Source organism: Lancefieldella parvula (assembly GCF_963547875.1).
GTDB lineage: Bacteria > Actinomycetota > Coriobacteriia > Coriobacteriales > Atopobiaceae > Lancefieldella > Lancefieldella parvula_D.
Genome location: NZ_CAUUSI010000001.1, coordinates 288,358 through 334,518 on the forward strand (window position 1 = coordinate 288,358; position 46,161 = coordinate 334,518).

44 protein-coding genes (1 of these 44 only partly in view) are annotated in these 46,161 nt (G+C 48.1%); all 44 read right to left on the bottom strand.

The genetic code is table 11. From position 1 onward, the window contains the following. A protein-coding gene (locus RWJ96_RS01405; protein ID WP_314018506.1) for a cell division protein SepF crosses the window boundary here: on the bottom strand, positions 1-12 show its 5' portion. The gene continues 669 nt to the left of window position 1, outside the view; the window shows 12 of its 681 coding nt (coding positions 1-12); the start codon lies at positions 10-12; its stop codon lies off the left edge, out of view. A gap of 61 nt (positions 13-73) precedes the next feature. Next, positions 74-808 carry a YggS family pyridoxal phosphate-dependent enzyme gene (locus RWJ96_RS01410; RefSeq protein WP_314018508.1) on the bottom strand — a complete coding sequence of 245 codons (735 nt, stop codon included), beginning with the start codon at positions 806-808 and terminating at the stop codon, positions 74-76. Between the two features lie 88 nt (positions 809-896). Further along, entirely contained in the window at positions 897-1,676 is a 780-nt protein-coding gene (locus RWJ96_RS01415; protein WP_314018510.1) for a polyphenol oxidase family protein, read from the bottom strand. Positions 1,677-1,723: 47 nt separating this feature from the next. After that, positions 1,724-2,860 carry a cell division protein FtsZ gene (gene ftsZ, locus RWJ96_RS01420; RefSeq protein ID WP_187468907.1) on the bottom strand — a complete coding sequence of 379 codons (1,137 nt, stop codon included), beginning with the start codon at positions 2,858-2,860 and terminating at the stop codon, positions 1,724-1,726. 247 nt (positions 2,861-3,107) lie between these two features. Then, entirely contained in the window at positions 3,108-4,166 is a 1,059-nt protein-coding gene (locus RWJ96_RS01425; protein ID WP_314018511.1) for an FtsQ-type POTRA domain-containing protein, read from the bottom strand. 7 nt (positions 4,167-4,173) lie between these two features. Continuing rightward, complete coding sequence (murB, locus tag RWJ96_RS01430) at positions 4,174-5,088, bottom strand: UDP-N-acetylmuramate dehydrogenase (protein WP_314018512.1); 915 nt, start codon at positions 5,086-5,088, stop codon at positions 4,174-4,176. 10 nt (positions 5,089-5,098) lie between these two features. Then, complete coding sequence (gene murC / locus RWJ96_RS01435) at positions 5,099-6,514, bottom strand: UDP-N-acetylmuramate--L-alanine ligase (protein WP_314018576.1); 1,416 nt, start codon at positions 6,512-6,514, stop codon at positions 5,099-5,101. Between the two features lie 81 nt (positions 6,515-6,595). Next, entirely contained in the window at positions 6,596-7,729 is a 1,134-nt protein-coding gene (gene murG, locus RWJ96_RS01440; RefSeq protein WP_314018513.1) for an undecaprenyldiphospho-muramoylpentapeptide beta-N-acetylglucosaminyltransferase, read from the bottom strand. Between the two features lie 23 nt (positions 7,730-7,752). Further along, on the bottom strand, positions 7,753-9,282 hold the full coding sequence (gene ftsW / locus RWJ96_RS01445) for a putative lipid II flippase FtsW (RefSeq protein ID WP_314018514.1): 1,530 nt from the start codon (positions 9,280-9,282) through the stop codon (positions 7,753-7,755). Beyond that, positions 9,282-10,685 (bottom strand): UDP-N-acetylmuramoyl-L-alanine--D-glutamate ligase, encoded by a 1,404-nt coding sequence (gene murD / locus RWJ96_RS01450; protein WP_314018515.1) that lies wholly within the window; start codon positions 10,683-10,685, stop codon positions 9,282-9,284. The genes ftsW and murD overlap by 1 nt, the downstream gene beginning before the upstream one ends. Before the next feature lie 29 nt (positions 10,686-10,714). Beyond that, a complete protein-coding gene (gene mraY / locus RWJ96_RS01455) occupies positions 10,715-11,746 on the bottom strand; it encodes a phospho-N-acetylmuramoyl-pentapeptide-transferase (protein WP_314018516.1) in 1,032 nt (343 codons plus the stop codon). Further along, the gene (gene murF / locus RWJ96_RS01460) at positions 11,746-13,182 is read right to left on the bottom strand and encodes a UDP-N-acetylmuramoyl-tripeptide--D-alanyl-D-alanine ligase (RefSeq protein WP_314018517.1); all 1,437 of its coding nucleotides are present in this window, start codon (positions 13,180-13,182) and stop codon (positions 11,746-11,748) included. Before murF ends, mraY begins: the two co-directional genes overlap by 1 nt. 8 nt (positions 13,183-13,190) lie before the next feature. Beyond that, a complete protein-coding gene (locus RWJ96_RS01465; protein ID WP_314018518.1) occupies positions 13,191-14,915 on the bottom strand; it encodes a penicillin-binding protein 2 in 1,725 nt (574 codons plus the stop codon). Positions 14,916-15,006: 91 nt separating this feature from the next. Continuing rightward, positions 15,007-15,426 (bottom strand): cell division protein FtsL, encoded by a 420-nt coding sequence (locus RWJ96_RS01470; protein WP_314018520.1) that lies wholly within the window; start codon positions 15,424-15,426, stop codon positions 15,007-15,009. 58 nt (positions 15,427-15,484) lie between these two features. Next, entirely contained in the window at positions 15,485-16,468 is a 984-nt protein-coding gene (gene rsmH, locus RWJ96_RS01475; protein ID WP_314018522.1) for a 16S rRNA (cytosine(1402)-N(4))-methyltransferase RsmH, read from the bottom strand. Between the two features lie 15 nt (positions 16,469-16,483). Continuing rightward, positions 16,484-16,933, bottom strand: coding sequence for a division/cell wall cluster transcriptional repressor MraZ (locus RWJ96_RS01480; protein WP_232215582.1), 450 nt, complete (start codon positions 16,931-16,933; stop codon positions 16,484-16,486). Between the two features lie 479 nt (positions 16,934-17,412). After that, entirely contained in the window at positions 17,413-18,321 is a 909-nt protein-coding gene (locus RWJ96_RS01485; RefSeq protein ID WP_314018524.1) for a site-specific tyrosine recombinase, read from the bottom strand. 28 nt (positions 18,322-18,349) lie between these two features. After that, positions 18,350-19,999, bottom strand: a complete 1,650-nt coding sequence (locus RWJ96_RS01490) for a CTP synthase (RefSeq protein WP_314018526.1) — start codon at positions 19,997-19,999, stop codon at positions 18,350-18,352. Between the two features lie 134 nt (positions 20,000-20,133). Then, entirely contained in the window at positions 20,134-21,765 is a 1,632-nt protein-coding gene (locus RWJ96_RS01495; RefSeq protein ID WP_314018528.1) for a DNA repair protein RecN, read from the bottom strand. 11 nt (positions 21,766-21,776) lie between these two features. Continuing rightward, the gene (locus RWJ96_RS01500) at positions 21,777-22,634 is read right to left on the bottom strand and encodes an NAD(+)/NADH kinase (protein WP_035431814.1); all 858 of its coding nucleotides are present in this window, start codon (positions 22,632-22,634) and stop codon (positions 21,777-21,779) included. A 117-nt stretch (positions 22,635-22,751) separates the two neighbouring features. Further along, entirely contained in the window at positions 22,752-23,558 is an 807-nt protein-coding gene (locus tag RWJ96_RS01505) for a TlyA family RNA methyltransferase (protein WP_314018530.1), read from the bottom strand. Beyond that, positions 23,558-23,896 carry an exodeoxyribonuclease VII small subunit gene (locus RWJ96_RS01510; RefSeq protein ID WP_314018531.1) on the bottom strand — a complete coding sequence of 113 codons (339 nt, stop codon included), beginning with the start codon at positions 23,894-23,896 and terminating at the stop codon, positions 23,558-23,560. Before RWJ96_RS01510 ends, RWJ96_RS01505 begins: the two co-directional genes overlap by 1 nt. Positions 23,897-23,898: 2 nt before the next feature. Continuing rightward, positions 23,899-24,402 carry a transcription antitermination factor NusB gene (gene nusB, locus RWJ96_RS01515; RefSeq protein WP_035428029.1) on the bottom strand — a complete coding sequence of 168 codons (504 nt, stop codon included), beginning with the start codon at positions 24,400-24,402 and terminating at the stop codon, positions 23,899-23,901. Positions 24,403-24,404: 2 nt separating this feature from the next. Continuing rightward, positions 24,405-24,770 (bottom strand): Asp23/Gls24 family envelope stress response protein, encoded by a 366-nt coding sequence (locus tag RWJ96_RS01520; RefSeq protein ID WP_035428027.1) that lies wholly within the window; start codon positions 24,768-24,770, stop codon positions 24,405-24,407. An 81-nt stretch (positions 24,771-24,851) separates the two neighbouring features. Then, positions 24,852-25,415: an elongation factor P gene (efp, locus tag RWJ96_RS01525; protein WP_012808557.1), complete on the bottom strand. Its 564-nt coding sequence runs from the start codon at positions 25,413-25,415 to the stop codon at positions 24,852-24,854. Between the two features lie 136 nt (positions 25,416-25,551). Further along, positions 25,552-25,959, bottom strand: coding sequence for a DUF956 family protein (locus tag RWJ96_RS01530; protein ID WP_314018533.1), 408 nt, complete (start codon positions 25,957-25,959; stop codon positions 25,552-25,554). Positions 25,960-26,046: 87 nt separating this feature from the next. After that, positions 26,047-26,964, bottom strand: a complete 918-nt coding sequence (locus tag RWJ96_RS01535) for a PTS system mannose/fructose/sorbose family transporter subunit IID (protein WP_314018534.1) — start codon at positions 26,962-26,964, stop codon at positions 26,047-26,049. A 21-nt stretch (positions 26,965-26,985) separates the two neighbouring features. Continuing rightward, entirely contained in the window at positions 26,986-27,801 is an 816-nt protein-coding gene (locus RWJ96_RS01540; protein WP_314018536.1) for a PTS mannose/fructose/sorbose transporter subunit IIC, read from the bottom strand. A 16-nt stretch (positions 27,802-27,817) separates the two neighbouring features. Continuing rightward, positions 27,818-28,819 carry a PTS sugar transporter subunit IIB gene (locus tag RWJ96_RS01545; protein ID WP_314018538.1) on the bottom strand — a complete coding sequence of 334 codons (1,002 nt, stop codon included), beginning with the start codon at positions 28,817-28,819 and terminating at the stop codon, positions 27,818-27,820. 249 nt (positions 28,820-29,068) lie between these two features. Beyond that, entirely contained in the window at positions 29,069-30,193 is a 1,125-nt protein-coding gene (locus RWJ96_RS01550) for a M24 family metallopeptidase (RefSeq protein WP_314018540.1), read from the bottom strand. A 91-nt stretch (positions 30,194-30,284) separates the two neighbouring features. Further along, positions 30,285-31,421: a 3-dehydroquinate synthase gene (locus RWJ96_RS01555; RefSeq protein ID WP_314018542.1), complete on the bottom strand. Its 1,137-nt coding sequence runs from the start codon at positions 31,419-31,421 to the stop codon at positions 30,285-30,287. Further along, entirely contained in the window at positions 31,418-31,966 is a 549-nt protein-coding gene (locus RWJ96_RS01560) for a shikimate kinase (RefSeq protein WP_314018544.1), read from the bottom strand. Before RWJ96_RS01560 ends, RWJ96_RS01555 begins: the two co-directional genes overlap by 4 nt. Before the next feature lie 64 nt (positions 31,967-32,030). Continuing rightward, a complete protein-coding gene (locus RWJ96_RS01565) occupies positions 32,031-32,528 on the bottom strand; it encodes a YqeG family HAD IIIA-type phosphatase (RefSeq protein ID WP_314018546.1) in 498 nt (165 codons plus the stop codon). A gap of 9 nt (positions 32,529-32,537) precedes the next feature. Beyond that, positions 32,538-33,848, bottom strand: a complete 1,311-nt coding sequence (gene mltG, locus RWJ96_RS01570) for an endolytic transglycosylase MltG (RefSeq protein WP_314018548.1) — start codon at positions 33,846-33,848, stop codon at positions 32,538-32,540. After that, a complete protein-coding gene (gene ruvX, locus RWJ96_RS01575; RefSeq protein WP_314018550.1) occupies positions 33,849-34,271 on the bottom strand; it encodes a Holliday junction resolvase RuvX in 423 nt (140 codons plus the stop codon). 3 nt (positions 34,272-34,274) lie between these two features. Beyond that, positions 34,275-36,920 carry an alanine--tRNA ligase gene (gene alaS, locus RWJ96_RS01580; RefSeq protein ID WP_314018552.1) on the bottom strand — a complete coding sequence of 882 codons (2,646 nt, stop codon included), beginning with the start codon at positions 36,918-36,920 and terminating at the stop codon, positions 34,275-34,277. Between the two features lie 25 nt (positions 36,921-36,945). Beyond that, on the bottom strand, positions 36,946-38,328 hold the full coding sequence (locus tag RWJ96_RS01585) for an AI-2E family transporter (RefSeq protein ID WP_314018554.1): 1,383 nt from the start codon (positions 38,326-38,328) through the stop codon (positions 36,946-36,948). Next, positions 38,328-39,182 carry a SigB/SigF/SigG family RNA polymerase sigma factor gene (locus tag RWJ96_RS01590; protein ID WP_314018555.1) on the bottom strand — a complete coding sequence of 285 codons (855 nt, stop codon included), beginning with the start codon at positions 39,180-39,182 and terminating at the stop codon, positions 38,328-38,330. Before RWJ96_RS01590 ends, RWJ96_RS01585 begins: the two co-directional genes overlap by 1 nt. After that, positions 39,175-39,558: an ATP-binding protein gene (locus RWJ96_RS01595; RefSeq protein WP_314018556.1), complete on the bottom strand. Its 384-nt coding sequence runs from the start codon at positions 39,556-39,558 to the stop codon at positions 39,175-39,177. Before RWJ96_RS01595 ends, RWJ96_RS01590 begins: the two co-directional genes overlap by 8 nt. Before the next feature lie 6 nt (positions 39,559-39,564). Continuing rightward, the gene (locus tag RWJ96_RS01600; RefSeq protein ID WP_314018558.1) at positions 39,565-40,176 is read right to left on the bottom strand and encodes a DUF948 domain-containing protein; all 612 of its coding nucleotides are present in this window, start codon (positions 40,174-40,176) and stop codon (positions 39,565-39,567) included. Positions 40,177-40,267: 91 nt separating this feature from the next. Beyond that, a complete protein-coding gene (locus tag RWJ96_RS01605; RefSeq protein WP_314018560.1) occupies positions 40,268-41,599 on the bottom strand; it encodes a replication-associated recombination protein A in 1,332 nt (443 codons plus the stop codon). 104 nt (positions 41,600-41,703) lie between these two features. After that, positions 41,704-42,945 (bottom strand): HD domain-containing protein, encoded by a 1,242-nt coding sequence (locus RWJ96_RS01610; RefSeq protein WP_314018562.1) that lies wholly within the window; start codon positions 42,943-42,945, stop codon positions 41,704-41,706. 109 nt (positions 42,946-43,054) lie between these two features. Beyond that, positions 43,055-44,143 carry an SGNH/GDSL hydrolase family protein gene (locus RWJ96_RS01615; RefSeq protein ID WP_314018564.1) on the bottom strand — a complete coding sequence of 363 codons (1,089 nt, stop codon included), beginning with the start codon at positions 44,141-44,143 and terminating at the stop codon, positions 43,055-43,057. A gap of 908 nt (positions 44,144-45,051) precedes the next feature. Further along, entirely contained in the window at positions 45,052-46,047 is a 996-nt protein-coding gene (locus tag RWJ96_RS01620; protein WP_314018566.1) for a 2-keto-3-deoxygluconate permease, read from the bottom strand. Positions 46,048-46,161 lie beyond the last annotated feature (114 nt).

Below are 46,161 nucleotides of genomic sequence, written 5' to 3' on the forward strand. Positions count from 1 at the left end.
AAGAATGCTCATCATTGTGCCTTTCTGTAACGCACGTAACTTCTCACTACTGTATCAAAAACTTGCAACTATTTTAGTGCCCACTTAACGCATAGGCTGGATCAAACAATACTCGACCCAGGCGAATAGTAGTAGAACCCTCTTCAATGGCATACGTAAAGTCATCGCTCATGCCACAAGAAAGAACATCTAACTTCAAACCAACTTGCTCTCTCAGCTTGTCACGCAATTCTCTAAGTCCCGCAAACGTCCTCTTAGCGCGCTCTGGATCATCCTTTGGTGCCATAGTCATAAGTCCCACAACAGAAATGTGAGGAAGCTCAACAATTTTTTGAATAGACTCAGACACCTCTTCTGGCGAGAAACCCGATTTTGAGGCTTCAGCGGAGACGTTTACCTCAAGTAGAACAGACTCCTCAGTACCCTTCACCTCAGCACGCTTTGAAACCGCCTCTGCAAGATGTTCGGAAGAAATTGAATGAATGTAGCGAACCTTACCAACTACCTGGTTAATCTTGTTCTTCTGAAGATTACCAATCATGTCAAAAGATATCTCAGACGCAAAAGGAGTTTCAGATAAACACGTCAGTTTATGCGTCAGCTCTTGTGGGCGATTCTCGCCAAAAACCCTATAGCCCGCCTTATAAGCTGTAAGGACAGCCTCAACAGGAACGGTTTTGGAGACAGCTACAATTTCAATCTCAGAGGCGCTTCTGCCGGACTTTTTTGCAGCATCCGCCACAAGTGACTCAATCTGAGCTCTACGAGCCTTTATAAACTCAAGATATTCGTCTGAATCGTACGTCATAGCCATCATCTCTTGCGGTGAATACATCAACATCTTACGTAACGTTTAACGACTTTTGTCATAGGCCTAAACGCCTTCTCCGATAGCGCTAAACGTCTTCTACCCAACTTTCAGCCATGTAAGCAACAGCTGCATGTCTTCCGCACTTACCATGCTCAGCACGGTACGAGAAGAACCGCTCAGTTGTAGAGGCCGTCGAGTCAGTAACCTCTTCGATAGCAGACGCGCGTACACCAGCATCTACCAGTGCGGCTCTGACGGCATATCCAAGATCTAAGTACCTCTCGCCAGACGCACGGTCTACAACGCCAGAACCAAACTCTTGTGAGAACATCTGAATGAGCTCCGGAGAAACCTCGTAGTCAGCGCCGCCAATGTGCGGACCAATATAAGCTTTGACCTCAGAAGACTTGGCGCCAGTTGCCTGGCAAAGCGCATCGGTTGCGCGAGCAGAAATGCGGGCAATTGTGCCTTTCCAGCCAGAATGCGCCACCGCAAATCCGCCGGGAGCTACAAGAATTACCGGAACGCAATCGGCAAACGCCAACATCACAGGCGTATTTTGAACCGTACATACTATGGCGTCTGCACCAGCTTCTGCCTCAGCTTGAGCCACCTCAAAAGCCTCTGATGTATTAGAAGTGAGGCAAACTACCTTGCTTCCGTGCACCTGATGAGGAATAAGGAGTTGCGAGAAAAGCTCACCAGCTCCAAGAGCCTCTAAGACCAGCTGGCGGTTCTTTTGCACCTGTTGCAGATTGTCTCCACACCTACTGCCCAGATTGAGGGAACTAAACTCCCCTTCTGAAAAACCGCCAGTACGCTCAGTAAATGCGAGCGTGACCCCGCATGGAACCTCAGGATCCATGAGCAGGGTCACGCCGTGTAAGCACTGTCTATTCAGCGCGCACATATTTAGATGCGGCTACGCTTAAGGAAGTCTGGAATATCAAACTCTTTCTCATTAGAAGAGTTGTTGGTGCGAGCAGGCTGTGGCTGAGCAGTCACAGGACGAGTTGGCTGTGGCTGAGCAGGACGGCTTGGACGGGTGGTACTCTGAGTGTTCAGAGTTGGAAGCTGCTGCTGAACGTTAGAGTCATTGAAACCAGTTGCAATAACGGTTACGCGAACCTGATCGCCCAGAGACTCATCAACAACAGTACCAAAGATGATGTTTGCATCAGGATCAACGTTCTTAGCAACCAGGTCAGCTGCCTCGTTAATCTCCTGAATACCAAGGTCTTTGTTACCAGCAATAGAGAGAAGAACGCGGGTTGCACCCTCGATGGAACTCTCAAGCAGGCGGCTAGAAATTGCCTCAGTTGCAGCATCAGCAGCGCGGTTATCACCAGCAGCAATACCAATGCCCATCATTGCGCTACCTGCGCCCTTCATGATGGTGCAGACGTCTGCAAAGTCGAGGTTAATCAGACCAGGAACAGTGATGAGGTCGGTAATACCCTGGGTACCCTGGCATAGAACATCGTCAGCCATGCGGAATGCCTCAAGCATGGTGGTCTTCTTCTCAGAAAGATCAAGCAGACGATCGTTTGGAATAACAATGAGCGTATCAACATTCTCGGAAAGAGTCTTGATACCGTCAGCTGCAGAACCATAACGACGACGGCCCTCGAAGGAGAATGGCTTAGTAACAACGCCAACGGTCAGTGCGCCAACGTCATTCTTTGCAATATCAGCAACAACTGGAGCAGCGCCGGTACCAGTACCGCCACCCTCACCAGCAGTGATGAAAACCATATCAGCGCCAGCAAGTGCAGCCTTGATCTCGTCACGGCTATCCTCTGCTGCCTCTTTACCAACCTCAGGGTTAGCGCCAGCACCAAGACCCTTGGTGATGTCAGTACCGATGTGAACCTTAATGTCAGCATCGGAGATTGCAAGAGCCTGTGCATCGGTGTTTACAGCAACAAACTCAACACCACGGATGCCTTCTTCAATCATGCGGTTGACAGCGTTAGTTCCGCCGCCACCAACGCCAACAACCTTGATAACAGCAAGATAGTTGTTAAGGGTATCGGTGTCCTTAATCATGTCTTCCTCCTTGAGGCACGCTTGTGCCCGTTTGTCCCGGAGCGCGACTGCGCTTAGGCTACGTTTATGCGCTCGCAGAACCGCTGTATAAAACCCTAAACCTCAAGTTAAGGCTTACGCTTCATGCAAAGCGGGGTATATTTGCACAACTGACCCATACAAGTCAAATAATATGTAGAAATTGTGAAGAAAGCTGGTAAACGGTAGGAAACTATTCCCTAACGGCACATGTTGTTTGCGCGTTTACCTACGAAACACCAGAGCCAGACTGAACGTTTCCGGTAGAAACGCGCCTATAGGTTGGGCTTGCAGGTGTTCTTACGTTCAAGTACGTAAGCTCTCCTGGGAACTGCTTAAGCATTGCCAGAATCACTTTTTCTTTATCAGCAATCTGTGTTGGAGAGCCTAGGGCAACCTGTACACCATTGGTAAGCGTGACAGAAATCGCATCAACGCTACTAGCCGAGTAACTCACAATCTGTGACGTAAGCTCTGACGAGAACGTAGACTGATACTGCATAACCGCTTGAATTTCTGCGTCTGTTGCTGTGGTGCCTGCTACAGGAGAAACTGTTGCAGGAACATCTGTGATAAGCAGCTCACCTTCTGAGGTTGCCTTCTCAAGCGCAACAGTAGCGGTAGTTTTTCCTTCTGGTACGTTGAGCTGATCTGCCTCAAGCCAGACGTTATTCTCGCCCAAGTACCATGCAACGGGACCAGAAGAAAGCGCCACTATGGCTGTGACCTTGCGCTCTGTGATGGTAATACGTAGCGTATTGGGGAACTGCCTCTCGTACGTTGCAGAAGCTACCCAAGGATCCTTCTGTAGTTCTTGGGTAATAAGGGATTCATCCATATTAAGCAGCGTTGTTCCCTCTTCTACTGCAATGAGCTTTTGAATTTGCTCGTTTGAGACGTGCTCTGTTGGCTCTACCTGAATGTTGGTAATAGCAAAGACTGAGGAAGAGCGTAGGACGAGAAAAGCAATGCCAGCAAGAAGGGCAAGGCTAAGCAAAACGATAAAGGCCGTGCGTACTGCCTTAAACGATACCTTTCTGCTGTGTTTAATGCGCTCAGCACGAGCTTGAGCTGCAGTTTTTGTAGCGTTATTTGGCTTTTTGGCAGAAATCTTTTTAGCAGAAGGCTTGGCATTAGAAGCTGTAGCCTCAACCTTTGGCTTAGGCTTAAAGGCCTTACTCATAAAAGAAGGCTTAGTAGCCCCTGCCGTCTGAGCAGCACCAGACGATAAAGGCTCCCTTTTTGTGCCCTTACGGCGCGTTGTTTGCTTTGAAGTATCTTCTGCCATATCTTCCCTATGCCCCAAAACCCAGAAGTTTAACCTCTGGCTGAAGATCAATGTCAAACTTTTCTTGTACCGCATCGTGTGCTCTGCGCATAAGTGCAATGACATCTGAGGCGGTGGCGTTACCGGTATTCACAATAAAGTTGGCATGAATATCAGAAATCTGTGCGCCGCCCTCAGTAGCTCCCTTAAGACCACACTCTTCAATAAGTACACCAGCAGACCTACTACCTGGATTCTTAAAGACAGAACCGCAGCAAAGCTGACCAGTTGGCTGAGTATTTCTTCTACGCTGTAAGAGCGTATCCATACCAAGAGCAACTTTAGGACGATTAGATGCTGTCAGCGCAAACGTTGCCTCAAGAATGATCTCATCTGGAGCAAACGTGGTATAGCGATAACCCCATTCAATCTCGGAGGCATCGTAGCGTACAAGACCCTTGCCAGGCTTTAGCACCACACAATCACGGACGGCTTTACCAATCCAATCATGCCTGGTACCTGCATTCATAGAAAGAGCGCCGCCGATAGTTCCGGGGATACCAGCACACATCTCAAGGCCAGAAAGACCTGCTTTCATGGCCTCATTGCAAACGCGTGCCGTAAGCGCACCCGCACCTGCGGTAATGAGGTTATTCTCGCCAACTGAAATGGTAGAAAGCTCATCGTCGAGCACAATAACGCAGCCGTTGTAGCCCTTATCAGAGACAAGGATGTTTGAACCCTTGCCCAAAAGCACCCAATCAACTCGATTAGCTGCAAGCACCTCAAGCACACGCACCAGCGCCACGTGGCTGTGAACAGCAGCAAAGAGCGACGCCTTACCACCAATCCTAAAGGAAGTATGGTGGCTCAGCGGCTCATCTTGCTTGATTGTTGCATCAAGGGCCCCAGAAAGGCTTACATAGGCGTTAAACAAGCTCACGACAGAGGTCCTAGTGGTTCTGAAGACGCTCTTTGAGTGCACGGATAAACATTGGTCCAATCTGAGTGACGTCACCTGCGCCCTGAGTAATCAGCAGATCTCCTGGTTTAACCGTATCAAGAAGGTCTGCGATAAGATCTCGGCGAGAAGGAATATAACGCACGTCAGGAACAGTATGAGCAACCTCAACCCTTGAAGAGACGGTCTTGCCCGAGACACCTGGAATAGGCAGCTCACCTGCTGAGAAGACATCCATGACGCGCAAAACGTCAATACCATCAAATGCATGGGCAAACGAATCTGCCAGATCTTGCGTTCTGCTGTAGCGATGTGGCTGGAAAACAACAACAACGCGCTTGAAGCCAAGAGGAAGAGCTGCAGACATGGTTGCTGCAATCTCGGTTGGATGGTGGCCGTAATCGTCTACGACGGTAATACCGTTGATGTCGCCTACGTGTGTAAAGCGACGGCGTGCACCCTTGAACTGCGAAAGCGCTACTGCGGCCTGGTCAAGATCAAAGCCAAGAGCATCAGCAACGGCAATTGCAGCGGTTGCGTTTGCAACATTGTGCTTACCAGGATTAGCTGGAAGTACCACAGAGATAGTCTGACCAGAAGGAGTCTTGATGGTAAGAGGATTCTCGATGCCAGCTTTTCTCTCCTCCTGTGTGCAAACAAAATCGCAGCTTGAATCAAAGCCGTAGGTGACTACGTGCCTACCAGTTGACTGAGCAAGCTCAACGTAATGAGGATTATCGCCGTTGATAACAACAGTTTCTTCCTTATCAAGCAAGCTCATAAACTCACAGAAGGTCTTCTCGATATTCTCTAGAGAGCCGTAGTGGTCAAGGTGGTCTGCCTCAATATTGGTGACAACAACCACGTTAGGGTTAAGGAACATAAACGAACCGTCAGACTCGTCCGCCTCGCAGACAAAATACTGACCGTTGCCGTTTTTGCCGTTGGTGTCGTAGCCCTCAACAACGCCACCAATCAAAAATGATGGATCAGCACCAAGTTTGTCCAACATGGTAGCAACCATAGAAGATGTGGTGGTCTTGCCGTGAGTGCCCGCAACAGCAATGGTCTTGCGGCCGCGCGACAAATACGAGAGCATCTTAGCGCGAGGCCAAATAGGAATGGAAAGCTCACGTGCGCGAATGACCTCTGGATTTGTCTCTGGGATTGCGGTAGAGGTAACAATGACATCAGGCATCACAGCGTCAATAGTGGCTACGGTGTGGCCGATGCTTACCTGAATACCTGCATCTTCAAGCTCTCTAACATAATGCGAGCTCTTTAGATCGGAGCCGGTAACGGTGCAGCCGCGCTCGTGCAGAACAAGCGCAATTCCGCTCATACCTGCGCCACCAATTCCAATAAAATGTGCACGCGAGATGGTCTTCTCGCCCATGGAATCTGCCATAAGAGAGCCTTTCCAAGTATTGTTATCGTTTGCGTCTTGGACATACCAAGACATGTTTACTCTAACGCAAAACCGAATGTTTTATGCGCCACAAACGGCACTTTCCACAGCGTCAGCCACAAGAGATGCGGCGCTGCGCTGGTCAAGTGTAGCGGCTGCCTCGGAGAGCTTTTTGCGCTGGTCCGCGTTATCTACCAGCTCAAACAGAGCTGTCGAGAAGGTCGTAGTGCCCACCTGGTTATCTGGCACCAGAATAGCTGCTCCCGCATCCGACAACAGGTGTGCGTTAGTAGTCTGATGATCTGCTGTTGCCAAAGGATACGGCACCAAAATGCTGGGGAGCTCAAGCGCTGCAATCTCGGCCACAGAAGATGCTCCGGAGCGAGAAACCACCAGGTCAGCCGCAGCAAGGGTGGCACCCATGTTGGAGATGTAGGGCTTAACCTCCCAGCGAGCAGCCTCCTCGTCAGAAAGCTTCATGAGCGAGACAACCTCGTCGTAGAGCTTCTGGCCTGTTGACTGAATGATGCGCAGGTTAGGACGGGCAAGAAGCTCCTGCTTAAGCGCGGCAAACGTCTCGTTGATACTACGAGCGCCCAAGCTACCACCAAAGATAAGCAGCAATGTTTGATTGTCTGCAATGCCCAGCTCTTGCCTAGAAGTGGCTCTATCAGCAGAAAGAACACTCTTGCGCACGGGATTTCCGGTAACCACAATGGTGTCCTGAGCTTTAACGCGTCCCTCAAAAGCCTTGCGAGCCTCTGGGAAGGCAATGCATACCTTAGATGCTTTACCAGCAGAAACGCGATTAGCAAGACCGGTTACCGAGTTCTGCTCGTGAATCAAATACGGAATATGCAGCTTTGCGCAAAGTTGAAGCAATGGCAGCTCAACATAGGCTCCAAAGCCAATAGCAACATCAGGAGCTCCCTGCTCTCTGAAACGCTTGTGAAGCTGCGACTTTGCGCGTTCAAGATTGTATGCCGCGCTAATAAGCGTCCAAGGGCGCCTGCGATCAAAGCCATTTACATGGATAGGCACCAGCTCAAATCCTGCCTCAGGTACCAGCGTACCCTCAAGCTTATTGGGCTGACCGTAAAACGTAACCTGGTGACCACGCTCACGGAGCTCCTCAGCTAGAGCCAGAGCTGGGTTAATGTGACCTGCGGTTCCACCTGCAGCAATTGCAACAGAGAGTTTCTTCTGTTCTGTCATGCAATCCATCTCCTAGAAATCAGCTATCGACGAGGCCTAGTGTTATTTCCACGAAGCCTATCCGATGCAGAAGGTCCCAAATCAATTCTGCGCCTTCCGGAGGCGTCTGTTGTAATACGGCCTTGAGGGGCATCGTCATCTCTTGAACGCAAAACGCCTCGTGAAGGACGTGCGGAACTCTGAGCGCTACTCTTAGGGCGAGAAGAACGTGGGAGTGGCATGCCTACTCCTACCCCACCATCAACCATGGTAAGACCAGCAAAACCTGGAGCATCAAAGGTATCCTGCTCTTCAGCTATGCTCCAAGAAGCGCGCTGCCTATCGTACTCGGTCTCTGGAAGCCTTGACTGCCTTGAAACAGACATCAAAAGTCCAACCATCAAGATACTAGACATGATGGTTGAACCGCCGTATGAGATAAACGGCAGAGGCTTACCAGAAAGAGGCAAAAGGCCCAAAACACCCCCGATGTTAACAAAGGCCTGGATGATAAACATAGAGGTACAACCTGCAGCAATAAGCCTGCCGGTCAAATCTGGTGCATAGCGAGCAATCTTAAAGCCCGCCCATACCAGCGCGCCAAATACAGCCAAAAGACCTAAAACACCAATAAAGCCAAGCTCTTCTCCAATGACTGCAAAAATAAAGTCATTGTGAGCCATAGGCAAATATGAATATTTCTGGCGAGAAAAACCAAAGCCAACGCCAAAAATACCGCCAGAACCAAAGGCATAAAAGCCCTGAGCAAGCTGATAACCTGCGCCGTAATAATCAGCCCAAGGGTTAAGCATAGTCACAACGCGGGCACGAGAATAATCGTCTTTAAGAGATAAGAAGGCAAAGCCAATAAAGCCAGCAACAGCAATAGTTGCCAGAACCCTTCGGTCAACATCGGCAAGGTAGCCAATGACCAAAAGTGTTCCCACAATAATCAATGTGGAGCCCTTGTCTGGCTGGGCCAAAATAAGAAGCAGTGGCGCAAGCGCAGCAATAGCAAACTTTTTAAAGAACTCCATCTGATCTATGGTCTGATCGATAAAGTACTGCTGAGCCAGGTACGAGACAGAAATTAAGATGGTAATCTTTGCAAACTCAGACGGCTGGAAAGAAAACGGTCCAATTGAAATCCAACGGGTTGCACCATATGCATCAGCGCCAGCAATAGGAGTAAAAATAATTGCTAGCATTCCAATGGTCACAACCCATATAGGTACCTGGAAGCTTCTTACTACTGCGCGATAGTCAATGCGAGAAACAATAAATGCTAACGCAACTCCTGCCGCAGCAAAGCCAAGCTGACGCTGCACGTAGTAGAAGGGGTTATAGCCCATGTCCTCAGAAGTCATTGCAGAAATCGAGGATGCGGAATAAATCATTACCAGGCCAAAGCACACCAGAATAGCCGTTGATACCAGAAGCACCAGACGAGGCTGCATAAAACGCTCTGGAATAGCACCAAAGCGGCCTTTAGCCTGCGAGCCCTCGGAAGATTTCTGGCGAGAAGTACGTGGTTGCTGCGCGCGCTCCCCTGTTCTGTTTCTGCTGGTAGCCATTATCGACCGCTCTCTTTTTGAGCAAGATCTGCCACGAGCTGTTTAAAGACACGACCACGCTGAGCCATGCCTGTGAACTCGTCAAATGAGGAACATGCTGGTGAGAGAAGCACTACAGAACCTGGACGAGCAAGCTCTACCGCACGGTCAAAAGCTTCATGCATATGAGGCTCTTCTACCACTTCTGCATGGCCGCCAGAAACGCGGCGAAGCGCCTCTGCAAAGCGAGGACCTGCCTCTCCAAAGCAGATTGCGTATGCACAGGTAGCGGACACCTTCTGAGCGAACTCATCAAGCTCTGTGCCCTTATCGTGACCACCAAGTAGCAAAATAACGTCTTTACCTGGGAACGAAGTTAATGATTTTTCAACTGAATCAGTGTTTGTTGCTTTGGAATCGTTAACGTACAAAACACCATTAACCGTATCAACTGGCTCAATTCTGTGCTCAAGCGGCATAAAGTCCAACAGGGCATGCCTAATAGAAACAATATCAAGTCCCAGGAATAGGCCACATGCAGCTGCAGCAAGAGCGTTGAGTGCATTGTGCGCTCCCCTAATGTGGAGTGCATCAGCTGCTACAAGCTCCATCTCTTTACCAGATAGCCTGACTACCAGCGCACCAGTGCGTACAAAGGCGGCGTTTTGTGTACCGGGATCTGTCTGAGCAAGATGGCATACGGCAATGCCTCGAGCCTCAAGGCGAGAAGACACGTCTTGGCAAAACTCATCCAAGTCAGAAACAATTGCCAGGTCATTTGCATCAAGGTTGGCAAAAATCTTCTCTTTAGCTGCTGCATACGCCTCGAGCGAACCATGCCACTCAAGGTGATCAGGTGTGATGTTTAAAAGCATCGCAACGTGAGGATGCAATTTTTGAGTAGTAGCAAGCTGGAAGCTTGAAAGCTCTGCTACAAACCAGCTCTTAGGTTTTCTCTCTGCAAGTTGGTCCGTAATAGTTAATCCGATATTGCCAACAGCGCTTGCATCAAGGCCTGCATACTGCAGGATTGACGTGGTCAAACTTGTGGTAGTAGTTTTACCGTTTGTGCCGGTAATGCCAATCCACTGTGAAGGGCTCTCTTGATAAGCAAACTCTGGCTCACCCATAATCTGCTGAGAAGCTGCCTTTGCACTTAAGAACAGCTCAGAGGTGTCTGGAATACCAGGAGATGCAATAGTCAGGTCAAAGGTACCCTTAACCTGATCGGAGCCGCATTGTACCTGTACGCCTGAGTCTGCAAGCTCTTGGATCTTCTCGCCAACAGTAGCATCTGCGCCGCCCACAAGAGTTACGGAAGACACACGACCCTCTGGCTGCTGCAGCAAATACGTGCAGACAGAGACGCCGGTCTTACCAAAACCAAGAACACATACATTTCCAAGTGTTTCTAGAAGCGACACGCAAACGGTCCTTTCTAAGAGCAATATCTTTAGTGAAGCTGGAAGTACAGAGCAAAGCCCAGAGCAGCAAATGCGCCAGAAATAATCCAGAATCTAAAGACTACTTTTGTCTCGTTCCAGCCAAGTTTCTCAAAGTGATGATGCAGTGGAGCCATCAAGAATACGCGCTTTTTAGTTGCCTTGTAGCTTACAACCTGAATGATAACGGACAGTGCCTCGATGATAAAAAGGCCGCCCATGACCAGGGAAACTACCTCAGTCTTGGTAAGGACAGCCAGAGCTGCAAAGGCAGCGCCCCAGGCAAGAGAGCCGGTGTCTCCCATAAAAATGCTTGCAGGATAGCTGTTAAACCACAAAAAACCAATACAAGCGCCTGCGATAGATGCGGCAAAAACAGCAAGGCTACTCTCGCCATAGCGGAAAGCTACCGCAGCCATAAAAATCATGACGACCATAACGCAGCCACCAGCGAGGCCATCAAGACCGTCGGTCAGATTGACAGCGTTGGAAAGGCCTGCCATGAGCAAAAAGACAAAGAACAGGTACAACCAAGGAATAGAAATTACGCTTCCACCTAAATTGACGGTAGTAGTGAGGATGCCCAGGTTGATTTCAAGGCCACCAGGGAACGCAATAATAGGAGTAATGCCCCAAATATTGACTGCTGCCAGACAAAATGCCACAGAGATAGTAATGAGTCCAGCCATCTTCTGAGATGCGGTGAGGCCAAGGCTTCTTCCATGGGCAACGGACTCAATATCGTCCAGAAGGCCCAGCGAGCCCGTAAGCAGCATAGCAGCCATAGCAAGAATAAGATCGGTGTTCCACTGGGCAAGCGCAATACAGGTCAGCACAATGCTTACTAGCATAACAACGCCACCCATAGTAGGAGTACCCTGCTTAACCAGGTGCTGCTGAGGACCGTCAGCGCGAACCTGCTGACCCACTCCCTCTTTCTTCATCAGTTTGATAAAGAGCGGCATTAAAATCAACGTGATGATGCAGGAGACACCAAGCGCAACAAACACCTGGTATGTTGGGTAAATAGTCTGGTAAAACATTACTCGGTAACTCCTTTTACAAAAATATCAAGCTGAGCAGACCTAGATGCCTTGGCGAGAAGAACGTCTCCTCGCTTCAGTACTGGTCCGAGCACGGTAAGTGCTTCGTTGACATCGCTGAACTGTTCAATTTTATCTTCCGAGAAACCCATGACACGTGCGGCTTCAACCATTTCACGCGCGGCTCCCGTGCCAACAAAGGCAACAAGGTCTGGGTTCTTAGCGGCAATGTAAGCGCCCACATAACCGTGGAGGCGCTTCTCCTCTGGTCCAAGCTCGCCAATCTCTCCGATAAGAGCAATGCGACGGCCCTCTGCAGGCATCTGCATCAAAACGTCAAGGGCTGCAGCTGTAGAGTTAGGACTTGCATTGTAAGAGTCATCAATAATTTTGGCACCGCAGGTTGCATCAAGTACCGAAAGACGCATACGAGTGGCTGACATCTGCTCAATAGCTTCTGCTGCAGCATCAAGGTCAAGACCAAGCGTCTCTATAGCCTCAAGCGCCAAAAGAAGGTCGTCGACAACAACGCGACCAGGCACCTCAAGGGTTACCGTGCGCGACCAGCCAGAAGCAGCACTAATAGTGGCAGTTGGAAGGCCCTCCTCGTCAAGCGTGACCTGCTGCGCACTCATGACGTCAGCCTCTGTTGCGCCTACTGTCTTGCAAACAACGTGAGCAGGTCGAGCAAACTCATCTGCAATGAACTTGGTGTAGTCCCCTGCCGAAGCCTGAATAAGCGTAGGCTCAATTGAGCCAAATGCGCGCATGCCAGAAACAATCTCTGCCTTGGCGCGCGCAATGTTTTCTCGACTGCCGAGAAGACCGATGTGGCTGGTGCCAACGTTGGTAATGACCGCCACTGTTGGACGGGCAACAGAGGTAAGCCTGGTAATCTCACCGGCATGATTCATGCCCAGCTCAAGCACAAGTACCTCAGTGTCTTCTGGAGTAGAAAGCACCGTGAGAGGCAGGCCAATGAGGTTATTGTGGTTGCCAGCAGTAGCATGCACACGGCGGGTAGCGCCAATGCCACGACGAAGCATTTCTTTGGTAGTAGTTTTACCAACTGATCCGGTTACACCCACAACCAGCCAGTTTGGATGGGCTTCTCGCCAAGCAGCGGCAAGAGCCAGCAGAAACGCCTCACAGTCATCGTCAGCGGCTTCAAGAACGCTGACTCCTGTGGCGGCCAGGTTGTCGAGCAGATTGTCTGCTACAGGCTCAGATGCCACAACAACAGCAGCGCCCGCCTGGGCAGCAGATAAGAGATAGGAGTTTCCATTGACCTTCTCGCCAGCGAAGGCCACGAAGAGCGAGCCTTCCTGGACCTCACGAGAGTCAATGACGGCCGCGCCCGCAACCTCGCGGGTTCCACGGTGGAGCAGTCGTGCATTTGTAGCTGCGACTATCTGTTCAACCGAAAGCTTTACCATGAGCTCTCCTAGTTATTGATTGGTTGAATATTAAGGCGTGTAGCTGCGTCTTTTGCAAATTGCGAGAAGACCACAGCGGCAGACTGCGATGCAAGATGGTGGGTATCGTTAAGTCCAACGTAAACCATCAAATCAGATTCTGATGGATTCACGATACCGCAGAAGGAATCAACAAAACCGGAATTCTCGCCATACGAGCCGGTTTCTTCCACAACCTGCTGGCCCGTACCCGTTTTACCAGCAACGGTATAGCCATAGATACCTGCACGAACACCGGTACCCTCTTTGACAACGGTAGTCATCATGTCAAGCTCGGCCGAAGCTGTGGAAGCGGAAATAACGTCTTTAGTAGGCCAGGTAACCTCTTGACCGCCCTTAGAAACCATAAAGTGTGGAGTCACCATAGTTCCCTTATTAGCAACAGCGGTATATGCGCGAATGACCTGGATAAATGGGATTGCAAGACCCTGACCAAACGCCATGTTTCCGCCCGTTGGGCCTTCATATTCGTCCAGAGAGCGGACAATTCCTGTAGCTTCACCAGGGAAGTCAATGCCCGTGGTGTGGCCTATGCCAAACTTATCAATTCCTGCTGCAAAGCGCTCATCACCTATGAGCTGTGTCTCGAGGAAGGCCATACCAACGTTGGAGGAACGCCTGAGCATCTCTCTTACACTCATGTCCATGGCGCTGGTACGCCAGTCGTCGTCGGTAACCTTGTTATCGCCAACCTTGAGCTCAGTTGGAATGTTGAAGGTTGAATTTGGACCAAAGAGGTTATTGTCTATACCAATTGAGGTGGTAATTACCTTAAATACCGAGCCAGGCTCATAGATACTTGAGACGAGCTTGAGGTTGAGGGATTCGTAGTCAACGCCGTTATCGCTCTTAAAATCTGGCAGAGGGTACGAAGCAGCGGCATAGATTTCTCCGGTACGAGGATTCATAGCCATGATTGAGCCACCCTGCTGGGTTTCAAAGTCTTTGACTGCGGCAGTAAGCTGCTCTTCCGCCTTCTTCTGCAGCTCAATATCAATGGAAAGAACAATGTCCTGTCCATTTTGTGCCTCAGTGATGTTTGAAGTACCGCCAGCAATTGGCGTACCACCAGCGCCGGTCTCAACAATCATATGGCCATTAGTACCTGCAAGGATATCGTTGTAGTAATACTCAAGGCCAGAAGCGCCCTCGTTATCTGCGTTTACAAAGCCCAGAATCTGAACACCAACGTTGCCATAGGGATAGACACGCTTGGTGTTGTTGACAAAATAGACGCCCTTGAGGTTTTTCTCGTCAAGTGCTTTTTCAATCTTAGAAGCGGTATCAGTGTCAACACGACGACGCACGTAGACAAAGGTGGTGTCTTGCTGCAGGTCTCCGAGGTAGTCTGAAGGGCTTCCGCCTAAGAGCGAGGCAAAGACCTGAGCTACGGAGCTTGCGTCTTTAATCTCTGAAGGATTGGCATAGATGTCTTTGCAGTCAACGCTCATGGCTAAGACATTGCCGTTGCGGTCGTAAATGGTGCCGCGACGAGCGTGTAAGACAATGTCGTTGGTGCGGTTATTCTCGGCACCCTTTGCAAGATCTGCTGCCGTAAAGATTTGCAGCCAAGCAAGCCTAAGAACAACAATTGCCACCATAATTGCCATAGCAGCTGCTACGCGACGGAGTCTACCTTCAGGGCCAACACCATCCGAGCCACCGCTGCTACCACGATGACCACGAAAATGCACACGAGAGGCCTCGTCGTACGAGGCCTCAGGAGTTTTTCTGCGCGATGCGCGAGTATGTCGATTCTGCGTACTCACAACGTATATTTTACGCCTAAGCGTTGTTGCTTACGTCTACAACAGGACGATTTGTCTCAAGAGTCATACCGTAATTCTGAGTAGCAATGCGCTCAATGCGTGTAGTGCTTGCAAGCAGGGAGCGAGAAACGCGCAGGGAATCGTTAGTTGCGGTTGTTGCGCGCATTTCATTTCTGATGACGTTGTTAGCCTGAAGAGTTGAAACCGTGGCGGTAGAGATACCAATACGGACAACACCAAGCGTCAAGAAGAGTGCTGCAGCAACAGCAATAAGCTTGACACGCTGGATGAACTGGCTGCTTACGCCACGGCGAGCATCAGCATCAAGGCCGCCACCAGGGACAACCTCAAAAGATGAGCGAGTGCTCTGTTCAGGAGCGTACTCATGCTCAAACTGAGTTGTGCGTGCTACAGCTTCTGATCCGTAACGTGCCATTAAACTTCAATCCCTTCAAAAACTTCTTCACACCAAGCAACAAGTGCTATGGGGTACTTCATTTCTCTGGGTCGCGTTTAACCGCTACCCTCATCAGGGCACTTCTCGCCCTTGGGTTGCGCTCAATCTCTTCTGGAGTTGCCACAAGAGGTTTGCGCGTAATCACGTCAACTATCGGCACTTGACCGCACATACAAACCGGAAGGTCTGGCGGGCAGATACAACCTTGGCTGAGCTCGGAGAACACGTGCTTGACAATGCGATCTTCAAGCGAGTGGTACGAGATAACGCAAATCCTGCCTCCTGGATTAGCCCAGGCAATTGCAGAGCGAAGTCCGCGTTCCAAAACCTCAAGCTCGTGGTTTACTTCAATACGAAGTGCTTGGAACGTCTTTCTGGCAGGATGTCCGCCGTGACGACGTGCTGCTGCGGGAATTGCCGCCTTGATTACCTCAACAAGTTCAAGCGTCGTTTGAATGGGACGCTTTTCTCGCGTTTGTACAATGCGTCGTGCAATGCGTGAGGCAAATTTCTCGTCTCCGTAAATTCGAAGGATTCGGGCGAGGTCGGCTTCGTTATAGGTGTTGATGACCTCTTGTGCAGTTGGAGTTTGTTTGCCCGGGTCCATTCGCATATCCAACGGGGCATCTTCGTGGTACGAAAAGCCTCGCTCTGGGATATCAAGCTGAGGAGAAGAAACACCAATGTCAAAGAGGAAACAGTCAACTCCGGGGACTTCTGCAGAGACGAGAAGTTCATCGAGGTCGCCAAAGTTTCCCTTAAGCGGCAAAAACTCCGCGTTTGGTACTTCTTGCTTCAGGCGAGCAGCTGCTGCTTGATGAGCCATTGCGTCCTGGTCAATTCCAATGGAAAGACCGTCTGGAGCAATCAGCTTTGCCATCTCTACGGTGTGACCCGCTCCTCCCAAGGTACAGTCGCAAACAACTTCACCTGGCTTGGGGTCCAGCTCGCGCAGCACTTCTACAAGCATTACTGGTTGGTGCCGATATTCGACTTTCAAGTTACCGTCTTCTACCTTCACGATCTTCTCGCCTCACTAGGCGCCAAAGATGAGGTCCTCGAGCGTTGCAACGCGGTCATCTGCCGAGAAGAGGCTGTTCCACTTGTTGGTGTTCCAAATCTCAAAGTGGTCGCCGTTACCGACAATGGTGACGTCGCGGTCAAGCTGGAGCTTCTCCCTAGCCTGTGGATCGGACTCGTCAATCTTTCCCAGAGCAACGCGGCCGGCCGAGTCAATGTCGACGGTTGTTGCTGCTGCGTTCAGCATACGAAGTGCTGTGACGTCGTCGCGGTTCCTTGGGTTGAGGTTCAGACTTGCAATCCAAGCCTCGTACGCCTCAGGTGAGTAGCCGTAAAGCGCGTCCTGTCGACGGAGCAAGATGACAACATCTCCAAGCTGCTTGCGCTGAGGTGCAGGAAGAGTCACGCGAATCTTGGAGTCCAGCGAACGCTGATACTGACCAGTAAGCATGTCTCCCCCTTTCACGTTGGCGCCCCTTGCCGCGCGGGCTGTGTTTGTGTTGTGTGTGCGCGGCAACGCTTGGGCATAGTCCGTCGATTGAACGTGAAATAAATATAACTCATTCCGACACTTACACACACTAGAAAACACTTTCCAACACCAAGTATTTTTCTTATGGTCTAGCTGGGGTTTAACAAAGATGAGAATTGATAGAGCAAGACCACAATATGTAGTGTTTAAAAAAATCCGAACTACAAAAGAACGGATTTTCTTAGCCTTAAGCTCGATTTATTAAATTTTTTATGTCGTAATAATTTTTGAGGAAATTGTGGTGAACTCGTGGCGAAAATCACACGTTGCTCTGACAAAGCCTTTGCTCTGCTTTTACGCAGTCACCACTTTGCCCCACACCTATCCCACGCTTGCTCCGCGATTGCGTCAAGCGCAAGTCAAGCGCGATTGAAGCGCGGGTCAAACGCGAGCCAAGCTAGCATCAAGCTCGTCTATTTGTCCGTACGAACATGAGCTCTTGGGTGAGCCTCAAGATATACATCTCTAATGTGAGACCTATCTACGTGCGTATAGAGCTGTGTAGTTGAAATATCAACATGTCCCAAAAGCTCCTGCACCGAGCGAAGATCAGCGCCGCCTTCTAGAAGATGTGTGGCAAAACTGTGGCGCAGCGTGTGAGGGTGCAAACCCTCAATTCCCACTACCCTGCCGTAATTTGCCACTAATTTATGCACCGACTGGCGAGAAATGCGTCCACCTCTGGCATTTACAAACACCTCAGACACCTGACCGTGCTTAAGCAAAAGCGAGCGAGCCTCATAAAGGTATGTTTTAAGCGCGCGATGCGCAGAGCCTAATACAGGAACTACACGTTCTTTAGAGCCCTTACCAAAAACGCGTAAGAGCTCATCTTCTAGAAAGACTCCACGCACCTCAAGATCGCAGAGCTCAGATACACGAAGTCCGCAGCCATACAACAATTCAAGTATGGTTCTATCTCTAATTCCTAGAGGTGAATTAGGGAATGGCTGGTCAAGCAGCTCTTCTGCCTTCTCCTGAGAGATAACATCAGGAAGCCTTTGAATTCTTGCTGCAGTAGGTAAATCTTCAGCTGGCGATGACTCGCAAATTTGCTCGACAGCCATAAACTTGTGGAAGTTTCTAATAGCAGCAGTATGGCGTTCAACTGAAGCTGGAGCCATACCTAAATCTCTAAGAGAGCCAATGTATTCTTCTACATCAGAGCGAGTCACCTGGCTGGGCAAAGTAATTTTTTTGCTACTTAACCAGAGGAGATAACCCTCTAAATCTCTGGTGTAGGCATCAAGCGTATTGACAGAAAGACCCCGCTCAACAGCAACGTACGCTAAAAATTCTGTACGCGCCTGAGCGAGGTCCATACGTATTCTTCCCTAGTAAAAATTCTGCTTAAAGGGCCTGGTTTACATCATGACGGTCAACACCCTCATGATGAGCGATTGCTGCACGTGCAAACTCACGGAACAAAGGTGCAGGATGAGTTGGACGGCTCTTAAACTCTGGGTGTGCCTGACTTGCAACAAACCAAGGGTGAACAGACTCTGGAAGCTCAATCATCTCTACAAGGCGATCGTCTGGAGAAACACCAGAAACTACCAGACCAGCCTCAACAAGCTGATTACGGAATACGTTGCTTACCTCATAGCGGTGACGATGACGCTCGTAAACCAAGTTGTTGCCATATGCCTCGTGTGCAAGAGTTCCCTCAACAACCTTACAAGGATAAGAACCAAGGCGCATGGTACCGCCCTTGTCAGTAATATCCTCCTGATCAGGCATAAGATCGATGACAGGATATGGAGTATCTGGACCAAACTCTGCTGAATTTGCGCCCTCCATGCCGCAGACGTCACGAGCAAACTCAGTAACAGCCATCTGCATGCCAAGGCAAACACCAAGGTAAGGAATCTTGAGCTCACGAGCACGACGAATAGCAACCATCTTGCCCTCTACGCCGCGAAGACCAAAGCCGCCAGGAACCAAAATGCCGTCCGCACCAGCAAGCTCCTGCTCTACGTCTTCTTCTGTCAGCTCTTCACCATTTACCAGGCGGATATCAACGTGCCTGCCATAGAAAATACCAGAGTGGTGAAGTGCCTCAATAACAGAAAGGTAAGCATCAGGCAGCTGCGTATACTTGCCGACAACATAAATTCTTGTTGCGTCTTCAAGTGCATTTGCCTTATGCATAGCAGTAGTAAATGCTTCCCAGCTGCCAAGATCACTTGGACGGACTTCAAGACCAAGACGCTCAAGTACCTTTTTGTCAAATCCCTGTGCTGCCAGGTGTGCTGGAACATCGTAAATTGAAGGCAGATCATTGTTCTCAAAAACGCAATCTGCATCAACGTCGCAGAAATTAGCGATTTTCTCGCGAATAGAGTCATCCACAGAATGGCTAGAACGGCACACGATAAAGTCTGGCTGAATACCAAGGGAACGAAGCTCTTTTACGGAGTGCTGTGTAGGCTTAGTCTTGACCTCATGAGCAGCAGCAATATAAGGAACAAGGCTCACGTGAATAATAGCAACGTTGCTTGCGCCACGCTCTTTTCTAAACTGGCGAATTGCCTCAACAAAAGGCTGAGACTCAATATCACCAATAGTGCCACCAAGCTCTGTAATGACTACATCGGCATTAGTAACCTCTTCAATGCGAGCAAAACGAGCCTTAATTGCATCAGTTACATGAGGAATTACCTGAACTGTACCACCAAGGAAGTCTCCAGCGCGCTCACGCTGAATCAAAGACTGATAAATGAGGCCAGTGGTGAAGTTAGACTCCCTGGTAAGGTTCTCATCAATAAAGCGCTCATAATGACCAAGGTCAAGGTCAGTCTCTTTACCGTCCTCAGTGACAAAAACCTCACCATGCTGGAAAGGACTCATAGTGCCTGGGTCAACATTGAGATATGGGTCAGCTTTTTGCATCATGACCTTATAGCCACGAGCCTTAAGAAGTCGGCCGAGAGATGCAGCAGTGATTCCTTTTCCAAGAGAGGAAACAACGCCACCTGTTACAAATATGTGCTTGGTCATGGATTACTCCCGTAGGTAAGATTAGCCAATTACATTTCTACGGGTCTTTATATTATTCCGCTTTAAGGCCCATAGTGCCGAGAAATTTAATCTCCAAACAAATACATTGTTATGTCCATATAGTTCTGAAAAATCTAGCGGACTTCTGACAGCAGCTCATGCGCGTGAGCCAAAGAAGCCTCAGTTATAGAGCCTGAAAGCATGCGTGCAATCTCTTCTTCTCTCTGAGTACCAGAAACCTCTGTAAGAGAAGTTATAGGGAGCGCGTTATGTTCTTCTGTCTTTGAGACTACATACTGTTTAGAGGCCATAACAGCAACCTGTGGCAAGTGAGTCACCACAATCACCTGATGTGTTTTAGCAAGCTGCGCTAAAACCTCTGCAAGAGCAACGGCAGTAGCTCCACCAACGCCAGCGTCAACCTCATCAAATACAAGCGTATCGCAGACGTCAGACTCTCCTAGAACCACTTTACATGCAAGCATGACGCGAGAAACCTCACCACCAGAGGCAATCTTTCTAAGCGGACGAGCAGTCATCTGAGCTGAAGGCTTATACATAAGCTCAATCTTTGTAGAGCCAACTTTATTCCACTGCTCAAAAGGAAGATCTTCAAAGTTCAATTCAATCTGAGCTGAACCCATCTGCAGATGACTCATTTGCTTAGTAACAGCATCACAAAGTTTTGGAGCTGCAGCAACACGAACCTTTTTAAGTGCCTGAGCCTTTACGGTAAGAGTTTCTTTTGCTTTATCTACTTCTGTCTGTGCCTCACGGACAAGCTTTTTTGTGTCTCTTGTAACTTCAAGAAGATTTTGAGCTGCCTGGTATTTCTTAAATACATCTTTCATGCCAGGACCGTACGTTCTCATAAGACCCTGAAGACGAGCCATACGACTTTCCATCTCTTCAAGTGCTTCTTCATCAAAATCGAGAGATCCAACATAGCTTCTGAGCTCTGAAGAAACATCCTCAATCTCTATAAGTGCGCTTGAAAGAGACTCTGCATAATTACCTAGCGTAGCATCAAACGTTGCAGCACTCTGAAGCATCTGAACTGCATCAGAGAGAGAATCAATAACGCCCTCATCACCTGAGAGTAACTCGTGTGTTCCTCCTGCAGCTTGAAGGAGAGCTTCTGCGTGTTCAAACCGAGGAAGTTGCTCTTCTAGATCTTCTAGCTCTCCTTCTTTAGGAGAGACCTCATCAATTCTTTGAACAAGAAATGCCGCTTCATCAATCTTTGCATTGCTAGACTGGCTTACTTCAATAACTCGTTGAAGTTCAGCGACTGCAGCATGGTAAGCATGAAGAGCGTCTACATACTCTGTCTGACAAGATTGAATATCTGATCCAATCCATGCGTCCAACATGCTGACATGGTTCTTTACGTCAAGCAGCCTTTGATGCTCATGCTGACCACACAGATCAATTGATGTTCCAATACCTCCGGCCAGTTCTTTAACTGATGCCATGTGGCCATCAATCTCTACTCTGCCTCTGCCATCAGCAGAGACTTTTCTAGAGACTACAATTCCCTCTTGATCTTCTGGCGAGGTAAAAAAGCGTGCCTCAACCCTAAGAGCGTCTGTTCCTTCTCTTACTGCAGAAGCATCCGCACGCTCTCCTACTAAGAGCTTAATGGAAGATAAAAGAGCGGTTTTACCAGCACCTGTCTCTCCTGTTAAAACAGTTAAACCTGAGGCGGGTGCAAGAGAAGCGTCTTCAATAAGTGCAACATTTTGCACGCGAAGTTCATCAAGCATATATGACCTGCTTACTGACCAGTTTTACCGTAAAATACACGAGAAACTGAACGATAGAAACTATCAGCACTTCTATCAAGCAGAATGATATCTCCTGGTCCACGGCTAATACGAGCTTTGGTAGCCACACCCTCTTCTGGATGCTTAATGTTTTGCCCATCAGAGAAGAAGTGACATGTCGCCGGCCTATCTTTTGACATGGTAATTTCAACCACATCAGAAGGAGAGGTAAGGAATGCACGAGCCAAAATAGTATGTGGTGCGATTGGCACGCAAACCATTCCCGAGAACTCTGGTGTAACAATAGGGCCACCAGCAGCAAGAGCATAGCCGGTGGATCCAGTTGCTGTACTAACAACAAAACCATCACCGCGAAGCTTATCAATATGGTTGCCTGATACAGAAACTGTAAACTCAACCATATCGCCTGCTCCACCTCTGGAAACTGCAAAATCATTGAGCGAGAAGGTCTTCTCGACGTAAGTTTCTCCAGATGGAAGCTCATACTCTGTTTCTATTGCAAGTGTTGCTCTTCTAGATACGTGAAGCTCTCCAGCAAGAGCATCAGCTACCATCTCAATCATTTGATGAGGAGTTGCACTAGTTAAAAAGCCAAGGTGACCATAAGAGATACCCAAAATTGGAATTTCTGAATACTCAACAATTTTGGCGGCCCTCAGAAGCGTTCCGTCTCCACCAAGAGAAATAACAAGCTGGCAATCAGAACAATCTACAACTTTATCCGGGAATAGCTTTTTATCGTGTGCCCATTGAACATCACAGCCCTGCTCAAAGAGCCATTCTTCAAGTTCACGTGCACCAGAAACAGCAACTTCTCTTGAATAATTTGGAACAAGAAGTACCTTCACGCAAACCACTCTCCCGATTTTGCTTGATTGCACAACTGAAACAGTTAAAGCGTCTGATTCGATGTACTTAGTATACCTAAAAAAATACAAACAATACTACAAAATAGAACATTCGTTCTATTTCACTATTTCTACAGAATGACTCGATACCACTGAAGCAAGATCCAAATCATGCGAACCTGCCTCAAGCTGTCCAAACAGTAAATATTCCACGTTACCCTTAGCACCGTGAATAGGACTTTCACACGCGCCCAAAGGACCCATATGAGCTTCCTTAAACGCATCGGAAACCTTTTGCAGCGTTTGCAGACGCACGGAGGCATCAGTCACAATACCGCCCTCACCCACTTCTTCCCTCTTAGCTTCAAACTGCGGTTTGACCAGCGTAACAAATACTCCTTCAGGAGCTAAAACATCTAAGACAGAGGGAAGAATTGACAGGATTGAAGTAAACGACACGTCACACACAGCTACATCAAAGACGTGAGAGTAGCCCAATTCCGGCAGCGAAGTAATATTTGTTCGTTCTAGCAGTTCAACCCTGCTATCGTTTCTAAGCGACCAATCAAACTGCGCATAGCCAACATCAACTGAGGTAACCGTAGCAGCTCCATTTTGAAGCAAGCAATCGGTAAAACCACCAGTTGAACAGCCAATATCTAAGCATTTTTTATGCTGTGCTGTAAAATCAAAAACTTCAAAGGCGCGTTGGAGCTTAAGTCCGCCTCTACTCACGTACGGAATAGCGCCTTTTACGTGCAGAAATAATCCCTCAGGAACAAGCTCTCCCGCTGAGGTCAGTCTTCTATCGCTCGTAGAAACATCGCCCGCAAGAATTGCGCGCAGCGCAGCCTGAGTATCTTTGAAAAATCCTTGCCTAACCAGCTCTTTATCAAGCCTTTGGCGAGAAACACGTTGAGCCACTAGTGCTCATCGCTTTCTGAAACTGCATCATCAGACGACGTTTCATCTGCGGCTGAAGCCTCAGCCTGCTCATCAGAAGTCTGCTCATCAGAAGCAGCTTCTTCGTTGGACGCTTCTCCTGCAGCCTGAGCCTGAACCAGACGCTCTTCCTCTTCTGGCGTAAACTCTGTGGTGTCAACCATGTTGACAGCCTTTGAGCCTAGAGCAATTGCCTCATCAAAGAGGTCAAGAGAATGCTCCAGTGAGACGTTTTTATCGCGAACTTGATCAACAATTGAATCAAGTCTTGCGGTTATCTGGTCAAAGCTCTGATATTCAGACGTATCGATTTTTGCCATGACTACTCTGCATCTTCCACAGAGCTCTCTGGCTCTTCTTCAGAAACGTCTTGCTCAGCAGACTGCTTATGGCACAGAGAATAAATGTCTTCTCCAGCCTCAATGTCATCAACAATACGACCAAGAACGCCGTTAATAAAGCGAGGAGAATCATCGCCGCAGTAAGCGCGAGCAAGGTCAACTACCTCGTTAATAGCAACAGCTACATCAACCTCAGGAACCTCAAGAATCTCGTAAAGAGAAATTCTTAAGAGATTTCGGTCTACGGAAGGCATGCGATCAATTGCCCAGTCTTTTGAGTAAGCAGCAATGATGTCATCAAGGTCATCTCTAATGCCATCTGCTCCCACTGCCAGCGACTGCGCATACTCATCAAGAGGTCCCTCGGAGAGCGTATAGTCTCCGTCGAGGACCTCAAGAACGCTGCGATTAGTGGCTTCAGCCTGGAATAAAAGCTGTAGTGCTTGGCTACGGGCGCGGGTACGTCCAAAAAACTTAACGCTCAAGCCTACTCCTTAGGAAAAACAAGGCTGTCAATGTAAACATCAACGGAAGCAATGCTGACGCCAATCTGCTCATTTACAGCAGTTGCAACAGCAAGCCTTACCTCAGACGCAAGCTTTGTGAAAGGATAGCCATAGAAAACGGTAAGGTGAACTCCAAGATGGAGCTGACCGTTCTCTACACCTGCTTCTACAGCCTTCTCTGGAGCAAGGCTTCTGCTGGTAAAGACGTTAATAAGGTTGGATGCCAGTGTATCGTTTCCGCCAACGGAGGCAACACCTTCAACACTTCCAGCTGCGCCGGAGACAACCGTTGAAATTACATCTTTTGAGATGCCGATGCCTGCTATACGAAGCTCTGTTTCAGCCATGTCTACCCCCTAAAAAAGACAAACTGTCTTTGAAATAATTACTCAATACTGTTGGATGCTTATGCACCCAAAGAGAATGCATTAAACGCGAGAAACAAACTTGCCGTCGCGAGTGTCAACCTTAATGCGCTCACCCTGGTTCAGATACATTGGAACCTGAAGAGTTGCACCGGTCTCAATAGTTGCTGGCTTAGTACCACCCTGAACGGTGTCGCCCTTGAAGCCTGGATCAGTCTCAGTGATCTCTGCCTCAATGAACATTGGAGGCTCAACGCCAAGAAGCTCAGTGTCTGCATAGAGAAGCTGTGCGTTATCGTTCTCCTTGAACCAGACGCTCTTCTCGCCAATGAAATCAGCAGGAACAGCTACCTGATCGTATGTCTCATTGTCCATGAAGTAGAAGGACTCACCGTCGTTGTAGAGGTACTGCATCTCTTTGGTGAGCAGAAGAACGTTCTCAAACTTGGTGCCAGCGTTGCAGGTCTGATCGATAACGCGGCCAGAGCGAAGGTCACGAATCTTATAGCGGACAAAAGCGCCGCCCTTACCTGGCTTTACGTGCTGGAACTCAACGATAGTGTAGTACTTATCGTTAATCTTAAGGCCAAGGCCGTTCTTGAAATCTGCGGTGCTGATAGTTGCCACGTCTAACTCTTTTCACTCGATAAAGTCGCGAGAAGAACGTGAATTTTCAAACTACCCGCGACACGTATATGCATGTTGGATTTTATCAGTTTCACGCCTTCCGTGCTGGCGGCTCTTGTGAAAATGCAAAATTTGCTTACTTCTTTTTAATAAAACTCTCTTTAATAAGGCGAGGAAGCTGTGGAATTGCCATAAGTCCGTGCTTAAAGACAAACCAGAAGTTTGGAGAACGTACGAGTTTCTCCTCCCCTATATAGGCGCGAATTGCCCTGAGTGTTGCTTTATTGTCTCGTGTAGAAAACGAGTAGTTACCATTACTTTTAGTAAAGATAGCAAAGCGAGAAATGCTTTTGGTACGTCCCAGGACTGAGGCGGCCACATGATCTATCTGATCCCAGGGAATCTGGATGTAATCTTCGGGATTTTTCTGGTTGTAGAACTCAAAGGCCTTATTGCCAATAAGGATATCGCCATACGTAGCTAGCCCATGGAATGACGTTGCCTTTGCGGTGAAATCGACCGTACTGTTTTGAGACTGAGCCATACAATCCTTTCAAAAAATGGGTCGCACCCATTATAGAGCGCGACCCATATTAGTGCGACTTTAAGTACTAGAACGTACTCTTACTCATTACATAAAGCCAAGGAGTCGACCAATAATACCAACGGCAAAGAGAGCCAGGATGATAGCAATTGGAGAGACCTTCTTCTTAAGCAGTGAGCAGCAAAGCAGTGTCAGACCAACAGCTGCCAGTCCAGGAACAAGCGAGTCAAGGTTGGACTGTAGCGTGGTTACCTTCACTGGATCAAGACCGTTTGGTCCAAGAACAGAGTAGAGCTTCAAAGCCTGATACATTCCGTCTACTCCTGAAGGAATGCTTGTCCAATCAATGTAAGCGCCTGCCTGCTGAGGAATGGTAGAAACAACTGGGGTAAATGAAATTGAAACCCAACGCTGTACCAGGGCACCAATGATAAACATACCAAGAATAGAAGCACCCTCAGTAATCTTGCCCAGCATGCCGCCAGAAAGATCGGAAGAAATTGAAGCGCCTGCCTTGTAGCCAAACTCCTGGGTGTACCACAGGAAGGAAAGGCGGATGACGTTCCACAGAACAAAGAAGAGAATAGGGCCAAGTGCAGAACCACCAGCGGCAATAGATGCGCCGAGTGCTCCAAGAATTGGACGGACAGTAAACCAGAAGACTGGATCACCAACACCGGCCAGAGGGCCCATCATGCCTACCTTAACGCCCTGAATTGCAACATCGTCAATAGGCTCACCGTTAGCACGTCCCTCCTCCAGTGCAAGGGTAACGCCCATGACTGGTGCAGAAACATAAGGGTGAGTGTTGTAGAACTCAAGGTGGCGCTTAAGAGCTGCTACCTGATCTTCTTTGTTTGGATAAAGCTTTTTGATGGCTGGAATCATTGAGAATGCCCAACCACCGTTCTGCATACGCTCGTAGTTCCAAGAACCCTGAAGGAACTGATGACGAAGAGCAACAGACATGCGGTCTTTCTTAGAAAGCTGAATCTTATTCTCCATTAGTTTCACGCTCCTTCAGAATTAGTAGTTGTCAATAATATCGCCGAGCGGATCACCAGATCCGCCACCTGCGCCGCCACCCTGCTTAGCAAGGTCTTTAAGACCAATGTAGAGAATAGCAAGGCAAACACCAATAACACCAAGAGCAATAAGAGTGAGCTGGTTAATAGCAGCAAAGACAAAGCCAAGAGCAAAGAACGGCCAAACCTCACGAGTAGCCATCATGTTAATGACCATTGCGTAACCAACAGCAGCAACCATGCCGCCGCCAACTGCCATACCGCCAGTGAGCCACTTAGGCATTGCGTTTAGAGCATCAGTGACAATAGCTGGGTCAATGAAGCAAAGAGCAGCTGCAGGAACGGCAATACGTGCGCCCTGCATGAGGATAGCTACAATGTGCCAACGCTCGATTGCAGCAAAATCGCCCTTCTCGGCAGCTGCATCCATTGCGTGGACAATACCAGTTGCAATAGTACGAGCAATCATGGTAAGGAACAGGCCTGCTACTGACAGAGGAATTGCAAGTGCAATAGAGGTGTTAATAGCAGCGGTGGTGTCAGTATCTCCACCATTCAGTGCCAAAACCATAATAATTGCGGATGCAACAGATGCCAAAGCTGCATCCGGTGCAACTGCAGCACCGATGTTTGCCCAACCAAGAGCAATCATCTGAAGAGAACCACCAAGGAAAATTCCCTCGGCAGGATGACCAGTCACAAGGCCAATCAGTGAACAAGCAACCAGGGGCTGATGGAACTCCCACTGGTCAAGAATACCTTCCATGCCAGCAAGAAGAGCAACAATTACGACAAGCAGTATTGTGATAGGTGTCATTTCTACCTCCTTCTAGTTACTTACGATCAGCAAGTTCGGACTTAGCTTTTTTAAGCATTGCATCAAAGTTTTCTGCATTATCTGCAGGAACCTTACGTACATCAAACTCTGTACCACACTCACGGATAGCCTCAAGAGTTTTTACGTCGTCTTCATCCATTGCAACTGCGTTGGTAACAACAACTTTGCCAACAGAGTGAGCCATAGAACCAAGGTTAGCTTCCTTGATCTCTACGCCACCCTCAATAGCACGAAGCATATCTTGAGGAGTCTCAAACAGAAGCATTGCCTTGGTATTACCAAAACGAGTGTCGTGAGCAATCTCAATAATCTTCTTAATAGGAACAACGTGGACATGTACTCCTGGAGGAGCTGCCTGAACAATCATGGTCTTGCGAAGCTCATCTTGAGCAACGCCATCAGAGCAGACAATAATGCGGTCTGGCTTGGTCATCTTTGTCCACGTAGTTGCAACCTGACCATGCAAAAGACGGGTGTCAATACGTGCAAGCACAATCTTGAGCTTGCCGTCGCCAATAACGGTACCTGCAGGAATTGCTCCCTGAGGTGCTGCAGGAGCGGCAGGAACATCAGTAGGTGTTGCCTCTTGTGGCTCAAGCTCTTCTGGCTTAATCTTCACTCCCATACGAGCTTCAGAGTAAATCTCTTTTGCTACCTCGGCGGCGGTATCTACGCCAAGGCGAGAACCATATGCTGCGATAAGCATTGGGAGGTTAAGTCCAGTAACGGCAACCCAATCCTCTTTACCCTCTTCCTCAAGAACACGAGAAATCTGGTTAAAGGGGGTGCCACCCCATAGGTCAACCAAGAACAAAACGTGCTCTTGATCTTCAAGCGTGGCAATTGCGTCGAGAATCTTCTGATGCAGGTCATCTGGACCCATATCAGGAGTAAGCGTTACAGCTACAACGCCTTCCTGTGGTCCAAAAATCATGCTGCCAGAATCTTTAATACCCTCGGCAAATTTGCCATGGCTGGCTAAAACGATACTAACCACTTCTACCTCCTTCTTTTCCGCATAATAAAACAATTGAAACGATAAACATAACAAAGAAAATAACATTTACTTTTCTGATTTTATTACATATGTCTGAGGCGTGTCTTCACTAACCTAACTCTTTTTAGATTTTTTAGGTTTTATAAGCCAATTTTAGGGCGAGAAGACCTTCTCGCCCTAAAGGTGAACAAAAAATGCGGCCAGAAACCCAAAGCTTCTGGCCGTAAAAATTCTGTATATCGCGTCTAGTTAGCAACCAACAGACACAAGGTCGTGTGTGGACTGAGTAAAGACATCGTAGCCGTCCTCAGTAACAACGCCAAAGTCCTCAAGGCGGATACCAAACTTACCAGGCAGGTAAATGCCAGGCTCATCGGTAACAACAGAACCTGCTGCAATAACCTTGTTCCAGCGAGGGTTGAAGAATGGACGCTCGTGAATCTCAACGCCAACACCGTGGCCAAGACCGTGACCAAAGTACTCACCGTAGCCAGCCTCAGAGATAACCTTAACTGCAAGGTTATGGATGTCAGAACCAGTTACACCTGCATGAATAGCTGCTGCGCAAGTTTCGTTTGCCTTGCGGACAACGTCAAAGACGTGCTGCTGCTCCTCGGAAGGTGCGCCAACAACAACAGTACGAGTCATATCTGAGTGGTAATCCAGATAGCCTGCGCCATAGTCCATAACAATCATGTCGCCTGTCTGAACTACGCGCTCACCTGGCTGTGCGTGAGGATTAGCACCATTAGGACCAGAAGCAATGATGGAATCAAAGGACAGGGCATCTGCGCCGTTGGAGAGCATGTAGTTCTCAAGCTCTGCGCGGATCTGCTGCTCAGTAAGACCTGGCTTAATGTACTCGCAGATGTGGAGGAACGCCTTGTCAGTAATTGACTGAGCATGCTTCATAAGCTCAATCTCTGCTGGGTCTTTAACAATACGCAGCTCAGCAATATCGCCATGCATACGTGGAAGTAGAGCAGCAATAGAGTGATCACGCAATGCCTGCTCAAGGCCATCAAAGAAAGCAAGGTCAACAGTGTCCTCAATAGCAACTACGCGAGCACGAGCCTCAGCGACATGCGCAGCAACCCACTCAGTAGGAGTAGTGACCTCCTGGTCAAACTTCCATGGAGAGTCAGCACCAAGACGCTCCAGGAATGTGTTGTAGTAACGGGAGTCAGTGTGCATGAAGAGCTCATCCTGCGTAATAAATGCAGTATGTGCCTGCTCAAAGTCAAAGACACGCTCAGCGTCAGTCAACCAACGAAGGTCTGGGTTGTGACGTAGAACAACAGCGTCGTAACCCCTCTGAGCCATTACCTCGCGAAAGCGCACAACGCGCTTTGCTGCTGCCTGTAAATCTGCCATTTCAAATCCCTTCTCGAGATGTTTACAACAAAAAGTTGCACCTTGTGGAGTCGCTTCAGCAAATAGGCTCCTTACTGCAAGATGCGGCGCTTTAATGCGAAGCGTGAGCCTCACACCAAGCGCGGGCATGCTCGGCGAGAAGTTCCTCGTCGACCGAAGCTAATCTTACCCTTCCGATAGACATTGGAATCGGCAACATAAAACGATTAGTAGAACGGAAACATTCCTGTTTGAGAGCTTCGATAAGCTGCTCAGAAGTAATGTCACAGGTAACAAAGCCAATATTCAAGCGCTCAAGAATCTCGTCTTGGGCAAGCATATCATCAAAAGAAAGCACCTCTTTAGCCACCGCAATTCTTGCCGAAAAACGCAGTGCGTCTGCATAAAGTGCAGAAAGAGGCTGATCAGCTGGGATGAGCGGGCGAAGTGCCTCCACAAAAACCCAACCGTAAGGAACAGACTGCTGAATAGCAATAGCGGAAGAATCAGAGAGGCGGCCACGGGTCTTAGTAGACTCTGCCAGCTGTTCTGCAACTATATCGGCAACTCCAGAGGAGAGGTTATCTGCTCTATCCCAAATGCGGCCAAACTCCGCCTCGTTATCAGACATAGCCGTTGCAACCATACATACCTGGGCAACCTTAGCGTTGTCATCGCAAAGGTCCATAACCTCAAGATCTGCAAAGCAGAAACGAGCGCAAGGCTTTGTAGTAACAAGGCGCTGATACTCAGCATCTGTATCAAGTGCACGAGGAGTAATAGACGAGACAATAACTGCTGCTAAATCAAGTGGAACAGTAGCAAGGGAAACTCCCCCACACCACTTGTTTGCCACGTGGTTAGCAAGAGAAATGACGCCCTCGTGGCCCACGGCAACTACTAAATCATCAGCTGTCAGGTGCATTTCTGCCAGAGCAGACAATACCTGTGCCTCAGTTGCCACGGTAGTTGCTGCCTTGCCATCTTCTACATCAACACGTGAGACGAGAAAACCAATGGTGGTGAGGTCTCTACTCAGAAGCTCAGCAAGGTCTTCATCTGCCTGATTGCTGACAAGAAAAGCACAGCGATGAGGTCTTCCTACTGCGGTTCTGAGCTCAGTACCAAAGTTTGAAAGAACGCCCGCACCAGAACGAAGTGCAATAGAGCCACCAGGAATAGAAACCCACTGTTTAATCTGAACAGGTGGCAATTCCTCTTCAAGCTCAGTCTGGACATTGTCACTCATAGAAGTCCTCTTTCCCAAAGCAGCTTGCCAGAATCAATGGCTACCTGCTCAAACGTTTTCTCGCGAATATCAATAGTAATATCAGCGGCGGCCTCATAACGTGGACGCAGGCGCCTATAAAGCTGAGTGGCGTTTTCAAAGCTTCCCAAATCAGGACGTCTATCCGTGCGCTGAATTTGACGAAGTGAGTCAGAAAGATCGCCGTCGAGAAACACAATGACTCCCATCTCGCGCATAAGCGCAAGATTGATATCCTTCTCGACAATTCCACCGCCACAGCTTACCAGCAGTGACTTCTTAGACTTAAGCGTTTGCAAAACCTCAGTTTCTGCCTGCCTAAAAAGCTCTTCACCGTCATCTTCGTAGATTTCTGCCAGTGATTTACCTGCTATGCGTTCTGCCAAGCGATCGGTATCGACATAGCGGCGGTGAAACAGCTCGCCCAAATTACGTGCGAGTGTGGACTTTCCGGCACCCAGAAAGCCTACAAAAAAGATATGATCACAGCCCTCATGTACGACGTATCTTGAATCGCGAAGCTCCATACTCCTCCAGCCTTTCAAGATGATTCTATCATCGAGTTGGAGCAAGTAAACTAGAGCCGTCTTGTTATGACGTAAAAGTTACATTTTTTAAAATGCGGCGCTCTGCGTGACGAATGATATTGGTATACCAAAGATCCTCAGTAGACTGCGGCTTTACCAAAATAGTTGCAACACCAGCCAAATTACCTGCAATTACATCGGTAAAAATCTGGTCTCCCACCATCACGGTTTGCTCTTTAGTTGCCGAGAAACGCTTCATAGCTGCAGTTAAAGCGCGAGGCAGCGGTTTGCAAGCAAAGCCTTCTCCCTCAATTCCCAGCTCATGAGCGCTACGCTGAACCTCATTGAGGTGAATGTTATTTGAGATAAGACAGAGCGTTAATCCAGCCGCATGAGCCTTCTCAAACCAAGCAGATACCGCTGGCGGCACCGTCTTGGTGTCTCGAGGCACACAGGTATTATCGCGATCTAAGAGCACAAGCTTAATCCCCTGCTGAACAAGATTCTCTATAGAGATATGCTCAACAGCAGAAACGTATTGTGTTGCTTTAATCAAGCTCATAGACACCAACTATTGCTTGCTTGCGGCTTCACGCTCGCGTGCGTTTTCAATAGCTTGCTGATGCTCGTCATAGGTCTCCGAGAAGACGTGCTCATCGGAGGTAATCCAGAAGTAGTAATAATTGGTTGCTGCTGGATCCATAGCTGCCTTAATGGAGGCATAACCTGGAGAGCAAATAGGCGTAGGAGTCAAACCCTTAAATGCATAGGTGTTGTACGGGTCACTTGTCATTGAGCTGAGCTCTTCTGCAGTAGCTTCCCTACCCAGAGAATAGGCAAGAGTTGCGTCACTCTGCAGGTACATATCGTCATACAGACGATTGTAGAAGACAGATGCAACCTTAGGACGATCCTCATCAGTCAGGGCTTCTCGCTCAATGATAGATGCCATGGTAATGATTTGCTCGTTAGTAAGATTCAAGTTGTAACGCTTATTGAGCGTAATGCGAGCAGCGTCAAGATTAAGATTAGCTGTCTCTATCTTAAACTGATCAAGCATGGCACGAATGACCGTATCGGCAGTTACGTTGCTTTCTGTAAAGGTATACGTCTTAGGAAACAGGTAGCCCTCAAGAGAATCGTTAGCGTCTACCGCGCCAGCAAGGAACGGATAGTCAGCAACATAATTGGATGCTTTTGCCTGATTCAAGAAATCATCGCGAGAAATACCAAAGTAGTCCTGAACCAAATCCGCAACCTGAGAAACGGTATAGCCTTCTGGTACGACAAAGCCACTACCAGGAGCATTAGGACCAGAAATAAGCAGGTGAACGATGTCTGCTGGCTTGGTACCAGTGGTAATAACATAGATACCGCTCTTGATTTTCTGCTCAGCATCCTGACGCTTTACCTGGTTTAAGAACTCACTCTTAGTAGCAATAATTTTGTTCTCAAAAAGAATCTTTGCTACTTCCTGAGCACCAGCGCCATCTGGAATAGTAACGGTAACTTGCTGACCAGCGGTAATTTCTTGTGTATCGGAATTGGCGCGAGAAAGCTCTGGAAGCGCTACTTTCCATACAAAGATGCCAAGGACCGCAACCATGATAAAAGCGATAAGTGCCGCAAAAATACGAGAACGCTTTGAAGCCTTCTTATCTCTATGCTTTACCTGCTTGTTCTTTGCCATATGAGTGACTTGAGCGCTTCTTGAAGAAAGCTTGCCACCAGTAAGTGCAGGTAGCGATCCTGTAGCCTCAACAGAAGGTTGCGTGATCTGTTCCTGCTGAGCCTGCTCTTCCTGAGCCTGTCCTTCTGGTACAGGAGAAGAAAAATGTGCGCCCTGACGACGCGGAGAAGAACCATTGGATAGGGTGGGCATTTAGTCTCCCTTATTCATCTGTGCATCAAGCCATGATTGCAAAAAGAGCGAAGCAGCAACCATGTCAACTTTTCCACGCATGGCTTTTTCAGATAAACCTTGCGCTCGAAGAATCTTCTTTGCTTCCGCAGAAGAAAGTCTTTCGTCAGTAAATTCTAATGGAAGTTGGCAGTTCTTCGCAATTTGCTCAGCTTGAGCGGTAATTTTTTGGGCCTGTGGTCCATCTTCGCCGGCGAGCGTTTTAGGACGACCGCACAAAAGCAGTTCTGGCTCCCAATCCTCAAGCACAGCTTTAAATGTGCGTGCATGTGAGAGTACCTCTTGTGCAGGAAGCACACAAACGGGCGACGCAATAGAACCATCGGGGTCACTTACAGCAACCCCGATGCGAACTTCACCAATATCTAGAGCTAAAACGCGCAAACGTTACGCACCAAGCTTTGTTCTTGCAGCCTCAAGTGCTGCGTCAATTCCTGCAGCATTTGAACCGCCTGCCTGTGCCATTGCTGGCTTGCCGCCACCGCGACCACCAACAAGCTCTGCAATCTCTTTGACAATGTCTCCTGCCGAGAAACCCGCTGCAACTGCAGAATCAGTTGCACCTGCAAGCAGAGAAACCTTACCGTCAGCGGTTGCGGATGCGATGACGCAAGCAACAGGCTGGCCGTCAGATGCATCGCGGATACCATCCCATGCAGAGCGGAGCTCTTTGCCAGAAAGGCCCTCAAGCTTAGCAATTACGCAGCTATAGCCGTTAAGCTGAACAGCAGACTTAAGTGCTTCTGCTACCTGGTTGCTACCTGCTCCAGTAAGAGCAGCCTCAAGCTTATGGTTTGCAGTGCGAAGGTCCTGCTGCAGCTGCTCAACGCGGTCTGCAACAGCGGAAGGACGAACCTTCAGAGCTGCAGCAACCTCATCAAGCTGAGCCAGACGCTCATCAACGTACTCAATAGCGCCCATAGAGGTTACAGCCTCAATACGCCTTGAGTTAGAACCGACGGAGCTCTCAGAAATAATCTTGAAGAGGCCAAGGTCAGCAGTGTTGCGTGCATGAGTACCGCCACAGAGCTCGCGAGAGAATGGAGCATCTTCTGCGCCAGCAGAAACAACACGTACAACATCGCCGTACTTCTCGCCAAAGAGGGCAACAGCACCAGCAGCCTTTGCATCTTCGATGCTCATGATCTGAGTGACAACAGGCTTAGCAGCAAAGATTTCTGCGTTGACCATGCCTTCAATGCGATCAAGCTCATCTTTGGTAAGAGCCTCAAAGTGCGTAAAGTCAAAGCGCATACGATCTGGGGCAACAAGAGAACCAGCCTGGTTAACGTGATCTCCCAGAACCTTCTTGAGTGCTGCGTCAAGCAGGTGAGTTGCCGTGTGGTTGCGGCGGATAAGCTCACGGCGGCCAGCATCAATGGTTGCGGTGACAGAGTCACCAACGGAGATGGTGCCCTCCTCTACCACGCCAACGTGGGACTCAAGTCCGCCGTCGCGATGTTTGGTGTCAGTGACGTGAACATAGAGACCAGGAGCTGTCAGCTTGCCGGTGTCACCAACCTGACCGCCCATCTCTGCATAGAAAGGCGTACGGTCAAGTACAACCTCAACCTCGGAGCCTGCAGCAGCGGACTCAACCTCCTGTCCGTCCTGAACAAGGGCAACAACACGAACGCCAGAGAGCTCGTTGTTGTCGTAGCCGTCAAAGACGGTCTCATCGAGGCGGTCAGAGAGTGCAACCCAGACGCTCTGAGCATTACCCCAGGCATCGCGGTTAGCAGATGCACGAGCACGCTCGCGCTGCTCTGTCATTGCAGCGTCAAAGGCGTCCATGTCAACAACGTGACCTGCATTTGCAGCAATCTCACGAGTAAGATCAATAGGGAATCCGTAGGTATCGTGCAGAAGGAATGCAACCTCACCGGAAAGCTGAGCGCCATCCTCAAGCTGCTCAAGCTCAGCGGTGAGCTTGGACTCGCCTGCGTCAAGCGTAGCGCCAAAGCGCTCCTCTTCTGCGGTCAAAATGCCGTCGATAAGAGCGCTCTTCTCGACAAGCTCTGGGTATTCTGCGCCAAGCAGAACGGCAACCTCATGTGCGTACTCTGCCATGAAGGTGCCCTGGATGCCCAGCAAGCGGCCGTGGTAGACAGCGCGACGGAGCAGGCGGCGAAGGATGTAGCTTCTGCCCTCATTACCAGGGAGAATACCGTCGCCAATCATAAAGGTAACTGCACGGGAGTGGTCTGCAAGAATGCGCAAGCTGCGGTCAATCTCGTCAGTTGTGTGATACTTTTTACCAGAGAGTTTCTCGCCCAAAGAAATGAGGGAACGCATGATGTCACCCTCGTAGTTGGTGCCCTCATGCTGCATGATAGCTGCAATACGCTCAAGGCCCATGCCGGTATCGATGTTGCGGTGAGGAAGCTCAGGTAGAGAACCATCTTCCTGGCGGTCAAACTGAGTAAAGACGAGGTTCCAGAACTCAAGGTAACGGTCGCCATCGTCTCCAGGGGCCTCTCCCTCAAACTCAGGACCCTGGTCAAAGTAAATCTCGGAGCAAGGACCGCAAGGACCAGTTGGACCAGCTGCCCAGAAGTTGTCCTCCTCGCCCAGACGGGTGATGTGGTCTTCTGCTACGCCAAGAGACTTCCAGATCTCAATTGCCTCATCGTCGTCAGTAAAAACAGTAAAGTACAGGCGATCAAGAGGCAGGCCAAGGTACTCTGGAGAAGAAATAAACTCCATTGCCCAGGTACATGCATCGCGCTTGGTGTAACCACCAAAGGAGAAGTTACCCAGCATCTCGAAGAATGAGAGATGGCGAGAGTCGCCAATGTTGTCAATATCGTTAGTACGAAGGCACTTCTGGCAGGAAGTTGCGCCAATCTCCTTCATAGTCTTGATGCCCTGGTAATATTCCTTGAACTGGTTCATGCCAGCATTAGCAAGAAGCAGCGAAGGATCAGAAGGCACCAGAGATGAAGAAGGGTAGCGCTTGCAACCCTTGCTCTCAAAGAAGCTTAGGAAGTCCTCGCGAATCTCTGCTGTTGTCATTGTTTTATAGTCAGCCATAAAGTACTTCTCCGTATTCAAATAACTACTCTTTTGTACTGTCTGAGTCTACCGCATCTGACGATGGTTTATCTGGTTCCTTAGTAACTTCTTGAGTATTCCTAAAAAGTAACTGAGAAAAATCATGTCCAAGAATCTTGGGTGCGGGAGCTGAAGACTTGCTGCGCACATGAGCCGTAGTGTCTTGATCAACAAGACGCGATTCCTCAAAGAACTTTGGGTCATCTAGGGCATCATACTCTGGCAGAATAGCTCCAGACTCATCCACATACTGCGTTGAATTAAAAAGCGCGCCATTTGGCGAGACAATCTGTCTGCCTGAATACTTCTCAAAGAAGTACACAAAGATGCCCCTTAGTGCTGCTGTCAAAGGTATGGCAAGAATAGTTCCAACCACTCCTCCAAGAGTGCTGCCAATGACAATTCCCAACAGAGAGAGACCCGGGTGCACTTTGACACTTGTTGCCATAACCAAAGGTGAAAGCACATTATCAACAAGGTTTTGTGCAACCATCAAAATAACAATGGTCCATACGGTCATGATGGGGTCTACCAAAATACTTAAAATAAGAGCAATACCTGCCGAGAAAACCGGTCCAACTACAGGAATAATATGGAAGATTCCTGTAACCATGCCAATAAGAGCGGCATAAGGGTTGCCTAAAATCAGACACCCAAAGTACACAAGAATGCCATTAACCGCAGAGGTAATGATAGTGCCTCGCATATATCCACTGGTAGATCTACTTAAGATTGCAAGAATAAGTCTGAACTCATTCTCTTTTTGAGGACCAGCAATAATAGCCATCTCACGGACAATAACTGGATAATCTTTAGCCAACCAATAGGCAAGCACTAGGCCTAAGAAGAAGACCATGAGTTGGTTTGCCATAGAAGAGATATTGCCTAAAGCAGATGTAGAAAGCCAACTCAAAATACCAGAAGCAACTGATATTCCAATACTTGATGCCTGTTCAATTGCAAGTTCTACTGTCTGTCTAACAGCAGGGTTACTTTGAGTGTCAAAGTTCTGCCAAAACTCCCTTGCCATTGCTCCTATTTGAGTTGCATACGAAGGAGCGTTTCTAAGTAGCGTAGTAAGCTCAAATACCAATGGCTGCGCAATCAAAATCAAAAATACTACCAGCACAATGAGCGTAAGAACAAGCGCAATAAGAGCGGAAAGGCCACGAGGCACTCCCCTGTCTTCAAGCCAATTGGTAACAGGACTACAGACAAACGCAACAATAGCACCAATGGCTAGCAGCTCAACAGCCTGTCCCAGGATGCCAAGAACATGCAGTGCAAGCGCGAACAATGCAGCCAGACCAATAGCTGTCCACACCATTAAGCCACGCTGTTTCCATTTTTGAACTGAATCAGAAAAGTTTTGGTGCTTTTGATCCATTAACGATTCACACTTTCTGGGTCAATCTTTTCTTGAATACGCTTTAAAGTGCGACGAAGCAGCCTTGAAACCTGCACCTGAGAGATGTTGAGTTTCTCCGCAATCTCAACCTGGGTAAGGCCTTCGACAAAACGCATGCGGATAATCTCTTGCTCTCGTGGAGAGAAATCCCTGATAGCCTCTTCAAGAACAATGCGGTCATCTGAACCAGCAAGATCTTCATCTTCGGTTACATACTGATCAATGATTGAAGGAGTCTCGTCTCCATCAGCGCCAGAGCCGCCTCCCTCAAGAGGAACAGAGCTATAAGCACTGGAAGACTCCATAGCCTCAAGAACCTCTTCAACATTAGTATCAAGACGCTGGGCAATCTCTTCAATTGAAGGGCTTCTTTGCAGCTCTTTAGTCAAGTCATCAGTAACCTGATTTATCTTGGACGAAAGCTCCTGCAGACGTCGAGGAACACGTACTGACCAGCCTTTATCGCGGAAGTGACGCTTAATTTCTCCCATGATGGTTGGCGTTGCATACGTTGTAAATTCAAGACCACGATCAGGCTCAAACCTATCAATTGCTTTGATAAGTCCAATGGTTCCCACCTGAATCAAATCATCAAGGGGTTCTCCACGGTTTTTGAACTTAGAAGCCAAAAAACGCACGAGGTTTAAGTGACTCACAATGAGCTGGTCTCTTACCTCAGGATCTTTTGTTTCTTTATATTGGGCAAAGAGCTGGCGTGTTCTATCTTTATCCCAGGCCGGGGTACCTTTAGAAGCACGACGAGCAGCTCTTCTTGCGGCTTTCTGCTCTTCTGCAGATGCCTGTACTGTCTCGTTTGCTTCAGGTTTAGGCATGTGCACCGCCAGAAATCTTCACAAGATGAAGTGTGTAACCGTCGTCACTGAGCTCAAACTGGTCACAAATAGCAGAGAGCAGTAGCTCTACAAGCTCAAGTGGCTGAGAATTATCTGTCTCAGACTCAACTGGATCTTCATCACCCAAATCAAAGTCAATAGCCATAGCATTGTCTTCGAGGGTAAACGTAATATCTACGGATTCATTTTGAGTGCCACATGCAAAGACAAAGCCCTCTTCAGCGGCCATTTTGACGTCTTCGAGCTCATCAACATTCATCTTGCACAAAACGGCAAGATTAGCAGCCATCATTCTGACTGAACGAGCAAATGTTGGATCTGCTGGAGCGGAAAGCTCAACAATTTTTTGTGCCATAACAATCTACTCCTCAGTCTTCTGAGAAGACTCAGAACCATACTCAATATAGAACTGCTCAGTACGAGCGGGCTTAGAATGCTTTGTCTTATCCTGAGAAAGCAAAGGGAGCTCTTCAAGGTACTCTTGAGCACGTTGTGCACTCTGCTGAGCAGTTGCAGTTGCATCACTCAAGCGAGCCTGAGCAGCCTCTGCAAGCTTGGAAGGATTCAAAGATCCACCGAGGCCAGTTCCCAGCTTTGAAACAGACTCAACAACACCTGTGACAGCATCGCTTGCAGCTTTGCTGACAGTGGCAGTTACAGCAGATGCTGCACCAGAAACGGTTGCTACATCACCAAGAACTACGTTGAGGCTCTCAAGGGAGGTATTAGCGTTCTCTGCAGCCTCATCAACCTTCTGCATAAGTGCAGGTAGCTGCTTAACAGTTGGATCAAGCTCATCAACCATGCCATCAATCTTTGAAATAACAGGCTGAATCTGCTCAATGGTGTTGTTAGCTGAGAGTGTAATCTCAGTAATTGACTTTCTTGTTGTTCTTAGGGTCAGAGCAACCTCGACAATAGCCCAAACACCAGCTACGGCTAAGACTACAAGGGCAATCTGTAAGTAATCCATCTATGCCATCCCTCAAAGCTAACGGTTACAGTTCCTTTTATTCTACCCGAGGAGCGCCTTCTTAATGCTCCCACTTAACTAATTCAAAATCCTAGGCTTCCTCGTGACGATCACGCTCTGTAGCTGCAATTCTCCACGCTTCCCAACCTCTTGGGGATGGCGAGAAGAACGCACCGCGTTCAAGTCCCTCTGGAAGGTAACGCTGCTCAATCCACCCGCCAGGATAATTGTGAGGATAGAGGTAGTTGCCGTACTCTTCAGAACCAGGGCGTGTGCGGTCTCTTAAGTAACTTGGAACTTCTCGCCTTGGACCTGTTCTGACCTCGTGAAGTGCCGCATCAATACCTGCTTCTGCAGCATTAGACTTTGGAGCCAGTGCCATATAAATAACTGCTTGTGCAAGGTTAATTCTGCACTCAGGGTAACCAATGACCTCGGCTGACCTAAACGCTGCATGTGCAATAAGCAGCGCCTGCGGATCAGCGTTGCCAATATCTTCCGAAGCCAAAATCATAATGCGGCGAGCAATAAATTTAGGATCTTCTCCTGCATCAATCATGCGTGCAAGCCAATACAGCGCTGCGTCAGGGTCTGAGCCTCGCATGGACTTAATAAACGCAGAGATAATGTCATAGTGCATATCCCCTGCTTTATCGTAGGGAAGACCGCGACGAGGATTTGCCTCAAGAACATTCTGCTTGGTAATTACAAGTGGCTCAGACGCTTTACTATCAGCAGATTCTGGAACGTCAACCATCTGAGAGGCGAGCTCAAGAGAGGTTAAAGCCGCACGACCATCTCCGCCCGCAAGTGTCACAATCTCTTTGCGAGCATCTTCTTCCAAGACAAATGCACCAGCCAGACCGTCTTCTGACTCAAGCGCTCGCTGAATAAGCTCATCGATTGCTGCGTCTGACAATGCATGCAGCTCCACTACACGTGAACGAGAAATCAGGGCGCTATTGACCTCAAAGTAAGGGTTTTCTGTAGTAGCGCCAATAAGAACAACAATTCTATCTTCTACCGCGTGAAGCAGAGCGTCCTGCTGAGAGCGTGTAAAGCGATGAATCTCATCGATGAACAGAATGGTTCTTCTACCTGCTGTTAAAAGCCTTGACTCTGCAGCCTCAATCTCTCTGCGAAGGTCTTTAACAGTACCCGTAATTGCGGATACTTCCACAAACTCTGCGTGCGTTGTATGAGCGATGATGCGCGCAAGCGTGGTTTTACCGGTACCGGCCGGGCCGTACAACAAGACAGACGAGAGTGTATCGTGCTCGATGGCCTTACGCAGCCATGAGCCTGGACCAACCGCATCTTCCTGACCCACGTATCCATCAAGCGTGGTAGGACGCATGCGAGCTGCAAGTGGTGCATTAGCTTTTTTAGCGGCACGTTCCATGCCAGAAAATAAAGTATCCATGCAGCTATTTTACCCCGTCTCAAACATAAAAGCTTGGCGAGAAACCCGCTCAACACAAATGCTCTTTAAGTGGCCCAACTATTGCACTTTGACCGACCCCAGTCTTACGCACGTACCCCTTCTGCAAAGTAACTTCTCTTTGGAAAGAGCTCCTGGGCTTCTGGAAAGAGTGCTTCACAGGTAGCCACAAAGTAGTCATCGGTCATTGCGGAAATAAAATCAACAACAGTGCGATGTACATCGCTCTTCCAGTCATACGTATGACCGTACCTAGAAAGGTGCCTACTCACCGGCTCAATATGATGCTTAAAGATTGCAAGGCTCTGATCTCCAGATTTAAGTACAGACAGCTCGTACTCGTACAGCTTCTCAAACAGGTGTTTAATGTCTTCAGAGAAATCGCCATTGGCTTCTGATGCGCCATAAATCTTCTGGTAATTCTCGCGCTTTGCTCGTTTCATCTCTTTAAATGCCTCTTCAGAAAGAGAAATCTGAGGCTTACCAAAGCTGTTCTGAACAATATCTGCAACAAAAGCAGAGGTGGCCCATGCGTTATAGGCGCCACCAAGGCCATCATCAAACGTTTCTTCTGTGGCAACGCCAGCACGAAGCGCATCCTGTCTATCTTTTCCAACATACGCAATAATGTCAGAGATGCGCATAACACAGCCCTCAAGCGTCATAGGACGCAGGTGAGCAATAGCCTGAGGACCTCTCTCCCAGCAATCTTCTACCACCTTGTCAAACTCATCAAAAGTTGAAAGTTCACTCATTTGAAGTATCTGCTGTTCAAACTCACCGTTATGGCAAATTACTCCATCAAGCGTCTGCAAAGAAAGGTTTCTTGCATAAAGACCATCAAGCACACGCACACTTTGTACGTTGTGGAAAAACCAACGTCCCGTTTGCTCGTGATAAATATCATTGAGGAAATACTCCCCCGCATGACCAAAAGGAGTATGGCCCACGTCATGACCAAGAGCTATTGCTTCGATCAAATCAAGGTTAAGGCCAAGTGCACGGCCAATATCTTTAGCAACTCTACAAACAAGCTGCTCATGAAGGCCGCGTCGCGTAATATCATCATGCGCACGAAACGAGAAAACCTGTGTTTTGCCGTTTAGCCTGTTATATGCAGGAGTATGCATGATTTTCTCGACATCTCGCATAAAAGCGGGACGCAAAAGCGTTGCCTGATCATGGGCGGAATCTCGGCGAATGATGTCTTCATTTTTGCACGCGTAAGGACTTAAGGTGCCCTTGGCTATTTGCTCAGCCACAAGGGCCTGAGTTTCTTCTGAAAGTTGTCCAGTCATATGAGGTGCAAAAGGATTAGTTATGTTCATGTGTATCCTCTCTAGATGTTTTTCACCTCTAGTGTAGAAGTTTCACCGGACAAAAACTCGTGTTGAATTTTGAGAGAGCTTCTGAAGAACTTTTGAGAAAGCCTAGCGTCTAAAAAAGACTATCCTGAACTGGCTGTTTTAAGGCTTCAAACAGATTTTTTGCTAAAAATGCCGCACCCTTAGAATTTGGATGCACATCGTCAGCAAAATACTTCTTTTCCTGCGGCAGCAGCTTTTCTCCAGAAATGCACTGCAAACCAAATCTACCAGCAGCTTCTTCAATTATTTGAGGAACCTCGGCAAAACAAGAATAAGGGTGTGTGGGATACGTATCCTCAAAATAAGGGGTGGGCGTCAGAACCACCACACGAGTATCCGCATACATCTGAGAGATCTGCCAGAGTGAATTTTGAATATCGTATGTTACCTGCGACTTTGCGCATTTCTCATAGCGATAATTTGCTCCAAGTGCAACAACAACTAAAGAAACATCCTCAATGAACGTATACGAGCCAGGCTGAAAAACTTGTCCACCAATTCCCTGGTTAACCACCTCAAGCTTCATGCGCTTAGCAAGACAGCGCGGCCAAGTTTTGTCTGGGCGTTCCACAACAAAACCCTGCGCAATAGAATCGCCAAACACCACTAGTTTTTTCTTAGGCTCATCGGGCGAGAAAAACGTGCCATTGCCACGGAGATTTTTAACGGAGTCGCTTTGCAAACAGGGCAAGTAAACACTCACGTGATGCGTGTCATTAAAGCCTGGAAGCCTAGCAAGGTCATCTTCAGAGGTTTCTGTTTCTAGATGAATAGAAAGTGTCTGTTCACCTGCATCATCCAGCGAGAAGTTCTTGTAAGGTTTACCGTCAACCGTCACAAATACAGAGCTGAGCTTTTTAAGATACCCAGCTTTAAGTAACTGTAAAACAGACAAGGACCCCTTAGGAAGTTCATCAATTTTTAAATCAAGAGCCACTTCTGAGCTGTCCGTGGTAAAAGCAACTTGAATATCTGAAGTGCACGCTGCCATCTGTTTAAAAAGACCGGGGTGCCAAGAAGAGCAAGAGCCAATAACTCTAAGCTGATTGGGAGAGATGCGCAGCGGATGAACCCATCCGTGAGCAAGCTTTTCTGACCATGGTGCACCAAGTAAAAACTTAGATGCTGGAGAACTAATGCTCCACTCTCCCACTTCCATACGCACCTCCAATCACAAGTTAAATTACTATAGTTATATACTACGAGGTTAATAGACAGTATTACAATCTTTAGCAACAAATAAACTGCTCTTGTTGTCCATAGGGAGGCAACAGATATGTTTGGTGAGAAGATTTTTAATTTTTCAGAACCGATTTCTAGAAAAACAGTTCGTATTGTAATATTGGTCAGTTTTCTGGCTTATCAGGGAATGCGGCTACTGTGGAAACAGGGACTTATTCCACCATTACTATTTTTTCTAGTATTAATTCTGACTGAGGTTATCGATTTTTATGTCTTTTTTAAAAGCGGTATCAAAAAAGGGGTAAGAATTTTGTTCTTAGTTTTCCTCATACTTGCGCTTATATTCGAGATAAGCCACATCATTTATTTTCTTTAACCGGTGAATAAAACCCTCTTCTGTGAACTGCCTCCCATTTCTTAGACACGAGAAATAGGAGGCAGTTCAAAACACACCTAAGTCAGATAATCTGTCAAAAAGACGTATACATGACGCTGAAAATAGCTAAAACGTGCAGATTATCTTCATTTGATGTGTAATATGGCCGCAATTGTGCAGAATATCTGTCATAGGTGTGTTCCTTAGAAGCGGAATTTACCTATAGTTAAATTCTTTATATTTCTCTATTCATTTTCCAGCATATTAGATGAAGTTTATGCATAGAGATGCATATCAGGTAGTGCGACCGCCTAGCTGCCTGCTATCTTGATTAAGAACGTGTCGATTCTTCAGCGAGACCTACCAAAGCTGCGCTATTTTGTGCGCCAGGCCTAAAAGCCGACGCTAACACGCTGCAGAATCATAATCACCCGCATATGAACTGCCTCCCATTTCTTGGACATAAGAAATGGGAGGCAGTTCATATGCATTATATAAAGCCTACTTAATTACTCAGTAGCAGGTCCTTCTTCTGAAGTCTGTGCCTCACTGGCATCATTTTTCTTAGCCAGCTTCTTATCAAGCCAACCGGTAAATGCTGGAGCTACCAGTGCAGTAATAACTACCGCAGCTGCAAGCTGAGCGTTTGCGTTTGCAACAACCTGAGCTGTATAGGTTGGATCAACACTAGCAACCGCAGCAGGAGTGGTTGTTGCAGTTCCTGCAATAGTTGCACTTGCAAGACTTGCCTTACCAGAACCACCAAGAAGACGCTCAACAAGCATGGTAAGAATACCAGTGATGATACAAAGAACTGCCAAAAGAATGCCTGATGGACCACCAGTAATAAGGTTCTCAACACTCATACCGCAACCAAGCGCAAAACCAACAACAGCAATACAAGGGTTAATACCAGGAACCAAAAGTCCCCTAATAAATGGACTAAGGTTACCAAGAACAACACCAAGAACCAGAGGGAGCAGCGTACCGATAAGTGCGGTAGGAGAAATTGCTGCAACGCCTGCTGCGCCTAGAGCAATCATGGTAACTGCAGGACCTGCAACAAGAGATAAAACTGCAGCTGCACCCTGCTCATCAGGAGTTCCATACTCAGCAGTAATACCAATGTACAGGGCAACATTACAGAAGGTGATGCCACCAATAATGGAAAGTGCATTAAGACCAAAGAAGTTATCGTTCATGAACTTGGCAACAAAAAGACCAAAGGCAATAGCAATAGCAAGCTTAGGGATAAGAATGGTCAAACCAGTCTTTAGAACCTTTGGAACTGTCTTCAGGTCAATGGAAGCGCCGACAAACAGCAGAACAATGCCAACAATAGCAGGAGCACCCTTAGCAACAGCTGTGGTAAAACTACCAATTTCTAGAACCTGAGGGAAAAAAGAGTGAAGCAGTAGGCCCACAGAAAGTGGATAAAGCATAATATCGCCAGGGAACCTGGGGACGCCAATCTTACGAGTTGTCTTTTGCTGTTCAGCTGCCATTATCAGCTCCTTTGCCCTGGTGGTCAAAAAATAGTTGACCTACTTTATCAGCATAAAGAAACTATACGGGGAAGCCCTGTATTATTCAAGCAGAAATACTAAAGAAGCCCGAGA

Excerpts from the sequence above, each read along its gene's own strand:
- RWJ96_RS01495 (WP_314018528.1), bottom strand. The coding sequence starts at position 21,765 with ATGCTTGATGAACTTCGCGTGCAAAATGTTGCACTTATTGAAGACGCT.
- RWJ96_RS01535 (WP_314018534.1), bottom strand. The coding sequence starts at position 26,964 with ATGGAGAATAAGATTCAGCTTTCTAAGAAAGACCGCATGTCTGTTGCT.
- RWJ96_RS01425 (WP_314018511.1), bottom strand. The coding sequence starts at position 4,166 with ATGGCAGAAGATACTTCAAAGCAAACAACGCGCCGTAAGGGCACAAAA.
- mltG (WP_314018548.1), bottom strand. The coding sequence starts at position 33,848 with ATGCCCACCCTATCCAATGGTTCTTCTCCGCGTCGTCAGGGCGCACAT.
- RWJ96_RS01470 (WP_314018520.1), bottom strand. The coding sequence starts at position 15,426 with ATGGCACGTTACGGATCAGAAGCTGTAGCACGCACAACTCAGTTTGAG.
- RWJ96_RS01605 (WP_314018560.1), bottom strand. The coding sequence starts at position 41,599 with ATGGATACTTTATTTTCTGGCATGGAACGTGCCGCTAAAAAAGCTAAT.
- RWJ96_RS01510 (WP_314018531.1), bottom strand. The coding sequence starts at position 23,896 with ATGGCAAAAATCGATACGTCTGAATATCAGAGCTTTGACCAGATAACC.
- mraY (WP_314018516.1), bottom strand. The coding sequence starts at position 11,746 with ATGTTTTACCAGACTATTTACCCAACATACCAGGTGTTTGTTGCGCTT.
- ftsZ (WP_187468907.1), bottom strand. The coding sequence starts at position 2,860 with ATGATTAAGGACACCGATACCCTTAACAACTATCTTGCTGTTATCAAG.
- RWJ96_RS01540 (WP_314018536.1), bottom strand. The coding sequence starts at position 27,801 with ATGACACCTATCACAATACTGCTTGTCGTAATTGTTGCTCTTCTTGCT.
- RWJ96_RS01530 (WP_314018533.1), bottom strand. The coding sequence starts at position 25,959 with ATGGCTCAGTCTCAAAACAGTACGGTCGATTTCACCGCAAAGGCAACG.
- RWJ96_RS01520 (WP_035428027.1), bottom strand. The coding sequence starts at position 24,770 with ATGGCTGAAACAGAGCTTCGTATAGCAGGCATCGGCATCTCAAAAGAT.
- RWJ96_RS01490 (WP_314018526.1), bottom strand. The coding sequence starts at position 19,999 with ATGACCAAGCACATATTTGTAACAGGTGGCGTTGTTTCCTCTCTTGGA.
- RWJ96_RS01560 (WP_314018544.1), bottom strand. The coding sequence starts at position 31,966 with ATGGAGCTTCGCGATTCAAGATACGTCGTACATGAGGGCTGTGATCAT.
- ftsW (WP_314018514.1), bottom strand. The coding sequence starts at position 9,282 with ATGGCTACCAGCAGAAACAGAACAGGGGAGCGCGCGCAGCAACCACGT.
- RWJ96_RS01555 (WP_314018542.1), bottom strand. The coding sequence starts at position 31,421 with ATGAGTGACAATGTCCAGACTGAGCTTGAAGAGGAATTGCCACCTGTT.
- alaS (WP_314018552.1), bottom strand. The coding sequence starts at position 36,920 with ATGGCTGACTATAAAACAATGACAACAGCAGAGATTCGCGAGGACTTC.
- RWJ96_RS01595 (WP_314018556.1), bottom strand. The coding sequence starts at position 39,558 with ATGGCACAAAAAATTGTTGAGCTTTCCGCTCCAGCAGATCCAACATTT.
- RWJ96_RS01600 (WP_314018558.1), bottom strand. The coding sequence starts at position 40,176 with ATGGATTACTTACAGATTGCCCTTGTAGTCTTAGCCGTAGCTGGTGTT.
- RWJ96_RS01615 (WP_314018564.1), bottom strand. The coding sequence starts at position 44,143 with ATGGAAGTGGGAGAGTGGAGCATTAGTTCTCCAGCATCTAAGTTTTTA.
- RWJ96_RS01610 (WP_314018562.1), bottom strand. The coding sequence starts at position 42,945 with ATGAACATAACTAATCCTTTTGCACCTCATATGACTGGACAACTTTCA.
- RWJ96_RS01620 (WP_314018566.1), bottom strand. The coding sequence starts at position 46,047 with ATGGCAGCTGAACAGCAAAAGACAACTCGTAAGATTGGCGTCCCCAGG.
- RWJ96_RS01410 (WP_314018508.1), bottom strand. The coding sequence starts at position 808 with ATGACGTACGATTCAGACGAATATCTTGAGTTTATAAAGGCTCGTAGA.
- murF (WP_314018517.1), bottom strand. The coding sequence starts at position 13,182 with ATGGTAAAGCTTTCGGTTGAACAGATAGTCGCAGCTACAAATGCACGA.
- RWJ96_RS01565 (WP_314018546.1), bottom strand. The coding sequence starts at position 32,528 with ATGAGCTTGATTAAAGCAACACAATACGTTTCTGCTGTTGAGCATATC.
- murG (WP_314018513.1), bottom strand. The coding sequence starts at position 7,729 with ATGACAGAACAGAAGAAACTCTCTGTTGCAATTGCTGCAGGTGGAACC.
- RWJ96_RS01590 (WP_314018555.1), bottom strand. The coding sequence starts at position 39,182 with ATGCCTAAACCTGAAGCAAACGAGACAGTACAGGCATCTGCAGAAGAG.
- RWJ96_RS01415 (WP_314018510.1), bottom strand. The coding sequence starts at position 1,676 with ATGGATCCTGAGGTTCCATGCGGGGTCACGCTCGCATTTACTGAGCGT.
- RWJ96_RS01585 (WP_314018554.1), bottom strand. The coding sequence starts at position 38,328 with ATGGATCAAAAGCACCAAAACTTTTCTGATTCAGTTCAAAAATGGAAA.
- murC (WP_314018576.1), bottom strand. The coding sequence starts at position 6,514 with ATGGCAGATTCCATGGGCGAGAAGACCATCTCGCGTGCACATTTTATT.
- RWJ96_RS01485 (WP_314018524.1), bottom strand. The coding sequence starts at position 18,321 with ATGGACCTCGCTCAGGCGCGTACAGAATTTTTAGCGTACGTTGCTGTT.
- RWJ96_RS01550 (WP_314018540.1), bottom strand. The coding sequence starts at position 30,193 with ATGGCAGATTTACAGGCAGCAGCAAAGCGCGTTGTGCGCTTTCGCGAG.